We start from the raw sequence: 57671 nt of genomic DNA on the forward strand, positions 1-57671 counted from the left end.
CAGCTCCCCCGCTCCCCCGCTCTCCACTGATAAATTCCAACACGAGGCACTGACTGAGGAGGTGGTGGGTTGTAAGTCTGTCCCAAGCAAGAATCAGCAGCAAATTTGAGGGCGTTGGCGAAATTTTCGACACCGCCTTCAGTGAAGTAGCGCCATAGCTGGTGAACGGTGGTTAGGGGGACGGTAGAATGACTCATTAAATCCGGGTCGGGACGGTCATCTCCTGGTAGCATGACCAAAGCAGCACCTGTTTGCTGCACTGTCTCCCGTACCACTTCTAATCCGTAAGACCAGTAGGAACGTCCGCCTAAAAGCCTTAAAATAACAATTTCAGCAGAAGTCAAGACGTTTTCTGCATAAGTATCGATTGTCAATTGCTGTTGCAACTGCAAGAGGTTGACTACCCGCACAGGGGGAAAGCCTGTGGGCAATTGCACGATTGATGCCGCCAGAGTCTGAATATCGGTGTCAGCCGCTGTGAGAATAATAATGGGAGCTGGTGTCTGTTCGACAAAAATAACGCCTTCGGCTTGCGGGTTCCACCCTCCCGGTATTGCGCTGATCCGATGCATGGTTTTGCCTTATGGTTTTGTTGAATGACCCTTTTAACTTAATTAACGGAATTCCTCATAGAACGGTTAATTTGTAAAGCGATTCAGTCCCAATCGATTAAAGAAACCTATCCTAACCAGATTGCGGCATCTTGGGTAGCATCGAAGAAGGGTTCATACCTGACACGAAATTCTCAGTGAGTGCTGTTGCTTTCTTAAAACGAACCAAAGTCATGTCGATATTGGGTAATCCCAGATTCAGCCGAACGTTGCCCTTAATGATGTTCGAGCGGCTGCAAAAGCTATTGCAGCAGATGCAGTCTAGCCTTGGGGAAGGAACTGTGGTTCTGAGATCAGATGACTTGCCAATAGTGCCAATGGGTTTAGAGTATCAAGTAAAGCTGTTTGTAGTTTTGGTTTCTCACTCATTTAGGGTACTGGCGTTGGCAGCACCGTTAGCGCCAAATGAATTGGCTGTTGATGGTACACAGCCAAGACTGTACCACGTCGGGTTAACCTTCGAGTCAAAAGCGATCGCCTCTTTTCTCACCCAACTCGCTCAACGGTTAAAGCAGCATTCAGTTGTTCTGGATTTGCTGCAACTCACTCAAGCCTCTCCACAATCCAACGATCCGGCAATCCAGAGTGAATTTACCATCGCGTTGATGGAAATTCTCACTACTGATACCATCAGCCCCCCAATATCGCCTGATCCCATTTATCCCTACGTTTCCGTCTGTCAACCCATAGAACAGGCACTGCGCCAACAAGTCGAACAGGAACGACTGCTGAATCAAGTAACTACTCAAATCCGTCAAAGTTTGGAATTACCTGCCATTCTGAAAACGGCTGTAGAAAAGGTACGCCATTTCCTGGAAGTCGATCGCTTAGTTATTTATCAATTTGACTGTCATTCTGCTGTAGCCACCCCTGAGTCTCACACTTCCTTATCAGCAAGCCAGGCTGTTGCGATCGCCGAAACCTCAGAACAAGAGGATGAGACAATAGAAAATTCTGCCCCTTCCCCCATTGCTGAGAGGAGTTCGGGTTGCGTTACCTATGAAGCCAGAGCCTCAGACGCGATCGCATCAGTACTCCATTGGCGGGAGGAGAGAGACTGCTTCATTCACGTCCCGAATTGTAGGAACAACTATCGCCAAGGGATCACCTTTGCCATTGATGATGTCGAACTTTCCTACACAACATCGCCTTGCTTGCTCGAACGGCTACGACAAAGTCAAGTTCGGGCACTATTAGTGGCACCGATTATCGTCCATGATTGCCTCTGGGGATTGCTCATCGCCCACCAATGTTGTGAACTTCGCCACTGGCAAGACAGCGAAAAACTATTTCTGAAGAAAATTGCAGAATACCTAGCGGTTGCTATTCACCAAGCTCAATTGTATGCCCAACTCCAACAGCAAAAAAGCACCTTAGAGCAACGAGTAATTGAGCGAACTCAAGAACTGCGGGATGCACTGCAAGCCGCTCAAGCCGCCAGCCTTGCCAAGAGTGATTTCCTAGCAGCAATGAGTCATGAGTTGCGAACACCTCTAACCTGCGTTATTGGCTTATCGGCAACGCTGCTGCGTTGGTCTTTTGGTGAGGGAGGCGCACGGACGATACCTCTTGAGAAGCAGCGGCACTATTTAAAAACGATTCAAGAGAATGGGGAACACTTGCTAGAGCTGATCAACGATATTTTGGATTTGTCTCAAGTCGAGGCAGGGAAGACTGTCTTAAACATCACAGAGTTTTCCCTATTTCGGCTGGCTCACCAAAGCGTGAGAAGCTTGCAAGAAAAAGCTAACCTCCAAGAGGTAGAACTAGAGATAGATTGGCAGATCAAAGTTCAGGGCGATCGCTTTCGTGCCGACCAACGTCGGGTTAGGCAAATCCTCTATAATCTGCTGGGCAATGCTATCAAATTCACGCCAGCAGGTGGGAGAGTAACCTTACGGATCTGGCGAGAAAAAAATTTGGCTATTTTTCAAGTTGAAGATACCGGGATCGGCATTTCCCAAGAACACTTACCTCTACTGTTTGAAAAGTTTAAACAATTAGAGACAACTTATCACCGCAACTACGAAGGCATGGGTTTAGGGTTAGCCTTGACCAAGCAACTGGTTGAACTCCATAATGGTTCGATTGAAGTCGAATCCTTTGTCGGTAAAGGTTCCATCTTTACCGTTTGGTTGCCCATTCAACCTCAACTCCCAGCCCCTTCCAAATCCAATTCAGCGCCCGATCAAAGTCCCCAACCTAAAGGAAGCATTGTCTTGGTGGACAATCACGAGACAACCGCGACGACAATTTGCGAAATTCTTACAGCCGCAGGCTATCATGTTGTCTGGCTGATTGATAGTTCCGGTGCGCTTCCACAAATTGAATTACTTCAACCCCGAGCAGTGATAGTCGATTGGCAACTATCGGCGATGGATGGTCACGAAATCGGTTATTATCTGCACAACCTGCCTACCACCCAACGAATCAAAGTTCTAGCCTTAACAACTCCCCCCCTGTCCCCACAGGAAGAGCAAGACTTGAGAACAAGTGTCGATGATTACTTGCCAAAACCTCTAGAACCTGCTCAGTTATTGCATAAAGTTACAGCCTTACTGAATTATGAATTATGAAAATACTGCCAAAGTGACAGATAATCTAGAGTGGATTTAATTGAGTTAAAAGTGAGGAGAGAAATATGACAGAATTTATGGACTTCCTGAAGCATAAATTTGCTTATATCGCCATTGGAGAATTTAAACCGGGTAAGTTTGAAGAAGCCCAACAGCTTTATGAAAAAGCAGTTTCTACCTACAGCCAAGGTTTTCAAGGAGCGTATCTGCTGCGAGAACCTGGCACAGATAAAGGAATTGCAGTTATTTTTTGGGAAGATATTGCCGATATGGATGCCAATCAAAGTGAGGCTTATGAGGAAGTTTTAAAACAGATGTCTCATTTGTTTTTTCATCCGCCAATCACCTCTTTCTATGAAGTATCCAGTGAAATTCAACCCCTAACTGTAACATCAGAAGAATAAGATATGTATAGTGCTGTTTTTACTTTCTCATACTCTAGCTCCACCTGCATGAGTTGATCGGTGGCAACGGCAGTCGTACCAGCACGAGCCAGATTTTCTAAATCCTTACACAGTTTGGAAAGAGCGATCGCACCTAGGTTTGCACTACTCGACCTCAAACTATGGGCAGCTTGCCGCAAGGCTTCGGGATCATTCGTTGCGATCGCCGATCGGATAAATTGTAGTTGTTGTGGAGCATCTTCGAGATATTGCCCGATAACTCCTGTTTGAAGGCTGTTAGCGTTTGCTCCTCCCAGCTTCTGCAAGGATTTCAGTACGCTGTGATCAAGAACTTTATGAATCTGTTGAGCATTATCAATAGTCTGCGGTGCTTCAGCTTGAACAGACCGCTGACCTGCCTTCTGCAAGGCTTCGAGTAAGTCTGGTAACCAAATAGGCTTAGTAATGTAGTCATCCATCCCTGCTTCTAGGCACTTTTCCCGGTCTCCCCGCAAAGCAAAAGCAGTCAGAGCAATAATACGAGGGCGATTACGAGCAGACCATTCCTCACAGATGCGGCGAGTTGCGGTTAAACCATCCATTTCCGGCATTTCCACATCCATTAATACTACATCGTAAGGTTGACGGTGCAAGGCTTGCAAAACTTCGATACCATTCCTGGCGACATCAGCCTGATATCCCAATTTCTCTAGCATCAGCAAGGCAAACTTCTGGTTGACCCGATTATCTTCAGCCAGCAGAATCCGTAGAGGAATACGTTCCTCTGCTAAGAATGTGGTCTGCATAGTGGTATCTCTATAAGCATGGTTTCATCGTCTATTGTCTGTTGCCCATTGCGGTTCAGACATACGCCACATTGCGGAACTTAGTAAGTTAAATGGCTGCAAACTGCATAGAAATTTTATAGGCAATCCATAAGAAAATGATTAAGACGTTTTTAATCGTTTTCTGGCTCGACAAGAATGCGCCATTCATGAAACTGATATTTAACACAATTATTCTGAACTAAAGGGTCACGCTCAACAATTGCTCGCGCCTCTTCTATAGATTCTGCCTCAAACAATAGCATTCCACCTCCTCGTTCTGCCCAGTAACCCGTTTTTGCTTGATGTCCTTTGGCAATCAAGTCTTGAACGTAGGCTTTGTGAGCAGGTACATACTGGTCAAAGGTGGGTTTATCAACAATACCTTCTTCAATCTTTACAAACCAGGGCATTTGTGATCATTCTGCTTAAAACCGCAGGTAATACATTAGCTTAGAGGTTAGATGTGGGGGAAGGGCAAGGCGTCGCTGGAAATCAGCTAGATTACGGTATTTCCCCAATTCACTTCGATTTTGCACGATCGCTCTGGCAAGAAACAAGTCAACGGCTGGAATTTTAGCCAACTGTTCTGCCGACGCCGTATTCGGGTTAAGGAGTTGAGGCGTTGCCGGACTCTCAGCATCGTAATAACAAAATCTCAAAATTGGCTGTAACGGGGTGATACGAGCGACTGATATGCTCAGTGCAGCGGCAATGTCTTCCAAACAACAGAACTGAACGCCGGTGCTGGTGAGTTCCACGAGCGATCGCGCTTGATGAATCGATAGCCCAGGCAGTCTCAACCAGTCATCCACCGTCGCTTGATTGACATCAATTTTAATCCCCAATGCCGCTGCTGCCTCAATTTCTTGCACCGATTGCAACCGATAGTAAGGATCGCTCTCAATCCGCGCTTGGATAGAGAGCCGAGTTGGGTTAAGTCGAGCCGCCGGAAGCAGCCAGTCAAACAATGTCATCATTTCAGGCAATGCGATCAAGTAATTGGCGACGTTTTTGCTCGAATTCATATTCCGACATCAGCCCTTCCTGGCGTAAGCTATCTAACTGTCGCAGAGCATCAGCAATTGCACCCACTTGAGCCGGATCAACTTCAGGGGGCTGAGGTTGCCCTGATGAAGCCATCGATATAGCATTCAAGTTAAAATTACGGTCAAACTGCTCCGAGTTTTGGAGCAGATACCAAACGCCTTCAATTGCACTGGCAATTGTAGGAATAGGCGTCCAAGACAAAAGCAGATACACTACACCCCACCACGGTTGCCCCAGATAAAACTTGTGGAACCCGGTAATAGGCATCACTACCCCGCTTAACGCCAGTAGCGCAGCGACTTTTCGACTTTTTGGCTTGCTCAACATACTTGCTCTTAACTGGTAGGAATGGCTCCGTTGTCAAAAAAACCAGCGATTCTCTGCTTCTATGATACGGAAAACCGAATTTTGCGGAAACTTGACCCTGCACTAGAATGTGACTATGAAGCAGCCGTACAACCCACTCGGTTGATAAGTTAAGCGCTATGGGTTTTTTTGATTCAGAGATTGTCCAACAAGAAGCCAAGCAACTGTTTGAAGATTATCAATCCCTAGTTCAATTGGGGAGCAGTTATGGCAAATTTGACCGGGAAGGTAAAAAGTTATTTATCGAAAAGATGGAAGCCATGATGGAGCGCTACCGGATTTTCATGAAGCGTTTCGAGTTATCTGAGGATTTTATGGCTCAGATGACGGTAGAACAGCTTAATACCCAACTCGGTCAATTCGGCATCACGGCTCAACAAATGTTCGATCAAATGCACATGACCTTAGAGCGGATGAAGTCGGAAATAGAGAAGCAATCCTAGCAAGCGATCGCTAGACTAAACACCCACCGCTCAATGACCGATGGGTGATTCTTTCTTATCTTTTTTTTATTCAGAGTCAGGAAATGATATCAAATCCGGTTGAATAGTTACAAAGAAAAACTGGACTAGCTAAAGCTTAAAGGAGAACGGCAAGAGGGATTTTTATTCCCATTCCCCATTCCCCATTCCCCATTTCTAGGGACGCTTAAACTTAGAAGGAGGTTCAAAGTACTTCACCGGTTCGTTCTTTAACGCCTGACGCATGAAATCTCGCCAGATTGGTGCAGCAAATCCACCACCCGTTGCCCCAGCCCCCAGAGGTCTGTAGTTATCATTGCCAATCCAAACGGCAGTGGCTAACTGTGGCACGTAACCCACAAACCAAACATCTCGCTCCGAGCTTGTTGTTCCCGTTTTACCTGCGGCTTGCCGTCCGATTTGGGCAGCGGTTCCTGTCCCGCCATTAATAACGCCAACTAGTACCGAATTGAGGGAAGCGGCAGCCCATGGGTCGAGAATTAGTCTAGGTTTGGGTGTGTTGTCGAGTAATACGTTGCCACTACTGTCAGTAACGCGGACAATAACGGTTGGGTCAGAGTGCCAGCCGTTATTGGCAAAGGTGGCATAGGCTCCCGCCATTTCCAAGGGTGTCAATCCAATTGCCCCCAGAGGTAAAGAGGTTACGGGTTCCATCGGACTCTTAATACCCAGCGTGCGGCAAACCTCAATGACTTTATCTAGCCCTACAGCTTTACCAATTTTGACAGCAGGAACGTTTCTAGATTGAGTAAGGGCAGTGCGAATGGTCATGGCACCACCGTAACCTCCGCCGTAGTTTCTGGGCGAGTACCAACCGCTACCATCCCGATAGCTCACAGGAGTATCCATGACTGTAGAAGAGGGCGAGTACTTGCCACTGGCAAAGGCGGCGTAGTATACAAATGGCTTAAAAGCTGACCCTGGTTGGCGGCGGGATTGTATGGCGCGGTTGAATTGGCTCTTGTCATAACTGACACCGCCGACTAGCGCCTTAACAAAATGAGTTCGGGGATCGACTGCCGCTAGCGCCACTTGGTCAGCATATAAACCCCGGCGGCGCATATTGGCATGGGCGCGAGTGACGGTTGCTTCCGCCATCTTTTGGAAATTGTAATCAATCGTCGTCTGGACTCGCATCCCACCTTTGAGGACGGCATCTTTACCAAAACGCTCGTTCAACTCAGTAACCACGGCTTCCGTGATGTACGGCAGTTGGCTAGTTTGCCAGGAAGTAACTTTACCAAGTTGCAGGGGTTGCGATCGCGCCTGTTGTTCTTCAGCGGCTGTAATCCATCCCAACTCACGCATCCGCATTAAAACCTGGGCTTGGCGTTCTTTGGCTTTTTGGTAGTTAACAAAAGGAGTGTAATCCTCTGGAGACTGAATCAGTCCTGCCAGCATTGCCGATTCTGCCAAATTTAGCTCAGAAGCCTCTTTTGCAAAGTAACTTTCAGCAGCGGTTTGGATGCCATAGTTGTTGTGACCCCAATAGATTTGATTGAGGTACATTTCTAAAATTTGGTCTTTGGTAAAAATTTGCTCCAGTCGGACTGCCAACACCGCCTCAGCTATTTTGCGGCTAAACCTCTTTTCGCGGTTGAGGAACAAATTTTTCACCAACTGCATCGTTAGGGTTGAGCCACCTTCAACCACACTGCCTCGTTCCCAGTTCACTAATAAGGCGCGACCAACGCTATTGGGGTTAACGCCGTGATGAAGGTAGAAGTGACTATCTTCAATGGCAATTACGGCTCGCTTAAGATTTGGATTGATATTTTCTAATTTGACAACTTCCCGATTGGCTTCACCATGAAGGCTGGCAAGGGATTTACCCTTAAAGTCATAGATATAGGTGGTTTCTGTAGGCACATAGCCCCGCAGAACTCTAACATCGGGAAGATTGCGGAAGCTAGTCGCTAAACCAACTAGCCCACCCGCAACAACCGAGCTAGCTAGCATGGTAATGCCGAGAACAGTTCCGCCTGTTACCTGAGCGACTCCTTGCGCGAACTGCCAAATCGGCGCTGAGCCACTTTTCCTTTCTTGTTTTTGTTGGATGGTGCTAGACGACACAGCGATTTCACTTCCTCACTCAAAAAATACCGAACGTACTCGTGGGGCAATTGGGTTTCAATACATTCTATGTAGATCTATAGATGATTACAGAAATTTCTGGCAAGAGTCAGGATTGTAGCTTAAGTTCTATTATGCAATCAACATCTCAGCCCTGCCTAGCCAACAGTTGTGTGCGGGGGAAGCGCAAGTCCCGCTATGATTTGCCATTAGCCCTTGGCATTCCCCCACGGGAACACTGTAGCAGGCATAACCTTTATCATCATAGGAGAATCTTGAGATAATAGGTGGTAACTTCACACATGGCATAGTTAGGCATTTTTTTAAGTAATGTTACCAGGTTGCCAGGAATTATTACAAGATTCACTATAAAGCTCAACACGCTGCTATACCAAATCAGTCAATCCTAAAAAAAATTCATCCATAACGCATGTCCAATTCCCAATTCACAAGTCCCAAGGAACTAACCTGGCTCTACCGGGGTATTAGTGAAATTTTTCCAAACCAACCCGACTCTCAAGATCTCAATGAGAACCTAGCACAACGCTTATTAAAAACTGAGCGTCCCTTACGAGTCAAATTGGGAATTGATCCGACAGGTGCGGATATTCACCTCGGTCACAGTATTGTATTCAGAAAGCTGCGAGCATTTCAGGATGCTGGTCATACCGCTGTCTTGATTATTGGCGATTTTACTGCCAGGATTGGCGACCCTACAGGGAAATCTGATGTGCGAAAGCAGCTTTCGCCAGCCGAAGTGAAGCAAAATGCTGAAACCTACCTTGAGCAGGTGCGCCCAATCTTGGATTTCGAGACACCGAGCCGCTTAGAAATTCGCTATAACTCCGAATGGCTAGAGAAACTAGATTTGGGGCAAATTCTGGAGCTGCTAGGCACCATGACTGTAGGGCAGATGCTAGAAAAAGAAGGGTTTGACGAGCGCTATAAGCAGGGTAATCCAGTTTACCTCCATGAATTTCTCTACCCCCTAATGCAGGGCTATGACTCCATGGCGGTGCAGGCGGATGTTGAGTTGGGGGCAACTGACCAAAAATTTAATATTGCTGTGGGACGAGATTTGCAGCGGCATTTTGGTCAAACCCCTCAGTTTGGGCTGCTGATGCCGATTTTGATTGGCACAGACGGAGTTCAGAAAATGTCTAAGTCCCTGAACAACTATGTTGGTTTGAGGGATGATGCTGTCTCAATGTACTCTAAGCTACGGAATACTCCAGATAGTCTTTTGAACCAATATTTTGAATTGCTGACCCATTTGCCCTTAAATGAATTACCAGAGCATCCCCGCGATCGCCAAATAAAACTGGCGTTAAATGTGGTAAGCCAGTACCACGGTGAGGAAGCTGCTTATAAAGCGAAGGAAACAGCGGAGGGAGGCTCCACAGATGCCTTACGGGAATTTTCTTTATCTAATGTGGAATTTCCCGCTAAATTGTTCTATATCCTCAATGCTAGTGGTTTGTGCAAGAGTAGTGGGGAAGGGCGGCGGCAGATTCAAGGAGGTGGTGTGAAGCTGGATGGCGATCGCCTTTGTGAGGTTGAGTTAACGTTTGATTCTCCAGAGAAACTGGATGGCAAGATTTTGCAAGTGGGTAAAAAGAAATTTGTCCGGTTGGTTCCATAGATTGGTACACTATTTTTTGCATTTGTCAACCTTTTAACCCTTTTAAGCGGTTTTGGCAATGCTACCGTGCGACAGATTGAGAGCGTGCAATCCCTGTTTATGAAGGAATCATAAGTAAGCATAAGTTGAGCTGCTACGGAAGAGGGGAAAACCGTAGCGATTTGCCCTAGATAAGTACGGTTAATACGACTCGCCTAGACTAGCATTGTAAAGTAATTATTTATATAGTTACGGAAGATAACATTAGTTAAAAGTTAACCCAGGCTATAAAACGGTATACCCACTTCTCAAGTTTTTAGAAAAAATATGAAGCAAAAATTGTAGCTAATCTGCATTGTACTTGCAAGTTCTACATCGCGTCTTGTCATGTAATCCTCGATCATTTAAAACGATCGCAGGCAAAGATAGCTGACGAAAGCTTGTCAAGTATATATGTGCAAAGCGAACTTTCCCATCTAGTCTTCAACCTTGGGGACTAGTTTGCTAGAGCTTAGAAACTTGCTAGCCCTAACGTTCGCTAACTCACATATAGCCTTTCTCAAATGTATGAGGTACAACCAATGCTTGCCCAGTAAGGGTTTCATCCCTAAAAATGTACCTCACGCAAGCGAAAACCGCTATAGCGACATTATTGCAGTCGTTGGCAAAATATTCAACTGTGTTTCACTTCCTTTGCTGTAAGGAGACAGTAGAAGTATGCGAGTTGCTCAAGTTTCGCCTCTGTGGGAAAGGGTTCCCCCACCAGGTTACGGTGGCATCGAGCTAGTTGTTGGTCATTTGACTGATGAACTAGTCCGTCGCGGTCATGATGTTACCCTTTTTGCGTCTGGAGATTCTCAAACCTTAGCACGATTAGAATCGGTTACTCCCCAGGCGCTACGCCTCAATCCAGCGGTGAAAGAGCCTGCGGCTTATGACTTGCTTCAACTGAGCCGCATCATGGCACAGGCAGAAGCCTTTGACATAATCCACTTTCACACGGGTTTTACAGCTCTGCCGTTTGCAGAAATGGCAAAAACTCCGGCGGTGCATACGCTGCATGGTGGCTTTACTGAGGATAATCGCCCATTATTTACTCAGTATTGCAACCAAGCTTATATCAGCATTAGTGACGCGCAGCGAAAGCTCGAACCTCAGCTTAATTACGTGCGAACGGTTTACAACGGCATTAATCCCGACGATTATCCGTTCCACGCCCAACCTCAAGATCCGCCCTATTTGGCATTCTTAGGACGGATGTCCCCGGAAAAAGGACCGCAACACGCGATCGCTATTGCCAAGCAGACGGGTTGGCGCTTGAAAATGGCGGGTAAAGTCGATGTAGTGGATCGGGAATTCTACGAGCAAGAGATTGCCCCCCAAATCGACGGCGAACAGATTCAGTATCTCGGTGAACTTACCCATGAACAAAAGGTCGAGCTTTTGGGTAATGCCACGGTGACTCTCTTCCCGATTACTTGGAGTGAACCCTTCGGCTTGGTGATGATTGAGTCGATGTGTGCGGGGACACCTGTAATTGCCATGAATCTGGGTTCAGTGTCAGAGGTAATTGCTCACGGGAAAAGTGGATTTGTCTGCAACAGCGTGGAGGAAATGAGCGCGGCTATTCCAGCAGCCATAGAACTCAACCGTCAACAGTGTCATGACTTTGTGGTGCAACACTTTAGTGTCACCCAGATGGTAGACAGCTATGAGGCGGCGTATCACAAAATCTTGAACGAGCAGATGTCACGAAACGGGCACGTTCATGCACCTGTCTTGAGTCTGTAATCGGTTAGCTGGTTTTTAAGGTTAGAGAAAACGTATGCAAACGAATTTTTCTTGCCCTTGCTGCGGCGCTGCACTACTACGCCATGCAAAAGGCAACAGTCTCTACTGGTTCTGTACATCCTGCTGGCAGGAAATGCCTGCATCTGCACTGGCTAATATACTGCCTCCTGACAGTTTGTTGACTACCGTTGTTTCTCAGGACGTTCAACCTGAGACGGTTCCTTAGGTTTAATGCCACTGACTTAAGCCAAAATTTATGCAGACTGGGACTAGGGAAGGAAACCCAGCAAACCCTTGTAACACTTGGGTTTCGCTGTAGCTCAACCCCACCTACGGATTCTTGAATCTCTGCTTAAGTCAGTGCCATTCTTCTTATATGATGATGCCAAGACCTAGAACCGTCGCACCATCATGACTGAGAGCATCGGCAAAGTCTATCTCCTCGGGGCTGGACCCGGAAGCGTCGCATATCTCACCCTCCGAGGACAACAGCTACTCAATCAAGCCGAAGTATTAGTCTACGATGCTTTGGTAGACCCTCAGCTATTCAAGTTAGTCCCCACTAATTGCCGTCAGTTTGATGTAGGGAAGCGAGGCGGAAGCCCCTCCACTCCTCAATCTGAAATCAACCAACTGCTGGTAGAGCAATGCCAACAAGGTAAGCAAGTGGTGCGACTCAAAAGTGGCGATCCCTTTATTTTTGGTCGCGCTACCTCAGAAATTCAAGCGTTGATTGCCGCTACCTGTCCGTTTGAGGTTGTACCCGGAATTTCTTCTGCACTGGTAGCCCCGTTGTTGGCAGATATTCCCTTAACTGATTCTGTCCTAAGTAAATGCTTTGCAGTATTAACCGCTCACCACCCTGAAGAACTGGACTGGGAGACACTAGCCCGCATCGATACCCTATCAATTTTAATGGGTGGGCGTCATTTAGATACGATTGTCCGCCAGTTACAGAGATATGGGCGATCGCCTCAAACCCCCATTGCTGTCATTCGCGCTTGCGGACGCCCTGAACAGCAGGTTTGGGTTGGCACATTAGCCGATATTTTTCAGCAAACGGCTGGTGTGTCTCTCTCGCCTGTGGTAATTGTGGTAGGAGAAGTAGTGAACTTGCGGAATTATTTAGGGAATGGGGAATGGGGAATGGGGAATGGAGAGAGAGCGTTTCATTTGCCATTAGCTGCATTACACGAGGAGTCTAAGGTGCAATCGTCAACTCGACGCCAACTGTCCACTCAACGGCTGAAGGGCAAAACTGTTTTAGTCACTCGTTCTGCCGACCAGTCTAGTAAATTTAGGGATTTATTAGAATGTGAAGGCGCAACGGTTATTGAAATGCCTGCATTGGTGATCACGCCTCCTTCAAGTTGGGAAGCGTTGGATCGTGCGATCGCAAACTTATCAGATTTTGATTGGTTAATTCTTACCTCCAGTAACGGTGTCGAGTCATTTTTTGAGCGGCTCCTGACTCAAGGAAAAGATACCCGTACCTTAGCCGGCGTCAAAATTGCAGTTGTTGGCAAGAAAACGGCGGCTAATTTAAAAGAACGAGGATTGAAGCCCGATTTTATTCCCCCCGATTTTGTGGCTGATTCCCTGGTTGAACATTTCCCAGAATCCTTGACTTATAAAAAAGTTTTGTTTCCGCGTGTGGAGACAGGCGGGCGGGAGGTTTTGCTTAAAGAATTAACTGCCCGAGGTGCTGATATTGTTGAAGTTGCTGCTTATCAATCCGCTTGCCCTGAGCAAATCGCACCGGTTGCGTTTGAAGCCTTGCAAAGGAAAGCCGTTGATATTATTACCTTTGCTAGTTCTAAAACCGTCAAGAATTTTTATTACCTTTTAGAGGAAGCATTAAAAGATAAGGGAGATGTTACTCCTCATTCTCTTCTAGAAAACCTCTGTATTGCCTCCATCGGTCCCCAAACCTCCAAAAGTTGCTATGAATTATTAGGGCGGGTTGATGTGGAAGCTGAGGAATATACTTTAGAGGGGTTAACCCAGGCGATCGCTAGAAGATGATCTCAATCTGGCAGCAATCCCTTCTGCGCCAACCATTCCTGATTAAACAGCCGTGACTGATAACGAGCACCGCTATCACACAAGATAGTAACAATAGTGTGTCCCGATCCCATTTGTTTCGCAAGCGCTACTGCTGCGCCCACATTAATACCCGTAGAACCCCCCAAAAAAAGTCCGTCTTTCCGGAGGAGTTGATAAACAACATTCACCGCATCTTTATCGGGGATTTGAATAGCATCATCAATGGGGACACCTTCCATATTGGCAGTGATGCGACTGTTACCAATGCCTTCGGTAATAGAGTTACCCTCCATTGAAATCTCACCCTTCTTAATATAACTGAACAGCCCACTACCCATGGGGTCAGCAACGACTGATTTTATCGTCGGTTTTTTTTCCTTCAAAAACATTGAAACACCCGCAAACGTGCCACCTGTCCCCGTAGAGGTGATCCAAGCATCAATCTTTCCATCCGTTTGTTCCCAAATTTCCGGTCCTGTGGTTTTGTAGTGAGCGAGTCGATTTGCCAAGTTATCAAATTGATTTGCCCAGATCGCATTATCCATTTCTTGGGCAATGCGTCCAGAAAGCTTCACATAATTGTTGGGGTTTTTATAGGGTACGGCAGGAACAGGGCGCACTTCAGCACCCAGCGTTCTCAGGGCATCCATTTTTTCTTGGGATTGAGTATCGGGGATAATAATCAGACACTTGTAACCTTTGGCATTGCAGATATGCGCTAAACCAATGCCTGTATTACCAGCCGTACCTTCAACAACCGTACCCCCCGGTTTAAGCAAGCCTTTTTTTTCAGCATCTTCAATAATATAAAGCGCTGCTCGGTCTTTAACCGAACCGCCTGGATTCAGAAATTCAGCTTTACCCAAGATTTCACAACCCGTTTCTTCACTGAAGCTATCTAAGCGGATGAGTGGGGTATTGCCAACTGTTCCCACAAAGCCATTTTTAATATCCATATTTTTATTTTTTAAGGAGTCTGTTTTCCTCTATTAGGATAAGTGAAGCAAGTAAGGCGGGCATTACCCACCTTACTCAACCCTTACTTATTCGGTTGGGGAGTCATGCGCAGATAGGGCTTAAGTTCTTTGTAGCCCTTGGGAAATCTTTCCTTCAACTCTTTGGGATCTTTAATGGAGGGAACAACTACTACATCTTGACCTTCTTTCCAGTCAGCGGGAGTTGCCACTTTATAGTTATCGGTTAGTTGTAGGGAATCAATCACCCGCAGGATTTCATCAAAGTTACGCCCTGTGCTAGCAGGATAGGTAAATGTCAGCCGCAATTTCTTCTGAGAGTCGATGATAAAGACCGAGCGTACCGTTAAAGTATTGTCGGCATTGGGATGGATCATGTCATAGAGATCGGAGACTTGGCGATTTGGATCTGCCAGAATTGGGTAATTGACAGTGGTATTCTGGGTTTCGTTAATATCTCCGATCCAGCCTTTGTGAGACTCAACATCGTCAACGCTTAGGGCTAGCACTTTAACATTGCGCTTCTCGAATTCGGGCTTGAGTTTGGCAACCGTACCCAACTCGGTGGTGCAAACGGGGGTGAAGTCAGCCGGGTGAGAGAACAGTACTACCCAGCTATCGCCTGCCCAATCGTAGAATTTGATTTCGCCTTCACTCGATGCCTGTGTGAAGTTGGGGACGGTATCGCCTAATCGCAGAGCCATATCTAAAATTTCCTTTCTCAAGAGGGACAATTTTTTATCTTGCCACAAAAGACCGGTTTTCCGATGGACTTTTAGATCTATTTAGGATTTCCTCAGCTTTGTTTGATGCGAGTTATCATCGTCAGGTGTTTACGCTCGATAGTTTGGGTGTTGGCTTTGCCAATTGTATGTGGAATCGCAACAAAATATTATGATGTATACTACATTGAGGCACGATTTTGTGTTGTGCCAGTAGGCGAGTGCTCACTCACAATCAAATATATTTTAGACAACCCAAATTAAGTTCAAACAACCAGTTGAATGAAATTGGATAGTAACAAACTAAAAAGTGAAGCAGGGCTAGCCTGTCCATACCTGCGCCCAAGCATTGATGCAATGGTTGGCTACATCCCCGGCGAGCAGCCAAAGCCTGGGACAAAAATCATTAAGCTCAATACCAACGAAAATCCCTATCCACCTTCACCTGCTGCGATAGAAGTGCTGCGAAACTTGGATAGTGAATGGTTGCGACGCTACCCAGATCCCTATGCATCGGAGTTTCGTCAAGCGGCAAGCGAAGCACTAGGAGTTCCTGCTGACTGGATAATCGTTGGGAATGGCAGTGATGAAGTACTGAATTTAGTGGTACGTGCTTGTGCAGAGCCAGGGCGTAAGGTGGTATATCCCGTGCCAACTTACGTGCTATATCGCACGTTAACGCAGATGCAGTCAGCAGAGAATATTGAAATTTCCTATCCAGAGGACTACTGTTTACCAATTGAAGAACTGGTGGCAGCCAAGGGTGTGGTAACGTTAATTGCCTCACCCAATAGCCCGTCCGGGCATGTTGTTGCAAGCGCCCAGCTACGACAATTGGCTTCAAGGTTGTCTAGTGTTTTAGTGATTGATGAAGCTTACGTTGATTTTGCGGCAGAAACCGCCTTGCCGTTAGTTGAAGAATTCGAGAACGTAATTGTGCTGCGAACGCTATCTAAAGGCTACTCGCTAGCCGGTTTACGCTTGGGCTTTGGAATTGCTAATCCAAAGTTATTAGCTGGGCTGTTTAAGGTGAAAGATAGCTATAATATTGATGCAATTGCTTGTGCGGTCGGTGCGGCGGCGATACGCGACCAAGCCTATAAAAACGAATGTGCCACAAAGGTAAAGCGATCGCGAGCCCAGTTGGCAGTAGCTCTCAAGCAATTAGGCTTCCAGTTGTGGCCTTCTCAAACTAATTTCCTGTTGGCACAACCGCCCAAGGGTAATGCAGAACAAATTTATCTAGCACTAAAGGAGCAGGGGATTTTGGTGCGCTACTTCAATCAGCCTGGCTTAGAAGATAAACTTCGCATTAGCATCGGCACTAATGAGCAAAATCAAATGCTGATAGCAGCTTTGATTACTCTAACCTGAGTTCTGTTTAAGCAGCTTGGGACAATGAGAAGTCTAGATGCATCGATGGCTTCTTAGGTTGCCAATTCTCCATCACTGCCTTTGCACCAACTGCTCAATGGATTCTGCTTCCTCCTGTACAATCAACAGATTTTCCTTCAAATAGTCTACAGTCCAATACTCAGGAATACCCATCACCTCATAGATTAGCGAGCGATGGATGACCTGACTGACACGCCAGGTTATGCTGCCTGAGGAGGGAAAGTTGAGTTCAGGCGATCGTTCTGCTTTAGTTGGGATTAGTCTTCTATTAGGGCTAAAACTCTGGCGACCACAAATCAGCAACCGCCACCTCAAAACCAGGGAGCAAATCGGGAATACTCAAAACATCACCATCACCCAAAATAACGGCTTCCTGATTGGGACGATAAATTTCCACCGTATGCTTTTCTGGGTGAGTCAGAATCCCTACTTTTGTTCCTTGAGCGAGGAAATCCTTGATCTTATCCCTGAGTGCTTTTAAGCTATCGGTTGGAGACTTAACCTCAACCATCAGATCAGGAGCCAGTTGAGCAAAAGAACCGGGACTTTTGCGCAATCGCTCTGCTAGAACAAAAGAGACATCAGGTGCTCTTACATTAGAATTGGGGAGGTCAAAACCCGCACTCGAACCTGTCACACGTCCTAACTTGCGAGGTCTAACCCAGTTTCGTAACTGAGCAGCAAGTTCGAGGGCAACCTCATCTGATTCATAACCTGATGGACTCATAACGATAATGTTCCCCTCAACCAACTCCATGGGATAGTCAGGATTTTGTGCTTGTAATTTTTCCAGGTCTTTGCGGGTAAGAGTTGTAAGAGTTGCCATAGAACCTCCTCAAATAGTCTACAGTCCAATACTCAGGAATATCCATCACCTCATAGATTAGCGCTGGATGACCTGACTGACACGCCAGGTTATGCCGCCTGATGAGATAAAGTTGAACTCAAGCGCTCACTAATTCCACCTCAGTCTCTAAAATGAGCGAACCGACAGTTCTTTATCTTCTTTGCTCAACAGTCTTGAGACAGATATGTATAAGATGAGATGATAGAAAACAAAAATTAAAATTACGTGAAGAGAGACCCATTCTCTCTTCAGGATTGTTTTGTTTGAGTAAAGAGGAGAGTTGATGAACAGATTAGTTCGCCTAGTAGTAGTCTTAGGGCTTTTAGTCGGTTGCTTAGGTTGGTTCGGGTTGCCCCAGAGGGCAATGGCTGCACCGATGCCTTGGTCTAACGGGGCTTCTTTCAGTCAGGTGGCTTTGCAGGCATCACCTGTTTTAATTGCCGAGGCTACCTACCGCAATCCAGCGGATGACAAGTTAGCCACTGAGTTTGGTCAAAAAATCGATTTGAACAATACTCATGTTCGCGCCTTTCGGCAGTATCGGGGGATGTACCCTAACATCGCTAGCAAAGTTGTTCAGAATGCTCCCTATCAGAAGGTAGAGGACGTTCTGGATATTCCGGGACTTAGCGATCGCCAAAAACAGCTCCTGCAAGCCAACCTGGATAAGTTTACGGTGACCGAAGTCGATCCGACCTTCGTAGAAGGTGGCGATCGATACAATCCGGGCGTCTACTAAAACTAGAGTGCCAATTCAGGCATCGGTAAATTGGGTAGATTCCTAGAGACTAGGAGCTAAAGAGAAAGGGAGTAATGAGATAAGTTTTCTACTCTCTCCCTCTCCCCTTGCCCTAGTCTGCCAATCTACAGCACACCTACCGAATCGAATTCTCGTTAAAATTCTTTGTCTAACCCACTCCTTCAGGGGGTGGGCTATTTATTACAATTCATTAAATTTCCTTAGGAACCGAGCGAAGTTGAATTCTCTCCCCTCTAACTCTCTATCTCCCCTAGAAATGCCTACCCAGTTTGATGTTCTCGTGATCGGTGCAGGTGCAGCGGGACTTTACGCCACCCTTTGCCTGTCCGATACATTGCGAGTAGGACTGATTACGAAAGATACCTTATCCACAGGTGCCAGTGACTGGGCGCAGGGTGGGATTGCCGCTGCTATCGATCCGAAGGACTCACCTGTGCTGCATATCGAGGATACAATCAAGGCGGGTGCTGGTCTTTGTGACTCAGATGCTGTGCAGTTTCTGGTGGAACAGGCTGGCGATTGCATTCAGTCTTTAGTAGAGATGGGCGTTGCCTTCGACCGTCACGGCAGCCAGTTGGCATTAACCTTAGAAGCTGCGCATTCCCGTGCCCGGGTTCTCCATGCCGCTGATACCACAGGTCGAGCTGTAGTCAGCACTCTTACGGCTCTAGTATTGCGCTGCCAGAATATCACTGTTTTACAGCAAGCCTTTGCACTCTCGTTATGGATTAATTCCCAAACTGGATACTGTCAGGGAGTCAGCCTGATGTACCAAGGTCGTCTCAGTTGGGTACAGGCTGGGGCAGTCGTGTTGGCAACCGGAGGTGGGGGTCAGGTGTTTGTGCAGACGACCAACCCAGAGGTTAGCACGGGTGATGGCGTGGCAATGGCTTGGCGTGCTGGAGCTATGCTGCGAGACTTAGAATTCATGCAATTTCATCCCACCGCCTTGACTAAAGCTGGTGCTCCTCACTTTCTGATTAGTGAAGCCGTCCGAGGAGAAGGAGCTCACTTGGTAGATATTCAAGGACGGCGGTTTGCCTTTGATTACCATTCAGCCGGAGAACTTGCACCCAGAGATGTAGTCAGCCGTGCAATTTTTAATCATTTACAAAAGGGAGTGGGGAGTGGGGAATGGGGAGTGGGCTTCTGCCGTGAGCGTCAGTCGAACGGGAGTGGGGAGGATAATTCTCCAACGGTCTACTTAGACTTGCGACCAATTCCAGACGATCGCATTCGCCATCGATTTCCCAACATCATCCAAGTCTGTCAGCAGTGGGGAATTGACGTATTTCACGAGCCGATTCCCGTCGCTCCCGCTGCTCATTACTGGATGGGCGGCATTGCCACGGATTTGATGACTCGTACCTCAATTCCCGGTTTGTATGCCGTTGGCGAAACGGCAAGTACAGGGGTCCATGGTGCCAACCGTCTCGCTAGCAACTCTCTGCTCGAATGCATTGTGTTTGGTGCTCAGCTCTCGAAAATAACCCCTGAGAAATTAGCCCCGATTCCCGATTTCCGATTCTCCATTTCCGATTTAGCGATCGCGGACTGGGCTACTCAAATCGAAAAAATAGCAGCAATCCGCGCCGAGTTAAGACACCTCGTTTGGCAAAGTGCGGGTATTTCTCGGTCGGCAGAGGGTTTGAACAGTGCGATCGCTCAAGTTGAAATCTGGCGCTCTGAATTTGCGGCTCTGCCCTTGAGCCAACTGTTAATGAATTTAACCCCTACCGAAACCCTTAAGGTGAATTTACCCGATGCCGACCATCAGTTGCGAGGTTGGGGAGAGACTTACAATTTACTGGATGTGGCGCACTTAATTCTAAAAAGTGCTGCCTTTCGCACAGAGAGTCGAGGTGGACATTATCGCTCAGACTATCCGCACCCCGACCCTGACTGGCAAGTCCATACGTTAGTGCAAAGAAATCAATGGTGGAAATCGTCGCTAATCGGAACGTCATTTTAGAAAAATACCAGCAAGTTAAGACTTACAAAACGTTCCTTTTGACTCCCTGAAAAATTTGATCCTTAAAACTAATCAAAAAAACGGAGTTCCCTCAAGGAAGCTGGGGCAGAAATTGCCAATTCTGCTGCCGAGCCGACCTTAGCATCGGATTACGTTATTTCTGGGTACTGCACAAGATGTTGGGTTTAATAGCAGCTTAGGGCGATCAATCGGTGAGGATTCACCTACTATTTTTACTCAATAGAGAATAAAAAATAGTTACGAAACTCCAACAAAATAAATTATCCCCTAGGATCAGTATCTGCCTACCATGGATAGGCAGACGCCTGCCCACGAAAATACTTCGGTATTTTTATTTGCAGAGTCCTGAATGCAAGGGCTTGTCAGCCGATTGCCATTGGATACCCACTCCACTAAGTATTTATAGCCATTATGACATCAAATATTTATAATATATTTACGAAAAGTTCACATAAGTATACCTCTAAGCCGATTAAGTTAAAGAAAATTAACTCAAGTTAACCTGGTGGAATTGCTATAGAAATGGTTCATAAAGTGTCCAGTCGGGTAGTGACCTTGAGACTACCACAAGATCTGATGCAGGCAGTGATGGAGCAAGCCGAGGTAACGGGTCAATCCAGAACCGCTGTTATAGTTGGTGCACTGAGGCAAGTGTTTGCTGTTGCTGACAACACATCATCAGATTCACTCGAAGGCGTTCAAGAACAACTGAATACACTCAGCCAAGAAGTTGCTGGCTTGAATCAGAAACTAGGTCAGTTCGCAGAGGAAACGGTTTCAGATCACTCAGATAACAAGGTTGGTGTTCCAGAAGAAGCACTGCAACAATTAGTCGCTAAAATTGAGCAGCGATCGCGGATACTCGATCAAGTCCTTTCTGCCTCAGTCGATCACGTCTGTATGTATGACCGATTGGGCAGGTATACTTATGCCAACCGCGCCTTTCTACAGTCCTTGGGACTTGAGGGAACTGAACTGTACGGCAAGACTTGGGAACATTTGGGCTTGCCAGCAGAAATCATGAAACCTTTTGAAATAAAATTACGCACTGCCTTAGCAATAGGGCAATCCATTGCCGAGGAAATCAGCTTGCCTACGGTTAACGGTATCAGAGACTACGAATACATTCTCAGTCCTATTCATGGTGCAGATAGTACCGTTGAAGCCGTCGTGTATACGGCAAGAGATATTACTGAGCGCCAGCAAGCCCAAGAAGCCCTACGAGAATCGGAGGAAAAGCATCGCAACTTGTTTGAGTGGGCGCACGATTCTATCTTTATTACCGACCATTCCACCAATATTCTCTTAGATGTCAACGAACACGCGGCGCGGCGTTTAGGATACACTCGTAAACAACTGCTACAGTTACCGTCTGATAAATTTAGTCCTCCGATGAACCCTGATGAACGGAAAGCTGTACTTGAACAGTTGTGGCAAACGGGTAGCGTTACCTTTGAACACGTTCATCAATGTAAAAACGGCGCTCAGATACCCATTGAAGTGAGCAGTCGGGTGATTGAATATGGCGGTCAGTTAGCGATACAAAGCTTTATTCGAGATATCACTGAACGTAGACAGGCAGAATTGGCGTTGCAAGAAACCCATCGTTTCATCGAGCAGCTTACACAACTCTCACCCAATTTAATTTATATCCACGACTTAATTCAACAGCATCGTACCTACTTAAACCGTAACGCCAACGAGTTTTATGGTAAAACACCAGAAGCTATCCGAGGGATGGGGATGGTATTTTTTTCGGAATTCGTCCATCCTGAGGATTTGCCCAAACTCGTTGCTATGCAAAAGCGATTTGCTATGGCTAGAGAAGGTGAGATACTCGAAGACGAGCTGCGTATGAAAGACGCCAATAATCAATGGCAGTGGTTTCGGATCAAAGAAGTGGTGTTGAATCGAACCAGTGGAGGTTTACCTAAGCAACTTTTGGGTATAGCTATCGGAATGGGAGAGTACAATTAGCGATCGCCCTCCCTCTCAATCAATTATCCTATAGAACAGGCAGCATAAGCTGTCAATGGCAGGCTGGGAAACTATTCGGGTATTTTTTATTAAAACGTGCATCATGGAATCAACCACCACTCAAGCCCTGAAAGAATGGGCTGTTGCCGTTGATGCTTTAGAACAGGGCAAAACAATCGTACTGCTTCGTAAAGGAGGCATTCGCGAAGAAGGCAACCGCTTCCAAGTCGCCTATGACCAAGTTTTACTTTACCCCACTTACGAACATCAACAACCTGACTTACTCAAAGCTGAGTACACCCATCAGGTGACACCAGTCACATCCGGTTGGCATCCAGAAACCGTGCGGGTTGGGAGTTGGGCTGAAATTACTGATATTTTAAGGGTCAGTGAACCACCAGATCTTGAGGCATTGTCACCCTATCACATCTGGAACGAAAAGTTTGTCAGTGCACGTTTCAAGTGGAAGCCCCGTCAACCTCTCTACATCCTGTTGTTGCGGACTTATAAACTGACGTCCGTTCACCAGATTCCTTACCGTTCCGAGTATGGGGGTTGTCGTTCATGGATTGATTTAGCTGCACCGATTTCTTTAGAGGGTTCTGTTCCTGTTTTAGGTGATGGGGAGTACGTCAAGGAAACGGGTCAAATTTGTCAGGTTCTTAAGGAATTAAGGCTACAGAGAATCCCCAGGTTAAGAATGTAACACGCCAATACTACGTTATCGTGATAACAAAGCTCTACCACGACACTAGTTGGATTGACACCAGTCCTCATCAGCACGTACCCTTACACGCCGAGCCGGAAGTGCTCGAACTGTGATATTTAAATCTGGGCATTCATTGTCATCATCATCGTCATCATCATCTGGAGGAGGCGGACAACCAGGACGGCTAAAACTCCAAGGCGGGTCAGTATGAGGATACCCATTATATATACTTGCAGGACCGCCATTAAAATTTAGATAGAGAGGATAAAATTCCTCTCCCTCAGAGGTAAAAAATCGAAAACGAAAAACTGTATAAATTTTGTTAGAATCGAAATTTCTAGCTTGGTTAATACCAGAAACAGAATATATTACCTCCCACAAACAAGGAGATTCATCGACCCACCGAGGGGCAAAAATTTGATATTTCTCGTGAGAAATGCTACCGATATCAATAGCTTTATCAAATTCCAAAATAAAAGCTGTATTGGCTAAAGCATTCTGAGGAAAAGATAATAAAATAAATGCTGTACTCAAAAATGTTTTCTTAAACAAACTCATAATAATCCTCCAGATGATTCCACTCAAGAGATACTGGAATCCCAACTTGAGCTTGCTCATCCCCAGCCGTGAGATTAGACTCAATGGCATCCAACTGCTTTTGGCTCACATACTGGGATACAAGCCCACCAACCGTCACTGAGCGAGTTTTCTTCAACTGGTCAGTAATCGCATAAAGCCATTCAGCATCAACCGCTAAATCTGAAGGCTTAACCGAATACTTAACGACCTCTAATAACGCATCAACCCAACCTTGATTACCGCGTCGCTGAACAGAACGAACGTATACAACTGGGTCATAATCCAAGTTCGCTGACTCCCGCCAAAACTGAACCCATTGTTCAGTGTTTAAATAACTCTCAGAGAAATATTCAGGGGGCATTAACAACAAAGCATGATAGTGAGGATGAGCTTCACCTGTTTGGGAACGAGTAACCTCAAACGACCGAATATAGCCAGACGGAGAAACACTACGACGAGAAAGCAATCGATGCCATCCTTTAGCCATCGAATCAATCTGTAACCGCAATCGGTCAACAGGACAATTACGAACCGTGAAAGTCAGAAAAATCCAACGATAATTGGAAAAATCTGAATGCAGCCGGGAAAAACCCCGAAAAAACTTAGCCCTCCACTTAGAAACTTTTGCCCATTGACACAAGGGACATTGCCGACAACGACACCAGCGCACATTTTGAATATGAGCCAAAAGAGTATCCCCTCTTAACTCACCCGGTATCAGTCGAAAATCAAATCGAGGCGCACAATTCAAAATCCGCTCAGCATATCGCTGAAAATCTGGGCGCTCACTAGCGAGATAGGAAGCTACAATCCCCAAGCTGTACTGTTTCAAAGAGTCAAAATTGTCCATAAGTACAAAGCGCTGCAATTATGCCTATATTCTCAAGTAAATAGATGGCTTCGCCCTCGCTGCCCTCCACTCCGTTCCGGGCTACGCTGACGGGCTTCGCGCCCTACGGGTTAATCCTCAAAAGGCAACTTAACTCCCCATTGCGAAGCCTCGACCAGCTCAAACAATAGGGGTCAGGGAACGACTGAAGCTTAATCTCTTCAGAAAAATTCCAGACAGGAGATAAAATGGGAGAAGATTCAGCAATAGCCGCCTCAATTGCCGAATCAGCAAAAGTTTCATCTAGGAATTTCGCCGCTGTAAAATTCTCTGGTACAGAAACCAAAGTTCCTGGTTCTGGGTCAGCCAAAGCTTCTGAGTCAGGAGTAAGAATTTCCGAGTCAGAAACTGGTGGATCGGGAGTGAGAACTTGCGGCTCAGGTGCTGGTGGATCGGGAGTGGGAACCTCAGGCTCAGGTGCTGGTGGATCGGGAATAGGAACTTCCGGCTCAGGCGCTGGTGGATCGGGAGTAGGAACTTCCGGCTCAGGCGCTGGTGGATCGGGAGTAGGAACTTCCGGCTCAGGCGCTGGTGGATCAGGAGTGGGAACCTCCGGCTCAAGTGCTGGTAGATCGGGAACAGAAGCCCAATCAACACGATAAATATCTCCCTGGCCCTTCAAGATTTCACGAATCTGGGATTCAGACTGATTACCAATCAAAACATCAGGCGAACGCAAAACATAGCCAGACACTCCAAGATAAACTAAGACACTACCCTGGAGAGAACCAGAAAAATTAGTAGAGACAAAAAAAGAGGGAGAAGACGAAACTAGAAGAATATCCGAAAAAGGAAGCTCAAAAGAAGGTTGAGGAATTATACTCCAATTTCCTGTATTAACATCGATTGTGTAACGACTAAAAATATTAGGAGGAACAGGGATAAGAGTTGTTTGTTCTGCATCCAACCTACCCACACTAACAATTGAACCCGCACTGAAATTAATCGATTCTGCTTCAATAACGCCAAAGTTCAAAATAGGATTCTTGACAGAGGAACCAAAAACTAAAAACCGAGGTAAAGCTGAACTAGATGAATCAGAATCAAGAGGATTAACGGCAAACCATTCTGCCAAATCTTCAAATCGAATCGAAGTAGCTGTAGTCGCTGTAAAGGCAGCCGGAACGTTTATCTGAGCATTAGAACCAAAAACGATACCAGACGGATTGATTAAAAAGAAATTAGGAGTACCACCTGTAACAGTCAGTCGCCCATTAATGTAAGAGAAATTCCCTCCCGTTACTCGATTGAAAAGATTCTGAACTTCAGGCGGGACAAGAAAATCAAGAGACTGATTACTTCCTAAATTCAACTCCTCAAACGTATGAAAAAGATTAGCTCCTTTCTGGTCACCCCCTGTTACCTGATAATCATTAAGCTGCTGTTCAATCACAACAGTGGGAACCATAGGAGTAATTTGAGCCAAAACCAAAGATTCAATCATCAGCACACCTCCCTATAAGAAATCCAAGGTTTAAGAGGATTGACTAAACAAGGATTTTCCTCAACTCGTGCAAACGAGGAATAACACTTGAAAAGAAGCTTATCAAGAGCCGTAAGATTACCTTGATAAGTCTTCTCAGCTAACTTAAGACTAGACGCATAAGCCTTGAATCCTGTCACCTGTCCCCCTAACACTTTCCGCTCAAAAACTGTAAAATTACGAGCTGTAAAAATCCTGAAAAACTTACCAACTAACTCCTGATTCCCACCCAGTTTGTCACTATTCTTAGTTGGACAATCACAAAATATATACGCCGAAGTCAACTCTCGAATTGTTTTATCAGCCTGGTCTTTATATTGTCCTATCCAAAATATACGCCGCGAATCATGCCGAACTTGAGCTAAACTTGCTAGAAAATCTAAAGGAATGTTCTTAAAATTCCTAGCATTTAAATAGACAGCACCTGCTTCATCAATAATATAAAGAGTCTTTTTCTCTCGCATAAATTCACTCAGAAGAAGCTTATCACCAGATGCACAGGAACGAACTTGAATATACCCATGAATCAATCGACTCAAAAGCCAAGTGTAGCCATTATAAAGAAAATAGTAATAAAGCGCTTTGGCATTCAAATGGAAGTTAGTAATAATATCCAGTTTTAATGCCTCAGCAATCTCAAACCCCACTAAAAGACTTACAAATGTTTTACCAGAACCCATCTCACCAACAATACCTGTAATAGTTCCCGGTGGAATATAAACCATTAGAATTTACCTCCCATAATCTTATAAATTTTGAAAGGCACGACCAAAGAAAGAACCAAACTTATATTCTGAGCAGCCTCAAGAATTAACTGACCACCAACAAACGGAACCGCACCAGCCAACTGATTCGCTAAACTAGCTAACTTTAAATCCTCAGGAGTCGCTGGCAGAATTGAAGAAAAGGCTTTAGTAACGTTACAAAAAAACTCTCCAAATGTTCCCATAAATAATTCCCATTAGAGTACTAAGATGGCAAAATAGAGCATCGCCAAAACAACCCCTGGCTCCACAGAATGCCAAATATCAACTAGCCAACAAGCTTCCCATTCTTCCCCAAAGAACTCAGCGGAAGGACAGGAAAGAGAACCCAGAGAAGGAGCTGCATAAAAATCAAAGGGAAACCGAGTCTGAAACCTAGACTGGATACAACCTAAAACAGTCTGCTCATCAAAAGGATGAAACTCCGGTCCCGTCTCCACTTCAATCTCTACCTGCTGTGACCGCAGTACAGAAGGCTGAACAACAAGAAAACAAGCTGACAGCACTAAATACAGAAAAAGCTTCACAGTTTACCTCCAAAGTAAAGGGAGGCACTTAGCCCCCCTCATCAGAATTAAAGGATTAGAGATTCCTCAGAACGATATGATCATAGGCACGAGCGGCTGACCGGATACCTAACGGACTAATAACCAGACCACTAAAGGTCACGATCATCGCACCGAGGGTAGCAACCAGAGTGTCAATCTGCTTAATGGAATCATCGAAGCTAGTCTGAGCACGAACTGGAGCAGCGGAAAAACAAATGGCAAGAGACGCCACTAAAGCCAGAAAGAAATAACGCTGAATCACAGCACGTTGAAATCGACGAAAGGCTTGGAACATAATAACCTCACTTAAAGAAGTAAACAGTCAATGCCAGTAGGCTGCAAAAGCCCAGGTAAATCCCAGAAGCCGAGATAGCCCAATTCAGAGAATCCTGAAAAAAGGAACCCATCTCAGACGTTAACTGGGGGAGGTCGGGCAAGGTTTGCGCAAAAAAGAACAAAAAATCTGACATAATTCCTCCTATTTACTTTTAAGAAAAAAACCAACACCTAAAGCGAGAGCGAAAGCTGAAACAATCCCCAATCCTTCTCCTGTAAAAAAGCCAACTGTGCCAGAAACAGCATCGCCAACCATTTGAGAAGGACTCCCATAAAGAGCAACAGTCTGATTGACACCAGGGCAGCAAGGATGCAGTCCATAATCTCTATCACAGTCGATGTTAAGCTGAGATTCCTGTTCATCAGTTATAGGCAGCTCGTAGGGACATTCGTTCATCGCCTTATTAAGCCCTTAAAAACAGCTATGCCAGCTACTGCCGAAATAAAAGTGATGACATTCGGCATAATATACTGAACAATATTCTGTTGAACAAAATCCTGTGGTGTCAGATTATCGGGCATCTGAAATTGAATATCCGCTAAAAAATTCATCATTTTCTTGACCCCCGACGAACAACTTTTGGACGGGTAGAACGACGTTGTAGATAAACAGAAAATGCCCAGAGGAAGATAACAAATAAAATCCAGACAAGACCAATTTTAATTATCCAGGGAGCTACTTGAGTAGCAAACCAAACCATAACTAATTCCTCGGAAGAATTACAAAGAAAACATGAAGCAAAAGCCAGAAAAGAACAACTCCAACAAGGTGAGATATTAACCCAAACCATTCAGGAGTAAAGTACAAGGAAGTCGTCACTAACTCGGAATTAACCAACAAACTTGATTCAAGCAAACGAGACTTAATCTCTAAAGGAGCTTGTTGACTAGCAATTAACAGGCAGTCAAGAAACGTTGGGAGGGCAAGAAAATTGTCTGAATACTGGCAAACCCCATCTGAAAATTCCACTAAAAAGCCATTATCTTGATAGCTAAATAGTGTTAAGAAGATAGATGGCAATACGCCAGAGAATACTGAATCCATAAATTAAAGTAACAGCGCTCAAAATTAGGTCAAGAAGCTGATGGGAAGCTTGAATAAACTCAAAAAACTGCTGAATCATGCACTAATCAGCTCAGAATTAATAGAGGATTCTAATTCCTCAAGCTCATTAAATTGCTCTTCAACAGGTTCAGATTTCCAGTTCAGATGATGACCATCAATTTCTTTTAGCTCCAAAAACTCGAACCAGGTGCCGCCTTGTTCTTGAGAGCCGTAGTTGTCGATCGCTGCTCGAATAGACGCTACGCAACCGGGACGAAGACCTAAATCTTTGAGTTTTGAGTAAACTTCTGAAGTAACTTTGCATTTCCAGAACACTTCAGCTTCTTCAGCAAAATCAGCGGATTTTTCTTTCCCTTTCTTACCCTGTCCCCAGAAAATTGGGGTAACAAATTTCATTAAAATCTTACGGGGTGCGTTTCGCTTTTTTTCTTCCTCCCGCTGTAGTGCCCATTCTAGGCTAACTAGTCGCAGATTGGGAAAGATTCCAATATATCGATGTTTGACTGTTGCCATAAAACCTCCTCAAAAAGGAATAGACTTACAAAACCAATCGGAGATACCAAGAACTTTCTCCCCAAACTCATCAATTAAGTCACAATCAACAAAGGGAATCATTGAGAAACAAATTAAGGGATAAACTAGCAAACGACAATAAAAGTTAAAATAGAGGCGATTATTACCTATAAGTTTGCCGTGCAAAAATCCCCAAAATAAAATCTGCCAGTTCCAATTAGAGTCATAAAGCGGCATCTGAATCCAAAACCTCCTTGAAAAAATCAACAAAGAGTCTCCCTAGCCATTAGCTTTAAGCCAATAGCTTGATAATCCCAATCTAGGGAGACTCGCTATACCAAGGTTTCTATTCTTTGGTCTGAAGACCTAACACCATTAAAAAGGCTCCCTGGCTAAAGGGAGCAAAATTGGGGACATAATGTCCCTGATTATTAATTTTTGTAAAGCTTTAACTAATGACGGCTCCAAATCTCGTGAACAGTAGCTAGGCAGAATTTATGAAATAAAGTTGGAGAATGACAATTACCTTTAAAAAACCAACGCTTAACAGTCTTGGGTGAACAAAAGCAAATCTTAGCCAGGACCGGATAAGAAACATCCCAATACTGCAAAAATTCCTCTGGCTCCATTTGGGGAAGCTCTAGTAATGCTAATGCCTGCCAATGCTTACACCCAGGAACGCGGGGATGTCGAGGGGAACTCATAACTACTCCTCAAACTACTTACCTGATAAAAGCAATCCATCTTTACTGGTGACGCCGGCACCGAACACCACTTCGTTAAATTCCCCGCGCCCGACACCGCCTACTATCATCATCCAAAACACTTAATCGATCTAAGGCGGGTCGGGCGTCCGCAAGCCGGGGAATTTTGTTCGGTGCTATAATCTATTTTTTGTGGCTTTCATAAGTAATTACTCCTTACTAGTTATCAGTTATGGTTCTTGAACAAACCTAAATCATCGGGTAATTCGTCAAGCGACCTACCTAAAGCACGACAAAAGGCTTTCATTTGAAAAACCGTTAACTCAGGTTCATCTTCTCCACTTTCCCACCTACTAATAGCAGACTGAGTTAATGATTTAGTTCTTGTCTTATCAGGAATCTGCCTAGCTAACTCAGCTTGAGTCAAACCAGCTTCCTCCCTCAAACGACGCAAAACCGATTTATCAATCTTCTTCAGGGACATAATAACACAAATATAAGTATACTCATTGACAAGCTTCTGTCTCATGAGTATACTCATCTCCATAGACAACAAAACGAAGACAGCCCAAGCACCCGACAAAAGTGAAAACGGCTATCTTCTGAAAACGTCTATTAGTGTCCCATGAAAACTCTGGATCAGTAGAACAATTTCATAAGTCGTTGCGTTCGCAGGAGATTCTTGACTGGGTACTTTTGCAGGTTCACTTACTCCCACTTATTGAACCTTGAAAAATGAACAGAAAGATACTCGGCGGAGATATCTGTAAAGACCGTGTTGTCTGTTGGCTTCTAGAGGACAAGCCCGACCACCTACGGAACTTTTGGAAATCTCAACTCAAATCGAGATCCAAAGACCCCGTAGAAGATACTCAAACTTTCTACTTCACCAAGACAGGCATATCCCATCTGCTTAAACTCAAGCCTGATGTTATTGTTCTAGAGCCTACGGGAGTTCATTACTCTTGGTTGTTAGCTCACATCTGCCACTGTGAAGGGATTGAGGTGTTATGGGTTGGTCATTGTGAGGCAACTCACTACCGCAAATCGAACAAACTCCCCGATAAAAACGACCTAGCAGATGCCTTAGCTCTAGCTGCTTATGCTCATCATTACTGGGGAAAACCCGATCAGTTCCTCCAGTTCGAACCCGGTGCAATTGTACAAATCAAAGATTTATATCTACAGATGAAATCTCTGACCCGCGTACAGTCACCCATCATCAACCGAGTCAGGCAACAACTGTGCCGGGAGTTCCCAGAAGCCGCTTTTAAAGATTCCAAAGTTGGCAAGGACGGATTAACACCTCTTTGGGCATGGCTTGGGAATGTTGAGCGCCAAGGAGTACGGCAAAATTTCTACTATGACCGTCTCTACGACAAGTCAGTCGCACCAGCTTACGGCATTGAAATCAGCCAATTCTCACAACGATATGCTCAACTACTCTGCCAAATCCACTCCTGGGAGCATGAAGCTGAGAAAAAACTAGCAGAACTGATTCACCTCCCACAGTTCAAACGCTACAATCAAATCTTTGATAAGTTCGGAATTGGACTCAGACTAGGAGCGCTGTTACTCTGTCACATTTACCCACTGAGTAAGTTTGAATCTTTGGGCAGTTTTAAAAAGCGCCTGGGGATGGCAGGAGACGAGATAAGCAGCGGCGACCGTAAAGGATGGAATGCTGGGAGCGGCTCGAAAATGTGCCGAACTGAGCTTTACCTCTGGATTCTTTGTATCATCGCTCCTAAGAAAAACCGTCCTACCGGAGAAATCGGTCAAAAGCTCGGAGACTTCTATGACACACGTCACGAGCAGTTTGAGACGAATAATGAGGGTAACGGTAACACCTTTGGGAAACTCATCATCAGCCAGACCGCTGCTTATGGTACAAAGCTACTTTTTAAGGAACTCAAAAAAGCTCTGATGCTGAAAAACTAAAGGCTCTCACACCACATTACTACCTGAATTTTCCTGAATATTCGGGTAGTAACTTCTACCACTAGGCTCTAAGTCTTTATACTTAGAGCCTCTCTTCGTACTACATTGGCAACCTAGAGTGAAAGTGAAAGGGAAGGGCAACAAGAAGTCAACTATCCCTCTTCTGTCACTTTCCGAAATTCTGACGAATTTCCGTCATTACAGCCAACTACACCTAACGCAAGAATCAGGGTTGGCCCCCCATTTTTCGCAATCTGACAGAAGAGGGATAATAGTAAACGCAAGTATGTCTTTATCAGAGGCTTGGCAGTCATGACGCTCACATCCCAGCAAATGACGCTATTAGAGTATCTTAACTATGACGATGGCACGGATACTCTTTATGAATTGGTGAACGGGGAGTTGGTGATTATGCCGCCAGAAAGTGAACTCAACAGACGGATTGCCATGTTCTTGTTAGTCTGCTTTCTGCAACAGGGAATTCCTGCTTATCGGTTGACTCAGAAGACAGAATTGGTAGTGAGTGGTTCACGGGCAACGACGCGCTTACCGGATTTAATGGTGCTTTCTGAAGAACTGGCAACGGCGTTAGAAGGGGCGAATCGGTCTACTGTGATGATGGATATGCCGCCGCCAGAGTTGGTGGTTGAAGTGGTGTCACCCGGGAAAAAAGGCATCGACCGAGATTATCGTTATAAGCGGTCTGAGTATGCAGCGCGGGGGATTGCCGAGTATTGGATTGTTGACCCGATTGAAGGGCGAGTCACGGTGTTGGAGTGGGTGGAAGGGTTGTATGAGGAGCGGGTTTTTCAGGGGAATGAGCCGATTGTTTCGCCGATGCTGCCAAATTTAGATTTGACCTGTGAGAGGGTAATGAATGCGGGAGGTTGAGCTGAGGTAGAGTTGTATGGGTAAACTTTTTGACCTGTATGCTGAATTAGAACGACGAGCAAGACGAGAAAATATTCCTCTTCGTCAAAAATCTAATTTTGAAATTCCTACTCCCCACTCCCTAGATATTCAAAAAATTCTGAACTCCTGAACGTCTTCATTCAGTGTTAATTGTTCATTCATCTGAGTTGATATTGATAGAAAACAGCAAAACTTTTGCAAATTGCCAGAAGGGTGAAGAGAGTTTATCTCTAAATTCTCCCCAACTCTGCTGCTGCTGTACTCTCCTACTGACAACATCTTAGCTCCTCTAGGTTAGGAGTGGGTTAAATTACGGCAAAAGCAAAGATTTTTGAAATTGTTGGCAGGGGACTTGACAAATAAGATTTTTTGTTCAATCCTTACCAAGGGCTTAAAAATAGCACTTAAGTTATGCTCTAGTCGAAGGAGCTTAACTTAAACGAAGCCTTGGGGTGTTTATCTATACATTTTTACAAAGTCTTTATAGATTTGTTTACGAACTCTTCATTTGTACTTAAGCAAACACTCCTGTTCCAGCTTCAAACTATTGATATCAGTAATGTAGTCCGGTAATCAGCGGTCGCCTAATGCTTTCCCTCTCAATAATGGACGGTTTATCTTGGAGGCAACCCGTATTAGCTCAAGATGTCACCCTGTCTGACAGTGTGGTAACGATGGTATTTACTGACCTTGTTAGCTCCACCGCAGTCAAAAAATACTTGAATGGTAGTGATATTACTGCCCGGAATCGTCTCTACTTTGACAATATCCTCAAGCCGCACCGCCAACGAGTCGAAACCAGTCTAGCCATTTACGGGGGGCGTGTGGTTAAGACAGAGGGCGACGCTTATTTCCTGGTTTTTGCCAGCGCTGCTCAGGCAGCACAATGGGCTGTAGCACTCCAAATTAGCCACATGACTGACCCCATTGATACTCCACTGGGTCCGTTACAAGTCAAAATTGGGATGCACACGGGCAGTCCTCTCCCAGACGGGGATGATTTTATTGGAGAGGAAGTAGACTATGCGGCTCGTGTTTCCTCACAGGCTAGGGGTGGGCAAATTCTGCTTTCGGAAGTCACAACGGTACTTGTACGCAACGTCGGGCTAGTTGGTTCAAGACTGGTGCGGCGTGGCACTCGCAACTTGAAAGGCATTGGCAAAGTGCCGCTTTTTGAACTGCTTTACCTTAGTAAAAAGCAACAGCAGCTTCAGAAAACCAGGAAACCACAACGTTTGGGTGTTCAACTGTTGGCAAGTCTTGCTGGTGCAAGTGTAGCCATTGGTGTTGGTTTATCAGGGATGCTACAACCCTTAGAGATGAAGACGTTTGATCACCTGATGCAAGCGCGTCCTCAAAATGAAGCGCCCGATCCGCGCTTGCTGTTGATTACCATTACCGAATCAGATGTGCAGGCTCAATCCCCTGAAAAACGGAAAGGTTCGTCTTTATCCAATTCCAAATTAGATCAACTGCTCAAAACACTGGTACAGTATCAACCGCGAGTGATTGGCATCGACCTTTATCGGGATTTTCCGATCGAGCCCCAGCATCAAGATTTAGCCAACCGCTTGGGGCAGGACAATCGTCTGATTAGTGTATGCAAGATTGGTGAATCTGAAGAAAAGCCTGGTATTCCACCGCCGCCAGATATTTCATCAGATAGCGTGGGAGAGCGGGTTGGTTTTAGCGACGTTGCCACCGATTCCGATGGGATTGTACGTCGTCAGTTGTTAGGTTTAGCTCCTCCCGAACAGTCAGTTTGTCAAACGAGTAATTCTTTGAGTTTAGCGATCGCTCTGCGGTATCTGGAACCGGAAGGCATTACGGCTCAACTGACTGAAACCGATGATTTGCAGATTGGCAGTGCTGTTTTTCGCACCTTACAAAAGAACAGTGGCGGTTATAACCCTATTGATGCGGGAGGCTACCAGACCTTACTCAACTACCGTGCTACCGGTTCGATGGATGCGATCGCTCCTCAATATACCCTTAAAGAGGTGCTTGAGGAAAAGAAGCTCACCCCCGAATTAGTTCGCGATCGCATTATTCTCATTGGTACTGTTGATGAAACTTTTCAGGACTTTCACGTTACTCCCTATCATCTAGCTGGGCAGTCCAAAACAGCAGGAGTTGTTCTTCAAGCCCATATGATCAGTCAAATTATTAGTGCAGCTCAGGATGAACGTCCCTTGTTATGGTGGTGGTCGCAATGGGCGGAATATCTTTGGATCGGCAGTTGGTCTTTAGTTGGATGTATCGTCACTTGGCGCTGTCGGTCAATCTTGGTAATGAGTATAGCCGTCGGAGGAACACTATGCATTCTCTATGGGGGCTGTTACTTCATCTTCACTCAGGGAGGTTGGGTTCCCTTCGTCCCATCAGCCCTAGCGATAGTGGTTACGAGTGGGCTTGTTAGGGTTTATTATTCACATCCAGTCTTAGCCTATTCAATCGCCTAGTTTGGTTTTTTTGCTTGCGGTTTAACCTAATTTTTATTAATTTTAAGTAGTCCGACATCAAGAAACGTAACGTTGCCAAAAAAATAATGAAATCGCCCGAACTTTCCTCCACTCCCAACCCCAAGGCTTCCCTCATTAGTAACCTTTATTTGTGTCAAGTTGCTGAGTAGAGAAAGCCAAGTTATAATCGATTAAGATTTCGCGTTTATCCGGATACTGATACTCAGTTTAGTATTAGTTACTATTCCATAATAGACTTGATTTAAGTCATGAAAAGGATATGGTTATCGTTTCAGCAAATAAAGCGTGCTGTAGCGATCGCATCGGTGCTCAGTGTCTGTATCATTAATCCTATTAACGCTCAACCTCTACCGAATAGAGGGGCTGATAACGTTTCATCGCTCAGGCAGATTCATTTTAATTCCCCAGACCTCACGGGCAGGGGACGCCCGGGCGATCGCAAAAGTGCAGCCAGTCGCGGTCAATGTCACCTTGGTAACTCCTCCGAATCGCTGTATGCTTTAATTCCTGATACAAATTTGGGATTAACGGTAGACGGGCATCCAACGTTTTGGTTCTATTTTCCCGACCAAGTTAGTAAATTCCACTCCATGAAATTTGCGCTGTGGAGTGAAAAGGGTCAGAAAATTTACGAAACGACCTATCAAGCGGCAACTATTCAACCGGGTGTTGTCAGTATTCCTGTGCCAGAAACAGCACCCGTGCTAGAACAGAACCAAAACTACAACTGGATTTTGACCGCTTATTGCGAAGACCCACAACAGGCATCTGATCCAACAGATCCCCAAAAAGTCCGAGTCAGAGGTTCAATTCAGCGAATTACACCCACTCCAGAACTAGAGCAAGAACTCAAAGCCGCCGTCACACCCCGAGAACAAGCATACCTCTACGCTCAGAAGGGTGTTTGGTTCAATGCCTTAACCATCCTCGGCAATCTTCGCCGTACCGAAACGGGCAATGGAACCCTTGACACTGATTGGACTAATTTGTTAAGTGATATTGGTCTCAACGAGATTTCGCAGAAACCGATTGTCGAATGCTGTAGGGCTTCTAGCAACTAAATATAGCGTTTCTTTATCTACGGAGGTACACCCTCATGAAGGTAGGGAGTAGGGAGTGGGGAGTAGGGAGTAGGGAATAGGACTGTACCTCATCTAAGTGAGAACCGCTATAACCCTCTTCTGTCAGACTGCGAAAAATGGGGGTCAAACCCTGATTCTTGCGTTAGGTGTAGTTGGCTGTAATGACGGAAATTCGTCAGAATCTCGGAAAGTGACAGAAGAGGGATAAGTAAGTGAGTATTACTATTTGTCGTTGAAGCAAGGCAGAGGGTATAAGGCAGAAGGGAAGAGAAGTTGACACTCTTAAGATTTTTTAACATACCTTCATTTACGTCGAATAGCTTAGAATAAGAAGGGGAGCAAGGAAGAGACGTTGACTACCTTGAAGTCCCCTTATTAATATGTCAGCGTGTCGTACATCGCAACTGAGTTGTATTTATCTGAGTAGCTTCTGAGCCAAAAAGGGTCAGCTTCTCTAAATCTGGCGATTATAACGGCAGTTTCCTGCCAGAAGAAAAGACGCAGTGTAAGCGCTCAAGAATTAATCAAGTCCAGGTTCCTGTAAATTTGTCCTAAGAACGAGCGTCTTTTCCACGGGTAAAGAGCTGGCTCTAGCTTTGTACAGCCAAGCGGTCGAACCAATCTGGCGTGCCTGTAAGTTATATCTGAGCTATACCTTGTCTATTGCAAGATTAAGAAAAATCCCCAGTTTCCTTCAAATGAAAAACAGTGTAAATTAAAGTCGTGTCAACTTACTAAACCAGCTTGGTAAAAATAACCCATCAGTTGGGATGCGATGAAGAGGGAGTGGGGAGTAGTGGGAAACTTATGGTAAATTTCCGCCGGGTAGTCTAGTCCAATAGCAATAATAAACAATAGGGGGAGTATTCTCAAAACCTTGACGATCACTGAGAGTTGATAGTATACCACGCCTCCCGCTACTCCGCTCTTGAGCCGATGACCGCTTCATCTGATTAGGATTCGGTGCAGCTACCTACTTAGAAAGTTCTGTTGATAGGGGTGAAGAACGCTTATCGGTGAAGTTCGCACTATCAATTCCACCCATTTTTCATACAATCGATTACCCCCATGGTTAATGCTGTCGTTAAAGTAACAACTCTGCTGTTGGCTGCCTTACCCATTTTGGGAGCGCCCAACCTGGCTTTATCAACAAGCCTTTTAAACGATAATACTATAGTTAAAGACGCATTACCCAGTAATCATTCGGTAATAGTGGCTCAGTCTATTACTCCTGCTGATGGTACGGGGACGAATGTCACTCTGACGGGCAACGAATTCAATATTGACGGTGGCACGCCTTCAACGGATGGGGCGAATTTATTCCACAGCTTCTGGGATTTTGATCTTTTAGCCGGTGAAGTTGCCAACTTTTTATCGAATCCCCAGATTCGCAATATCTTAGGGCGAGTTGTTGGTGGTCAGGCTTCAATTATTGATGGTTTAATTCAGGTAACGGGGGGTCACTCCAATTTATTCTTAATGAATCCAGCCGGGATAGTGTTTGGCTCGAATGCTAGCTTAAACGTCCCAGCATCCTTTACAGCGACAACCGCCACTGGCATTGGTTTTGCTGGAGATAATTGGTTCAATGCCATTGGTACGAGTAACTACCAGAACTTAATAGGTAATCCCACCCAGTTTGCCTTCGATTTAGCTCAACCTGGCACTCTGATTAATGGGGGCAATCTGGCAGTATTGCCGGGAGAAACTTTAGCCTTACTGGGTGGCAGTGCTATTAATACTGGTCAACTGACGGCACCGGGAGGTACGATCGCTATTGTTGCAGTACCAGGTCAGCATCGCCTCCGCATTAGCCAACCGGGACTACTGTTAAGTTTAGAAATTGATTCGCCACGTCAGGTAGATGGTCAGATGGCATCCATTCGCCCTCAAGATTTACCACTGCTACTGACGGGTTCGGCACAGACGGTAGAGACGGGACTGAACGTTTCTCCAACGGGTCAAGTACAGCTCAAAGAGTCGGGGATTCATGTAATAGCAGAGGCAGGTGAGGCAATTGCTTCCGGCACTCTGGATGTTTCTAATTTTTCCGAAAATAGCAATTCCCAATCGGTAAATGTTTTGGGAAACAAAGTCGGAGTCTTTGACGCCACGATTAACGCTTCTGGAATTAATGGGGGTACAGTGCGGATTGGTGGCGGTTATCAAGGTCAAGATTCCGTGTTTAATGCCTCCCAAACCCTAGTCAGTGAAAATTCAAAAATTACTGCTGATGCTTTAACGAATGGGAATGGGGGTCAGATAACGGTTTTTGCAGAGGGAGTGACAGGCTTTTACGGGGATATTAGCGCCCGTGGTGGAAACCGGGGAGGTGATGGTGGAGTTGTGGAAGTGTCGGGTAAGGAGTTGCTAATTTTTACAGGTTTTGTAGATGCAGGTGCTTCTGAGGGTAAACCTGGCAGTTTGTTACTCGATCCCAAGGATATCATTATTGGAGACTCCACCTCTCCCTTGGCACAACTCTTTAATCCGAATACCTCAACAAGCAACCAATTTGGCTATTCAGTAGCAGCGGTGGGGTCGAATGTCGTGGTGGGAGACCCAGGCGACGATACACTAGCATTAAATGCAGGTGCTGCTTATTTGTTTGATAGCAGTGGGATGTCACTGCAAGAGTTTTTTAGCCCCAATCCTACTGTTAATGGTGGGTTTGGGACAGCGGTAGCTGGGGTGGGGTCGAATATACTGGTGGGTGCTCCTGGAGATATGGGAACAGGAGCCGCTTACCTGTTTAATACCAGTGGGATGCGACTACAATCCTTTCGCAAGCCTACTCCAGTAAGCGGCGATCAATTCGGCTTTTCAGTTACTGGGGTGGGGTCGAATGTGCTGGTGGGTGCTCCTGGAGATGACACTGGGGGAATGAATGCGGGTGCTGCCTATTTGTTTGAGAGCAATGGCAACCCCCTGCAAACCTTCACCAGTCTTAATGCGACAACGAATGGTCAATTTGGCTATTCGGTAGCTGGGGTTGGGTCAGATATACTTGTCGGTGCCCCAGGAGAGAACATATTTGTGGGTAGCATCATCAGAACAGCGGGTGCTGCCTATTTGTTTGAGAGCAATGGCAACCCATTGCAAAGGTTCATCAGTCCTAATCCTACGGATGGTGGTAAGTTCGGTAATGCAGTGGCTGGAGTCGGCTCGAATATACTCGTGGGTGCTCCTGGTGACAATTCTGGACTGGGAACTATCGGTGCTGCTTATCTGTTTAACAGCAGTGGCGAACCGTTGCAAACCTTCGAGAATCCCAATCCTACCAATAGCGGTAAATTTGGGACTTCCATCACGGCAGTAGGCTCGAACGTATTAGTGGGTGCCCCTAGCGATAACCCAGGGCAGGAAACGACAGGTGCTGCTTATGTGTTTGATTTAGAGAGTGGCAACTTACGGCAAACCTTCCCCAACCCTGACACACTCAGCAATTTCGGTAATGCAGTAACTGGAGTGGGAGGGCAGATATTCATAGGAGCGCCTGGAAATCCTGACGATACAGGAGTTGTCTATGGGTTTGCATCGAGCTTCACCTTTGAAGATAATCCCAACCAACCCGTTACGATTGATGCCAGCACCATTACCAATATCACTAGGACGGGAACTGATATGGTGCTACAGGCTAATAATGACATTACTGTAGATCGGGCAATTATTACTCAGTCGGGGGGAGTTGGAGGAGGGCTAACCTTACAAGCAGGTCGGAGTATTTTTGTCAATGCCGATATTGAGACGGCTAACGGTGATTTAACCTTAGTTGGTAATGATACTAATGCGATCGCTCAATTTCGTGATCCAGGACAAGCTGAGATTGTTATCTTGCCTGGAGTAACGCTTAATTCAGGCACCGGCGATACAACCATTAGGCTGGATACGGGTGCTGAAAGTGGGGATATTACTCTAGGCAATATTATTGCCGGAAATCTGATTGTAGAAAACAAGAGTCTGGGGGGTGGTGTAGAAATTCCGGAAATGACAGCGATTAACCTCACGGGAAACGCTGACATTACCACGACGGGGGGTGACATTCTCAGCAGCAGTACTATCACCACGGCTGGCGGTGAGATTCGCTTCAGCAGTCAGGGTGGCACGATTCAAGTTGATAATGCCTTGACTCTCACAGGTGACACTTTCCTTTCTACAGGTATTGGTGGTGGTGATATTCTCTTCAACAATCAGATTGATGGCAACCGCAACCTCAACCTGACGGCTGGAACTGGCAACGTTAGCTTTGGGGGTGCAGTGGGCAGTATCACCCCAATGGGTAACATTATTATTGAAAGTGCGGGTAATATAACGGCAAATAATGCGATCGCAGCTAATCGCTTCACTCAGACTACATCGGCAACAGGTGCGATTAACTTGGCAGACTTACAAATTTCGGGTGGGGATGTAAAGCTAAGTACCGCGAACAATCTCACTACGGGTAATATTACGACGGCTAGGGGTGATATTAATCTGACTAGTGAGACGGGAACTGTTAATAGTGATGATTTAAATTCCGGTGGTGGCAAAGTAGAGCTGAGGGCTAGTAGTAATCTGACTACGCAGACTATCACCTCGGTTGGTGGGGATATTCAGGTAACAAGTCAGACGGGAAGTGTAAATAGCGGTGACTTAGATTCCGGCGGTGGCAAGGTGGGAGTCAGTGCTAATACTAATCTGACTCTGGGTAATGTCACTACGGCAGGCGGTGAGATAAACCTCACCAGTCAAACCGGAGAAGTGAGCACTAATAATTTGAATTCCTCGGCGGCAACTGGGGGTGACATCACGGTGAATGCGGCTATCAGTATTAAGACTGGAGCGATTGATTCTAGTGGTACTGAAGGGGATGGCGGCAATGTCACTCTTGATCCCCTCAATGATATTAGTGTTGCCTCTATCAATGCTCAAGGGGGATCTCGTGGTCAAGGTGGTAATGTTGATATTACAACCCAGAGATTTTTCCAATCTACCGATAGTTTTAGCGATCGCAACGGTACAGAGGCTAGCATTTCTACCGCTGGCGGTAATGGTGGTGGTGCTATTACCATTCGTCATGATGGCGGTGCCAGGAATATTCCCTTTGTGGTGGGTGATGGGAGTGAGAATGGGACGGCGGGAGCAATTACGAGTGGGAATTTTACGATTTCTCCCAATCAGTCGTTTCCAGGAAGCTATACGTTGGGTAATATCCGCCTGATTACAACTGATCCGAATAGTCCCACGAATCCTAGTCAACCCAACCTATCATTAGGGATTGATTTTAGTAAAGATTTTCAGTCCATCCTAGAATCACTGACGGCGACGAAAGACAGTTCTACTACTAATTCCCCAATTATTGACTTTGGTGTGAATGAGGCGGAGCGACGTTTTACCCTGGAATTTCAGAAATATCTGGGGCTCCAACCCACTCCCATTCTCACCCTAGACGAAATTCGCGATCGCTTGCGCAATATCGAGGCAGCCACTGGCATCAAACCGGCTATCATCTACGCGGTGTTCGTACCCGAAACCACTGGGAATGAAAAGGAGCTAGAACTGATTTTGGTAACAGCCAATCAAGAGGTGATTCGTAAGCGAGTGCTAGGGGCAAATCAAACGGATGTACTGGCTGTTGGACAGGAATTCCGCCAGGAAATTACTGACGGTGGATTGGGTTATTTTGATGCCGCTCAACAACTGTATCAGTGGCTAGTGGCACCATTAGAACCGGATTTACAAGCTCAAGGGGTTGATAATCTCGTTTTTATCCTCGATGCTGGTTTGCGATCGCTACCCTTAGCAGCCCTTCATGATGGTAACAATTTTCTGGTACAGCGATATAGTGTAGGTCTAATGCCCAGTGTCAGCTTGACAGATACCCGTTATGTCAGTGTCAAGAACCTACCAATTTTGGCAATGGGATCATCAGAATTCCCTGACAACCCTGAACTAAACCAATTACCAGCCGCCTCCGTCGAAGTGCCTTTACTTGCTGATACTATTTGGCAAGGTCGAGGATTTCTCAATGAGGAGTTCACCCTTGATAATCTGAAGGCACAACGCCAGCAGATAGCATTTGGGCTGGTTCACTTGGCAACCCACGCTGAATTTAAATCGGGAGAACTCAGCAATTCCTATATCCAGTTATGGGATACGAAAGTGAGATTGGATCAAGTAAGGACTCTGGGTTGGAATAAACCCCCTGTAGAATTGTTAGTACTGAGTGCCTGCCGTACTGCCTTAGGTGATCCAGAAGCGGAACTCGGCTTTGGTGGGTTTTCAGCTAAAGCTGGGGTTAAGTCGGTACTCGCTACTTTGTGGTATGTCGAAGATTGGGGAACTCTGCCGTTGATGGCTGAGTTTTACAACCAGTTGGACGAAGCCCCCATCAAAGCCGAAGCATGGCGACGGGCACAGATGGCAATGATTGAAGGGACGGTCAGGTATGAGGACGGTGAGTTAATATTATCGGATAAACAAATAGCTTTGCCACCCACTCTCGAAAATCTCAGTAATCCTGACCTATCACATCCTTATTATTGGGCGGCATTTACGATGATTGGTAATCCTTGGTAAGGGAGATGGGGAGCTTGCTCTATATTCATATATGTCCTAACCGTCTTGGCAGTTGCTATAAAAAGAATTAATAAGCTGATCAAAGAAACTAAAAATTTACCTTTCGAGGGAATGGGAGTTTACCTCATGACTATGAGAAACGCTATATTTCCTTTTCTCTAACAACTAGCAACAGTACCATCTCGGCGGCGATCGCCAGCACCAATCACCGATCCATCTGGGATTTTCATAACGGTATGAACGCCGCCAAAAAATAGATTTTTTTCTTGCCAGCGCACTAACTGATGGTTGGCAGAAAGTGTTATTTGGTTAACATCTTCTACTGATAACCCAGGTTCTACATGAAAAACAGAATTTTCCCCATGAGTTCTCGGACTATCAACGGCTTCATTAACGGACAGTTTAAAGTCTAAAATATTAGAAATAACTTGTAAAATTGCCGTTCTAATCCGATTAGAACCTCCAGAACCTAATACAATTTCAGGCTGGTTATTTTTTAAGACGATAGTAGGAGACATCATCGAAGAAATTCGCACATTTTCTTGCCACTGATGGAATCCATGGGGGTTTAAGTCTTCCTCACCCAACATATTATTCACCATAATCCCCGTACCAGGAATCACGTAGCCGGAGCCTTCCCCATTTGATGTCGTAACACTAGCCGCATTGCCATCTCCATCAATCACACTGATATGGGTGGTACTTCCCCATTTATTCATAGTTTGAGTAAGCTGCTGGTTGTACTGAGCGAGATGCTCGTCTGCTAAAAATTTGTCAGCAATATTCTCTTGGTAAAGATAAGCGTCATAGCCATCCTTTCTCGCTACATTGGTTAATTTCATCACCTGGTACAAAATTTCTAAATGACGCACACTGCCAAAGCCAAGCTTCTCCATATCAACTTGAGATAATAGTTTTAATGCGCAAGCAATCAACGTACCTCCAGAACTAGGAGGCGGATTGGTTAAGAGAGTATTACCACGATAGTCGATTGTGAGTGGTTCTCGTTCTATTACCTGATAATTTTTTAAATCTTCTACGGTTAAATATCCACCTAATTGCTGGCAATCTTGCACTAACTGACGGGCAATTTCCCCTTCGTAAAATTCTCTCACACCGTTTTTTGTTAGGTAAGCTAACGTATCGGCAAACTCTGACATCATTAACATTCCCCCTGGATTGATGGGTTCCCCTGTCAGAGCAAAGACAAGTTTGCCATCTTTGTGAGCCATAATAATTGGCTCTAAAACTGTTCTCAAAGAGTAATACTGAAATTTGTTTAAGAGAATTCCCTGTTTTGCATAATGAATGGCAGGTTCAGCTACAATAGGCAAGGGCAGCTTACCCAATCGGTTATGAACGTGAAACACTCCAGCTAAATTGCCAGGAACTGCCATCGAACCCAGTCCAATATGAAACTCTTGCACAGCATTACCAAAATTGACACTAACAGGATAAAAGTCAATTCCTTGCCGATTTCGCTTTTGACACGGCGTTTGGGTGAAAAAATCAAACAGGATATTTTGATTAGCCTGAGTATGGGCTAATAAGAAACCACCACCAGCCGCCGAAGTCAACCCAGGTTCAGTAACAAAAGATGCCAGAATCGCTGCAACTGCTGCATCAAAAGCATTACCTCCCAAGCGAAACATTTCGATACCCGCTTCAGCAGTTTTTTCATGTCCAGCCGCAATCGTGCCCCGAGTTTTTTGAGCCATAGATACTAATATCGAGTCAGACTAACGATGATAGGGTTTTGAGCATTATTCACGTCATACTTTCAAAAATCAGGACAGTTTTAGGGTATCGATATCCATAACAGAAGTTAAACCTTATCTAATTAATAGGCTCTATCTCTCCTTGAATATTCCAACGCGCTTTTTCTTCTAGTTTAAGAAACAACAGCTCAGTAAAATAAATCCGTTCTCGTTGCAATAGGTTCTGTAAAACTTGCTTTCGTTGAACTCGATAACGTTCATCTGACACCCAGGCATATTCTTGCCGAATAGCTTGAGCGTAAGCTCGGTAATCTACCTCAGAAGCACCGAGAATTGCTAAGTCGGCATCCAGAATAATTTGGCAGTCAATATCATCGGGCGATGCTTGATGGGTTTTAGTGCTTAAAATCAAGGTTTTAATCCGATTGATTGTAGACTTCGGTAAGTTTAACGAGTTTAAGCTAACTTCAGCATAGTCAGCACTTTTTTCTTCGTTATCATTAGATTTAGGATGGTAGATAACATCATGGAACCAAGCTGCTAGTTGAATAATCGGAAACTCTAGAGCTAGCGATCGCATTGGCTCTAGTTTCTCTAAAACTTGCTGAATATGTCCCAGTGTGTGATAGAATCTATCAGCACTAGAATAAGCTGTTACCAAGTCTTGAAAGACCTGGCGGCTAATCTCGGAATTAGCCTGAAATTCCTGTAGCAAACTATCCCACTCAGATTGTAGGGTTGCAATAGAGATAGTGAAATTCTTCATTACTATAGCAAAGGGGGGAATTTTCGGGCAATAATTGGTGGGATGGGTGAACCATGCTAGAATTTCGTCAGCATGATGAGTTATACCCTATACAAACGCGATTCTTCGCGTTTTACTGTTTATTTGACTGTTAAGGGCATCAATGCTCAATCCATCTGATAATAATCCAGAACAGCAGCCCCATCGCCTACAGGCTCTACAATGGCTGCTCCAGAATTATCCCATTCCCTTTTGGGGTGGGGTTTGGGCAATATTTGTTACGGTTGCGACTGTGGCAGCGATTGGGATGTTCAATCCCGGACCGATTGAACAAGAAACATCTAAACCTACGCCAACTCGAACGACCATTCAAGACTATACGGTACGAGAAGTACCCAAATCTACACCAACTCCAACCCCAGATCAGGAGTTGGCAAGCAAAAAGGCATCCGATCCCCAAACCGCCATAACGACAATTCGGGAATCTACAGCAAGAGAAGGTTTGCCCCTATCGTTTTTTGGCAGTCTGGCTCTAGGCTGTGCAGCAGGTTCCTTAGTAGTGGCACGGCGGTTGAAGCAGTCAAGCCAACGTCGTCCATCTCTCAAACGGACTAAATCGGCTACACCTGTCCGCAGAAAGCGACGACGTTCTTCTAAAAAACGCCATCTGGTTCCCCGACCTCCCCAGCCTGTTAATTCCCAGCCCACTGTTAAGATTTCAGAGGAGCCGCCCTCAATACCTGATAACAAACAGGCTCAAGTCACGGTGTTGCCTGCCGAGGAAAACCATCCTTTAGATGGACGGGAAGAAACTTTGGCTGAAATACTGGATTTGCGGAAGCGCGAGTCTTTGGCTTCCCTGATGCGCCGACGGTAGTAAAAGCGATCGCGCTATGTTGGTAGACTCAGATCTTTACTAATCCCTATTCCCTTTAAGAGCTATTGAATGGAAGCAATGGGAGGATTTCGCAGCAGTTCACGAGTTTCTTTCGCGGCTTTTCTCATCAATACTTCTACTTGTGCGTGATTGAGTTGTTGCCGGAGTGCTTGACTCAGATACTGCTGCAAAACTAAGGAGGCTTCAGAATATTGGGGAATGGGGGGACGTAAGACGGAAGTTTTAACAGCCTCTAATAGTTTGGGTAAATGTTCATATTTATCAACAAGGTCTTTATCCTTAAATAATGCCTCACGACTTGGCAAAAAACCGCTTTCTAAAACTAAGTTTTTCTGAACGTCCTGGCTAGTCAAGTACTCGATAAATTTCCAGGCTTTTTTAGGGTACTTCGAGTTTTTGGCGATTCCCAAACCCCAGCTACCGTTACAACTTACACCGTCAACACCTGCAACATGAAGTCTCATGGGTTTGACGCCCACTTTGCCGCCGTAAAGGGGAGCTTTTGGATCTTCACTGTTGACTTTCTTCCAGACGTTGGGCCAGTTTCGTAGAAACACACCATTGCCTTGCTGAAATTCTTCTAATGAATCAGCTTCGCTGTACAAAACAACCTCTAAGGGCGAAATATTTTCTTTAATCGTGCTAATTAAAAAATTCACGGCATTAATCGCTGCCTGCTCATCAAGTCCTACTTGTAACGTTTTAGGGTCGATCCAAAAACCACCGTAACCCTTCAGTACCTCAAAAAACACGGCGACTAAACCTTCATACCGCCATCCCTGCCAGAGATAATGCCATTCAGATTTTCCTTGCGATCGCAATTTTTTGGATAAATCGACCAATTCTTGAAACGTTTCGAGACTCTCGATATCCTCCCCCACTAAATCTTTGCGATAGTAAAGCAAACCTATCTCTGAACGCAAAGGCAGGCGATATAACTTATCATCATAGACTCCCGCCCTTATCTGACTCTCTATAAATCCTTTTTCATCGATCAATTCCTTCCGATTTGTCCATTGGGATAAGTCTCTAAGACACCCTTGGGCAGCCAACTCCGGCACCCAAATGATGTCCGTATAAATCAAGTCATAGAAAGAGTTGCCTGATCGACAGTCAATCATATACTCTTCCCTTAATTGGTAGGTGACAAAGCCTCCCAGATTTAGCTTAGTTCTTAAATCGACCTTAATTTTTGGGTTTTTAGCCTCGAAATCATCGATTAACGTTTGCCAAGAGGTCGCTTCATCGGCAGGAACCAACCAGGAGAGATGGATAGGCGGTCGATTTAAAAACAGAACAAACAAAACCAAGATTTGGAAGAGGGCGACTAGCAACAGGAGTCTCTTCAACGTGATTCGCTTTCGGAAGGATTGCATCATCTTTCACCTCTGAACTGCATAGGGCAGGGGGTCTTTCAATCCCAACTCAGAAAAAGCCACCAACCGCAACTGACAAGAATCGCAGACTCCACAAGCTACCTCGTCCCCAGCATAACAAGACCACGTTTCCTGCCAAGGAACCCCCAACTGATTACCTAACTCGATAATTTCCGTTTTCTTGAGCTGAATCAGAGGCGTGATAATCTGAATCGGTTGTCCCTCCCGACCTTGTTTCGTCCCCAACTTGAAGACCTCCTGCATTGCCTGGATATAATCAGGACGGCAATCAGGATAACCCGAATAATCTAAGGCGTTGACTCCCATATAAAGCGCGTTGGCACCCATAGCTTCTGCATAGGACAAGCCAAAACTCAAAAAAATCGTGTTTCGGGCAGGAACGTAGGTAATAGGGATGTTCTCGGACATCTCCTCTAAAGAGCGCTCCTGTGGCAAGTCAAGGTTATCATCCGTTAATGCCGAACCACCCCACTGCCGCAGGTCAAAGCTGACCACCTGATGGTCTTTTACACCAGCACAGCGAGCGACTGTTCTTGCCGAAGCCAGTTCCCGCCGATGCCGCTGCTGATAGTCAAAGGAAATAGCGTAACACTCGTAACCCTCGGTTTTGGCTTGATAGAGAACCGTAGAAGAGTCCAAGCCTCCAGATAGCAAAACAACGGCTTTCAAAATCTAAATCCCTCCGTTGCATGAAGTAATTACCAAGCTATTGTGTCATTATTTTTAAGTTCAACGACTGAGTGTTGAGTGTACCCGTCAACGGTGGCTCACATCGAAATGCTCTGCGTCCTCAACAGCCCCTGACTGATGTGGACAACGCAGAAACTGACACACCTATTCGCCGCTGCAAGGCACAGAAAACCACAATGAAAACAGTAGCAGCCACTCAAAAGACTTCCCATAGCTGACAAATCGGGGCTAAACTTTGGAATTCTTCACATTTAAAGGTGCTGTGGTACTATCTGGATGGTTTATGGCGGCTGGTGAATAAGTTAATGGACTTAGTTCCCGTGGTGGAGGAGCATATTAAGAGTGCAAGATAGCATGTATCAAAGACATCTGGATACCCATATCCAGCGCGGTTTGCCGCAGCCAATCAAGATTGGCGTCATTGGCGTTGGTAATATGGGACAGCATCATGCCCGCGTCTTGAGTCTTTTGAAAGACGTTGAGATGGTGGGTGTGGCAGACATCAACGTGGAGCGGGGCTTGGATACTGCCAGTAAGTATCGCGCCCGCTTCTTTGAAGATTATCGTGACCTAATTCCCTATGTAGAAGCGGTTTGCATTGCCGTGCCGACTCTGTTGCATTACGAAGTTGGCATGACCTGTTTACGAGCTGGGCTTCATGTCTTAATCGAAAAACCCATTGCTGCTAGTATTGCCGAGGCAGAGTCTTTGGTAAATGCGGCAGCCGAGTACCAGCGAATTCTGCAAGTAGGTCACATCGAACGATTTAACCCAGCCTTTCAGGAACTTAGCAAAGTTCTGAAAACAGAGCAACTGCTGGCAGTGGAGGCTCACCGGATGAGTCCCTACTCCCACCGAGCTAATGATGTCTCCGTCGTGCTGGATCTGATGATCCACGACGTTGACTTACTGTTGGAGTTGGTAGCTTCGCCGGTTGTCAGATTAACCGCTAATGGCAGCTACACTTCTGATTCCCGATATTTAGATTACGTGACTGCCAATTTGGGTTTTGCCAATGGAGTGGTTGCTACCCTAACTGCCAGCAAAGTAACCCATCGCAAAATCCGCCGTATTGCTGCCCATTGCAGAAACTCCCTGACAGAGGCAGATTTTCTCAATAATGAAATTCTGATTCACCGACAAATAACAGCAAATTGCCGGACGGACTACGGTCAGGTACTGTACCAACAGGATGGGTTGATTGAGAAGGTGTACACCAGTAACATCGAACCCTTATACGCTGAGTTAGAGCATTTCGTTAGCTGCTTGCGTGGGGGCAATCAACCGTCTGTCGGTGGCGAACAGGCACTAAAAGCACTGCGTTTGGCAAGCTTAATCGAACAGATGGCTCTTGATGGTCAAGTGTGGCAACATTTGGATAGAGAGCATCTGGATCTAACCTCTCCTGTCGTGGCAGCTTCTTATTAACAGCAAATAATGGGTAATGGTATGACTTCCAAGCTATTACCCATTACTAACAAGAAGGTACTGTCATATCACAAGTAAACTTAATTGTCAATCCCCAACGAATAGCGGCTGGAGCGATCGCCCCATCACCTCACTAACCGTCTGATTGCCTTGGGGACTCAGGTGAATGTGGTCACGGTATAACGTTTCTGGTTCTGGCGCACTATTAAATAGCGATAATAAATCTACATAGGGAATTTGTTGGTCTTTCGCCAACTCACTGAGACGGTTACGGGCTTTAATCTCATAGTCACGGGGTCCGGGTTCGCCAATTTCCCGCAGTAGGGGTGTCATTAGTAGCAGAAATTCAGCTCCAGCGTCTTGAGAAAGCGCCTGCATTTGTTGAATCGCCTCCAAATTAAAGCCAACCCGATCGCCTTTCTCTGCCCTCACTGCTGCCATTTCTGGCGGGGATTGGTACGGTAAGAAGCGGCTGATGGCTTCGATAATGGCTAAAGGAGGTTTGTGACTGGGGTAGAAGCGATCGCGTCCCACGGGAATGGGGGTTGGGGCTGTGGCAAACAAGTCATCGGTATTAATGACCAATACCACCACTTGGGCGTCGAAGGAGCCAAAACGTTCTAGGTAAGCCAGTTCGTTCCGAGGTCCCCAAGAATTCGCGGAGGCATTGAGAACTTCTATGTCTTCAAACGGTATCTGGGGAACAACGCTTCGAGAAGCCTCAGCGACCACAGTTTTCAGTTGAGTTGCTATCAGCGCTGAAATTGTTTGGTCTTGGTCAGTCCACCAACCCCCGTTGATAATAGAATCGCCCAGCAGCAGCACCCGTAGGGTAGATGGGGTTCGTTCTGGGGAAATGGCATCACTACGCATCGAATACTCATTAATGGCGATGCGATTGCCCATCCGCTTCGTGCGTTGGTTGGGCGCTAGCAAGTAGCCAATTTTTTCATCAGCGATGTAAATTGGCGGATTGCCAAACCCGAAGACTAATCGCAGGCTGACTTCTACAATTGCCAACAGCCCAACCAACACCGCCAAAATCATCAGCACTACTTTCACGCCCTCGTCTCCTTCTCCAGATGGAAATTCCTGCCTGAGAATCGATTTTCCTTTGCTCACTAATCCTAGACCAAGATATATTCGAGTTGGGAAATCCCTTGAAAATGAGAGGAGTGTACAACGCGATATGTCAGACCTGAATCGTGGCATCATGAAGTTTAAGGGAGCAGATACCCCTCTAGCGATCGCTATCTCAGCGGCGCTGGTTTTGGGGGGTATCGGCTTCCTGCTCTGGTGGGGATTGCAGACGGCTTACAGCGTAAGCTAATTGCAAGCATTGGGGATAAAGGGATGGAACGCTGCCAGTTATGAGAAAGCTAGTCTGGCTACGGGCAACGTCCTCCCTTCCTCAAGAAGACAGCAACGGATGCAATCTGACTACAGATGCCATAAGTGATCGCTCAAAAACAAATAATGATTGTCTTGCCAGTACTGTTTTACTATCTTGCCGTCTCAGATATTGGTCCTCTATTAGGAAATGTTTGGCTTGATATTGTCGTACTGGTATTCATGCTGGTGCTGTCTGCTGCGTTCTCCGGTTCGGAAACAGCTATCACTGCCCTAGATAACCTTAAACTCAGAGCCCTAATTAAAGACCAAGGCGATCCCACCGGGATGTTTCGGTTGGTTTTAGAGAAACGGTCTCGGTTTATTACAACCCTTCTGGTTGGCAATAATCTCGTTAACAATTTTTCAGCCATTCTCACCAGTAATCTATTTGCCATTTGGTTGGGAAGTGCTGGTTTAGGAGTTGCAACTGCCATTGTCACCTTTGTCGTGCTGATTTTTGGGGAAATTACACCCAAATCCTTGGCAATCAATAACGTTCTAGCCTTTTTTCAATTGGTTGTTCGTCCTATCTATTGGCTATCTAAGTTTTTATCGTTTTTCGGGATTATCTATTTTTTAGAAACAATCGCTCAAGCTGCCATTCGATTTTTTCAGGGTGGTGTTGTTCAAGAGGGAGAGTCTGTTAGAGACCTGAAATTAATGATTGAAGTTTTGGGGGGTAAGGGTATCCTTGACCTCGATAAACACCAATTGCTTAATAAAGCGTTGATGTTAGATAACCTCAACGCCCGTGATTTGGTCAAACCTCGGATTGAGATGCGCACAATTTCCCATGAAGAAACGTTGCAGAATTTAGTGAATTTATGCTTAGAGACGGGATATTCTCGCATTCCTGTTCAGGAAGAGTCAAAAGACGAAATTGTGGGCATCGTTCACCTCAAAAAGGCACTTCAGCACTTGAGATCGGTAGACAACGACGATGAAGACATTCCCGTAACAGCAGCGATAGACCCGCCTGTTTACGTCCCCGACACTAAACGAGTCGCCAATTTGCTGAAGGAAATGCTGCAACAGCGTGTTCACATCGCTATTGTGGTGGATGAATATGGGGGTACGGTGGGACTCGTGACACTGGAAGATATTTTAGAGGAGCTGGTGGGAGAAATTTATGATGAGAGCGACAGACAAATTCCGACTCGGTTTAGACGACCCGCAAACCTTTAGAAATTTCCTAACTAACATATGAAAGAGAATATCCGACAAATATTTCGTCGATTGGGTTTTGACATTGTCAAATACTATCCTTCGGCATTTGAACGAGCTAAGGCAATTGATGGTCAACGTAAAGGAGCAAAAATTCTCAAGATGTTGACTCTCCATGAAATAGACTTGGTCTTGGATGTAGGGGCAAATAGTGGACAATATGCTAGGAGTCTATTGGACATTGGATACCAAGGCAAAATTATTTCCTTTGAGCCCACTTCATCCGCTTATGAACAGTTGGTTCTTTCAAGTCAGAATAACCCAAACTGGGAAGTTGCAGAGCAGTGTGCAGTTGGGAATATAAATGGTGAAATCGAAATTCATATTTCTGCCAATTCTGAGAGTAGTTCAGTCCTAAATATTTTACCCACTCATGTAGATGCAGCAAAAAAATCAGCTTACGTTGGTTCTGAAGTCGTCAAAATATACCGATTAGATGACTTGGTAAGTCATCGCCTTTCCTACTTCCGATCTCCTTTCCTCAAGATAGATACACAAGGTTATGAAGATAGAGTGTTACAGGGATCAGCAAAAATTATTGCACAAATACAAGGGCTTTATTTAGAAATGTCTCTGGTTCCTCTTTACGAAGATCAAGTACTCTTTGAAGATATGTTAATAACTATTAAAAATCTAGGTTTTTCTCTCTACAATCTGACGCCTGGATTCTCTGACTACCGCACTGGAAGACTGCTTCAGGTAATGGGAACATTTTTTAGAAATGGAATAGAAAGCTGAGTAACGGAAAATTATCAAACACAAGCTAAAACAAGAAATGATTTCCAAAGTCTAACAAATTAAACACTATAGCATTCCCTGATCTAGTGAGGTACATCTTGAAGACTGAAAAGCTCTGCTTACAAAGTCTTGGTGTACCTCAGTTGCCTGGGAAACGCTATAAAACTTTGGGCTAGCGCACTCAATTCAGGGTGTAGAATCGCCGTTAGTGATAACTTAGTCTAAACTAGACGGATGAGTTAACAATCTCACCCCTACCCCTCAGTCCCATTCACCCCAATGGAACAGCAGGCAGTTTTCCGCAACCTCGCCAATTCTCTGAGATCTATCATCGGTCTACTGGATATTGAGCAAAATTCCCAACTCCGCCAAGACGCGATCGCCATCTGCGATTATCTAGAAAATCCTATCTTTCGGATTGCCGTATTTGGTCCGTTTAATTACGGTAAGTCAACCCTGCTCAATGCCTTACTAGGAAAGCGAACTCTCCCCATTGACCTAATTCCCACCACAGGCGCAGCGATTCACCTCGGCTATGGGGAGGAACTGCACACTCGCATTACCCTAACCGATGGCAGAGACATTAGTGAAAGCGGCACTGACATCCTCAAGCAATTTGCCATTCTAGATGACCAGCGACGGATGCGGGATGATGTTGCTAGGGTTGAGGTTTTCTGTGCCCATCCTTTCCTGCAAACAGGGGTTGAACTCCTAGATTTACCGGGAACCGATGACCGAGAAGCGCAGGACGTTTTAGTGCGCGACCAACTGCTAACGGTGGATTTAATCGTTCAGGTACTTGATGCTCGCAAACTAATGACTTTAGGGGAGCGGGAAAACCTGAGAGATTGGTTAATTGATCGGGGGATAAAAACGATTGTTTTTGTCGTTAATTTCCTAAATTTACTAGAACCCGAAGACCAAAAGCAAGTTTACAATCGTATGCTATTTGTCGCCGAGAGTTTTCGCTCAGAGCTACCTAATAATATTAGTAATATCTATCGAGTGGATGCCCTGCCAGCCTTAAGAGCTAGACTAAAGGGAGATACGGCTGCCGCACAGACAACGGGACTGGCAACTTTTGAATCCGCACTGCAAAGTATCGCGGCGACTAAGCATGAGAATCTAGGGATTCGGTTTCCCCGCGTGGAAGCGATCGCAAATCGCGTGAAGCAAGCAAGCGAAGCCAAAGTACAAACGCTCACCGCAGAACTAGCTACTGCTGAACAGAAGAATAAGGCAAAGCTGGAAATTAAGCAAAAAGCCCAGAAACTGATTCAAAAAGGGTTTAGTGCCAGCATTTCAGATTTCCAGGGGTGGCTGTACCTGCCAAAACTGCTCGATCAGTACAAATCTGAACTGGCATTAGCGCTGCAAAACGGTACGTTCAGTTTTTGGGAACAGGGAGCATTTAAAGAAGCGATCGCCAAATATCAAGACGATATTATCAAATGGGTGCATCAAGGGTGTGAGTTTTTCGACTGCGCGAGCCCTGTCGATTTAAGTATTTCCTTTCCCAGTGCGCCAGAAGTCATTCTTCCGGAACCTCCACCCCAATCAAGCCGTGCAAAAGACTCCGGGGGGGTAACACCTGTGGCGATCGCTACTGGATTGGGTTGGATGTTTGGCGGGCCGATGGGAGCCGCCGTCGCTGGGGGAGCAACCTATTTATTTAATAAAAATCCGAGCAATCTTGAACCCCAAAACTCATCCACCTCTTATTTGGAGCAAGTGACACAAGTGTATGCTGAGGCGGCGGAAAACTACCTGACTCGCTTTAGCATGGAAGCCTTTACAGCCCTCCAGCACTACGAGCAGCTAGCTGCACAAATTATGACGATAAACTTGACTGAAAAACCCGTCAAAAGAACGGCACAGCACCATCAGTTGCAATTATTAGAGACGTTATTGGAGAATCTGAGTCAGGAATTGGAGGCGTTGAAAGAAAGTTTTTAGAGATGTTGCATATAACGTCTCTACTGTGCCTGTAATGTTCTGATTTGGTCAAGGGCATCTAGCCGCTCGCTCAGTTGCCCCTGCTGATCGTACAGTTCGGCAGCTTTCTCAAAATCGTTTATTGCCCCTTGTTTATCACCCATCTCGCGACGGGCAATGCCCCGATTGTAGTAAGCGTTGATATGGTTAGAATCAATCTTGATCGCTTGATCGAAATCAGCGCTCGCTCCCTTCATGTCCTTGAGTTGGTAGCGAATAATACCCCGGTTATCGTAGGCATCGGCTTCTTTGGTATCAATATCGATGGCTCGGTTGTAATCGGCGATCGCGCCTTGAAAGTCCTCCAGTTCGTAGCGGACAATACCCCGATTAATATAAGCACTGGTATAATTCGATTTAATCTCAATAGCCTTATCGAAATCGGCGATCGCTCCCTGGTAGTCCTCCGACTCAGCCCGGACAATACCGCGATGGTAGAAAGCATTGGCACGATAGGGATTAATCTGGATGCTCCAATCGTAATCCGCGATCGCTTTCTGGTAGTCTCCTAATTTACGACGGGTATTACCCCGACTGATATAGGCATTGGCATTGTTGGGTTCAACCTCAATGGCTTGATTATAAGCTGCAATTGCTCCTTGGTAATCTCCTTGGTTGTGAAGGGTGATTCCTTGCTTTAAATAATCATCCGCTTTAACTTGACTGATTTTTTTATCTTGACTGACTTTCCCTGTCAAAAAGCTCTGGATGGGAATACCGTAATTTCGATGGTTATCAACTCGATCTTGCCGCCCGTGAATGCCAATGACTAAACCCTGTTTATCCAGCAGCGGTCCTCCATTCATCCCGTCCTTGGTGGTATTGTTGTAAATCCAGGCATAGCCCAACCTTTCCTCTGACAGTGTACTCATCACTTCACCTTCACTCACCTGAATAGGAGTTTTTTGATGTGCCTGCTTCGGCGTCGGGGTGCCAGCGACGTAAACTATTTTGCCGATACTCACCTCTTCGGAGTTGCCCAATTTAGCAACAGTGTAGTTGTTGGAACTCTCAAACTGCACCACTGCCAAGTCCAAACCCTCATAGCGCTTAAACTTGCCCGCTTTTGCCGAATGATCTTGTCCGTCTGGGGTTATGACTCGACAATCCTTATCATTACTAACAATATGCCTCGCTGTCAGTACAGAATAGGTTTTTCCCTGCTTCTTAAAAATTACTCCTGAACCCGAACTGCACTCATCAATAAAAACCGTGACTTTATCCGCTATCTTATATACTGGCTGAGTGTCTTGTATCAATTTTTTGGGAGCGCAAGCCACTTGAGACAGGACTACAACAAGAGTAGCATTCCTGAGAATTATTGAGAGCTGAGTCTGAATCATTCGCGTTACACCCAAATCTGGTAAATGCCTACCCCTTCCAACTTTATCGCCCTCATCAGCGGACACCCCCGATGTTTAGAATTTTTTTTTAAACTTGAGGTGTTGTCAGTACACCTCCAATTCCTACTGCCTTTAGAGCGATTTTCTCAATCCAGCGATAAAATTTAAACCCCAAGAACTCGATCAGCGAATTGGGCAATTAAAATAAGGGCATATCAAACGAATCGAATCCTTTCTAATGCCCTACTTGACTAAACCAGAAGACATTAGAACCGCGATCGCCAATTCCAGCCAATCTACTATTCTGTGGTTGGATACGGAAGTCGCCGACTACAAAACTGAAACTCCCAAATTGTCTTTAATTCAAGTCTTAGATGACTCAACAGATATTCAAGGGGAAATAGTTTCGGTTTTAGATGTCTTCAACCAATCCGAACTCGCCAATGAGTTTATTGAAAAAATTATGCTCAATCCCGCGATTGAGAAGGTTTTTCATAATGCCAACTACGATCTCAAATTTTTGGGTAAGCGGAACGCCAAAAATGTCACCTGTACCCTGGAAATGGCAAAAAAAATTCCCTACTATCTAGTGCCACTACCCAATTTTCAACTCAAAACCCTCGCCGAACAACTCTGTCACTTCCCCAATGTGGATAAAACTGAGCAAGGGGGAGACTGGGGAAAACGTCCCTTGAGTGCAAGTCAACTGCATTACGCGGCGATGGATGCCGTTTATGTTGCGCAAGTGCATCATCGGATTTTACAACTCATTCACCCCGATCCTGACATTGAAGATATCGAAGCCCTCAGCCTGCGATATCGGCAACTCGAACATCGCTGGAAGCAACTGGATACAGAAATTTCCCAACTTAAAGAACGGCTCAAAGCCGCTATGCGATCGCAAGATGTCCAAGAAGTTAATGGGTTCCGCTTGTCGAGTCAAACACGGACTACCAAAAAAGTGGCATTTAACCAACTAGCAAACGTCACTCGAGAGCTAGGAATTGAGCTAGATTTGTCGGTGCAACTGACCAAAACTTTGCAA

Annotated in this window: 53 protein-coding genes (1 of these 53 running past the window's edge); 27 read left to right on the top strand and 26 right to left on the bottom strand. The window is 45.5% G+C overall.

Annotated features, from left to right (window positions below):
- Nucleotides 1-572, bottom strand: a 572-nt coding sequence (locus tag IQ257_RS04755; protein WP_193932944.1) for a cobaltochelatase subunit CobN, incomplete at its 3' end; no start/stop codon positions are given.
- Between the two features lie 212 nt (nt 573-784).
- Between IQ257_RS04755 and IQ257_RS04760 the strand changes: the two genes are divergently transcribed.
- Nucleotides 785-3187: a GAF domain-containing hybrid sensor histidine kinase/response regulator gene (locus IQ257_RS04760; protein ID WP_193872552.1), complete on the top strand. Its 2403-nt coding sequence runs from the start codon at nt 785-787 to the stop codon at nt 3185-3187.
- A 65-nt stretch (nt 3188-3252) separates the two neighbouring features.
- Nucleotides 3253-3591, top strand: a complete 339-nt coding sequence (locus tag IQ257_RS04765) for an antibiotic biosynthesis monooxygenase (RefSeq protein WP_193872546.1) — start codon at nt 3253-3255, stop codon at nt 3589-3591.
- Here the strand turns inward: IQ257_RS04765 and IQ257_RS04770 are convergent.
- The 4 genes from IQ257_RS04770 to IQ257_RS04785 form a co-directional block, all read right to left on the bottom strand.
- Nucleotides 3561-4376, bottom strand: coding sequence for a response regulator (locus tag IQ257_RS04770; RefSeq protein ID WP_193872545.1), 816 nt, complete (start codon nt 4374-4376; stop codon nt 3561-3563). The genes IQ257_RS04765 and IQ257_RS04770 overlap by 31 nt on opposite strands.
- Before the next feature lie 152 nt (nt 4377-4528).
- Nucleotides 4529-4807, bottom strand: coding sequence for a YciI family protein (locus tag IQ257_RS04775; RefSeq protein ID WP_193872544.1), 279 nt, complete (start codon nt 4805-4807; stop codon nt 4529-4531).
- Nucleotides 4808-4822: 15 nt separating this feature from the next.
- Entirely contained in the window at nt 4823-5371 is a 549-nt protein-coding gene (locus IQ257_RS04780) for a helix-hairpin-helix domain-containing protein (RefSeq protein ID WP_193872551.1), read from the bottom strand.
- Between the two features lie 4 nt (nt 5372-5375).
- Nucleotides 5376-5771: an NINE protein gene (locus IQ257_RS04785; RefSeq protein WP_193872543.1), complete on the bottom strand. Its 396-nt coding sequence runs from the start codon at nt 5769-5771 to the stop codon at nt 5376-5378.
- 30 nt (nt 5772-5801) lie between these two features.
- Here IQ257_RS04785 and IQ257_RS30650 point away from each other — a divergent pair, with 30 nt between their 5' ends.
- Together IQ257_RS30650 and IQ257_RS04790 are read left to right on the top strand one after the other, a co-directional pair.
- Nucleotides 5802-5924 (top strand): hypothetical protein, encoded by a 123-nt coding sequence (locus IQ257_RS30650; protein WP_265586107.1) that lies wholly within the window; start codon nt 5802-5804, stop codon nt 5922-5924.
- Between the two features lie 5 nt (nt 5925-5929).
- Entirely contained in the window at nt 5930-6253 is a 324-nt protein-coding gene (locus IQ257_RS04790) for a DUF1825 family protein (protein WP_193872542.1), read from the top strand.
- A 195-nt stretch (nt 6254-6448) separates the two neighbouring features.
- Here IQ257_RS04790 and IQ257_RS04795 read toward each other — a convergent pair whose 3' ends face one another.
- A complete protein-coding gene (locus IQ257_RS04795; protein WP_193872541.1) occupies nt 6449-8365 on the bottom strand; it encodes a transglycosylase domain-containing protein in 1917 nt (638 codons plus the stop codon).
- Between the two features lie 430 nt (nt 8366-8795).
- Between IQ257_RS04795 and tyrS the strand changes: the two genes are divergently transcribed.
- From tyrS to cobA, 4 genes are all read left to right on the top strand, one after another.
- Entirely contained in the window at nt 8796-10007 is a 1212-nt protein-coding gene (tyrS, locus tag IQ257_RS04800; RefSeq protein ID WP_193872540.1) for a tyrosine--tRNA ligase, read from the top strand.
- 696 nt (nt 10008-10703) lie between these two features.
- Nucleotides 10704-11777, top strand: coding sequence for a glycosyltransferase family 4 protein (locus IQ257_RS04805; protein WP_193872539.1), 1074 nt, complete (start codon nt 10704-10706; stop codon nt 11775-11777).
- Between the two features lie 34 nt (nt 11778-11811).
- Entirely contained in the window at nt 11812-12003 is a 192-nt protein-coding gene (locus IQ257_RS04810) for a hypothetical protein (protein ID WP_193872538.1), read from the top strand.
- Between the two features lie 185 nt (nt 12004-12188).
- Nucleotides 12189-13802 carry a uroporphyrinogen-III C-methyltransferase gene (gene cobA, locus IQ257_RS04815; protein ID WP_193872537.1) on the top strand — a complete coding sequence of 538 codons (1614 nt, stop codon included), beginning with the start codon at nt 12189-12191 and terminating at the stop codon, nt 13800-13802.
- Between the two features lie 2 nt (nt 13803-13804).
- Here the strand turns inward: cobA and IQ257_RS04820 are convergent, their stop codons facing one another.
- Both IQ257_RS04820 and IQ257_RS04825 read right to left on the bottom strand, forming a co-directional pair.
- A complete protein-coding gene (locus tag IQ257_RS04820; protein WP_193872536.1) occupies nt 13805-14779 on the bottom strand; it encodes a cysteine synthase A in 975 nt (324 codons plus the stop codon).
- Nucleotides 14780-14862: 83 nt separating this feature from the next.
- Entirely contained in the window at nt 14863-15501 is a 639-nt protein-coding gene (locus IQ257_RS04825; protein WP_193872535.1) for a peroxiredoxin, read from the bottom strand.
- A gap of 300 nt (nt 15502-15801) precedes the next feature.
- Here IQ257_RS04825 and hisC point away from each other — a divergent pair, with 300 nt between their 5' ends.
- On the top strand, nt 15802-16893 hold the full coding sequence (gene hisC, locus IQ257_RS04830) for a histidinol-phosphate transaminase (protein ID WP_193872534.1): 1092 nt from the start codon (nt 15802-15804) through the stop codon (nt 16891-16893).
- 72 nt (nt 16894-16965) lie between these two features.
- On the opposite strand, the gene IQ257_RS04835 is transcribed toward hisC, so the two are convergent.
- Both IQ257_RS04835 and IQ257_RS04840 read right to left on the bottom strand, forming a co-directional pair.
- Nucleotides 16966-17217 carry a hypothetical protein gene (locus IQ257_RS04835; protein WP_193872533.1) on the bottom strand — a complete coding sequence of 84 codons (252 nt, stop codon included), beginning with the start codon at nt 17215-17217 and terminating at the stop codon, nt 16966-16968.
- Nucleotides 17189-17740, bottom strand: coding sequence for a Uma2 family endonuclease (locus tag IQ257_RS04840; RefSeq protein ID WP_193872532.1), 552 nt, complete (start codon nt 17738-17740; stop codon nt 17189-17191). Before IQ257_RS04840 ends, IQ257_RS04835 begins: the two co-directional genes overlap by 29 nt.
- Nucleotides 17741-18044: 304 nt before the next feature.
- Here IQ257_RS04840 and psbU point away from each other — a divergent pair, with 304 nt between their 5' ends.
- From psbU to IQ257_RS04860, 4 genes are all read left to right on the top strand, one after another.
- Entirely contained in the window at nt 18045-18500 is a 456-nt protein-coding gene (gene psbU, locus IQ257_RS04845; protein ID WP_193872531.1) for a photosystem II complex extrinsic protein PsbU, read from the top strand.
- A gap of 277 nt (nt 18501-18777) precedes the next feature.
- Nucleotides 18778-20493, top strand: a complete 1716-nt coding sequence (nadB, locus tag IQ257_RS04850; protein WP_193872530.1) for an L-aspartate oxidase — start codon at nt 18778-18780, stop codon at nt 20491-20493.
- Nucleotides 20494-21036: 543 nt separating this feature from the next.
- Entirely contained in the window at nt 21037-22491 is a 1455-nt protein-coding gene (locus tag IQ257_RS04855) for a PAS domain S-box protein (protein WP_193932946.1), read from the top strand.
- A gap of 103 nt (nt 22492-22594) precedes the next feature.
- Nucleotides 22595-23197, top strand: a complete 603-nt coding sequence (locus IQ257_RS04860) for a DUF1802 family protein (RefSeq protein ID WP_193872528.1) — start codon at nt 22595-22597, stop codon at nt 23195-23197.
- Between the two features lie 45 nt (nt 23198-23242).
- Here IQ257_RS04860 and IQ257_RS04865 read toward each other — a convergent pair whose 3' ends face one another.
- From IQ257_RS04865 to IQ257_RS04915, 10 genes are all read right to left on the bottom strand, one after another.
- Nucleotides 23243-23758: a hypothetical protein gene (locus IQ257_RS04865; RefSeq protein WP_193872527.1), complete on the bottom strand. Its 516-nt coding sequence runs from the start codon at nt 23756-23758 to the stop codon at nt 23243-23245.
- On the bottom strand, nt 23745-24629 hold the full coding sequence (locus IQ257_RS04870) for a protein rep (protein ID WP_193872526.1): 885 nt from the start codon (nt 24627-24629) through the stop codon (nt 23745-23747). Before IQ257_RS04870 ends, IQ257_RS04865 begins: the two co-directional genes overlap by 14 nt.
- A gap of 103 nt (nt 24630-24732) precedes the next feature.
- A complete protein-coding gene (locus tag IQ257_RS04875; RefSeq protein ID WP_193872525.1) occupies nt 24733-26112 on the bottom strand; it encodes a filamentous hemagglutinin N-terminal domain-containing protein in 1380 nt (459 codons plus the stop codon).
- On the bottom strand, nt 26112-26876 hold the full coding sequence (locus IQ257_RS04880; protein WP_193872524.1) for a zonular occludens toxin domain-containing protein: 765 nt from the start codon (nt 26874-26876) through the stop codon (nt 26112-26114). Before IQ257_RS04880 ends, IQ257_RS04875 begins: the two co-directional genes overlap by 1 nt.
- Nucleotides 26876-27100: a hypothetical protein gene (locus IQ257_RS04885; RefSeq protein WP_193872523.1), complete on the bottom strand. Its 225-nt coding sequence runs from the start codon at nt 27098-27100 to the stop codon at nt 26876-26878. Before IQ257_RS04885 ends, IQ257_RS04880 begins: the two co-directional genes overlap by 1 nt.
- A 12-nt stretch (nt 27101-27112) precedes the next feature.
- Nucleotides 27113-27442: a hypothetical protein gene (locus IQ257_RS04890; RefSeq protein ID WP_193872522.1), complete on the bottom strand. Its 330-nt coding sequence runs from the start codon at nt 27440-27442 to the stop codon at nt 27113-27115.
- A gap of 55 nt (nt 27443-27497) precedes the next feature.
- Nucleotides 27498-27758 (bottom strand): hypothetical protein, encoded by a 261-nt coding sequence (locus tag IQ257_RS04895; protein WP_193872521.1) that lies wholly within the window; start codon nt 27756-27758, stop codon nt 27498-27500.
- Between the two features lie 183 nt (nt 27759-27941).
- Nucleotides 27942-28196 carry a hypothetical protein gene (locus IQ257_RS04900; RefSeq protein ID WP_193872520.1) on the bottom strand — a complete coding sequence of 85 codons (255 nt, stop codon included), beginning with the start codon at nt 28194-28196 and terminating at the stop codon, nt 27942-27944.
- Between the two features lie 723 nt (nt 28197-28919).
- A complete protein-coding gene (locus tag IQ257_RS04910) occupies nt 28920-29378 on the bottom strand; it encodes a hypothetical protein (RefSeq protein ID WP_193872519.1) in 459 nt (152 codons plus the stop codon).
- 930 nt (nt 29379-30308) lie between these two features.
- On the bottom strand, nt 30309-30611 hold the full coding sequence (locus IQ257_RS04915) for a helix-turn-helix domain-containing protein (RefSeq protein ID WP_228060436.1): 303 nt from the start codon (nt 30609-30611) through the stop codon (nt 30309-30311).
- Nucleotides 30612-30817: 206 nt separating this feature from the next.
- On the opposite strand from IQ257_RS04915, the gene IQ257_RS04920 reads away from it, so the two are divergent.
- The 6 genes from IQ257_RS04920 (at nt 30818) to IQ257_RS04940 (ending at nt 43058) form a co-directional block, all read left to right on the top strand.
- Nucleotides 30818-32023, top strand: a complete 1206-nt coding sequence (locus tag IQ257_RS04920; RefSeq protein ID WP_193872518.1) for an IS110 family transposase — start codon at nt 30818-30820, stop codon at nt 32021-32023.
- A 312-nt stretch (nt 32024-32335) separates the two neighbouring features.
- Complete coding sequence (locus tag IQ257_RS04925) at nt 32336-32914, top strand: Uma2 family endonuclease (RefSeq protein WP_193872517.1); 579 nt, start codon at nt 32336-32338, stop codon at nt 32912-32914.
- A 16-nt stretch (nt 32915-32930) separates the two neighbouring features.
- Nucleotides 32931-33065, top strand: coding sequence for a hypothetical protein (locus IQ257_RS30655; protein ID WP_265584442.1), 135 nt, complete (start codon nt 32931-32933; stop codon nt 33063-33065).
- A gap of 475 nt (nt 33066-33540) precedes the next feature.
- Entirely contained in the window at nt 33541-35397 is a 1857-nt protein-coding gene (locus IQ257_RS04930) for a CHASE2 domain-containing protein (RefSeq protein ID WP_193872516.1), read from the top strand.
- Nucleotides 35398-35666: 269 nt separating this feature from the next.
- Nucleotides 35667-36479, top strand: a complete 813-nt coding sequence (locus IQ257_RS04935) for a DUF928 domain-containing protein (RefSeq protein ID WP_193872515.1) — start codon at nt 35667-35669, stop codon at nt 36477-36479.
- Nucleotides 36480-37568: 1089 nt separating this feature from the next.
- The gene (locus tag IQ257_RS04940; RefSeq protein WP_193872514.1) at nt 37569-43058 is read left to right on the top strand and encodes a CHAT domain-containing protein; all 5490 of its coding nucleotides are present in this window, start codon (nt 37569-37571) and stop codon (nt 43056-43058) included.
- A gap of 158 nt (nt 43059-43216) precedes the next feature.
- Here the strand turns inward: IQ257_RS04940 and ggt are convergent, their stop codons facing one another.
- Together ggt and IQ257_RS04950 are read right to left on the bottom strand one after the other, a co-directional pair.
- A complete protein-coding gene (gene ggt / locus IQ257_RS04945) occupies nt 43217-44776 on the bottom strand; it encodes a gamma-glutamyltransferase (RefSeq protein ID WP_193872513.1) in 1560 nt (519 codons plus the stop codon).
- Between the two features lie 118 nt (nt 44777-44894).
- Nucleotides 44895-45542, bottom strand: coding sequence for a hypothetical protein (locus IQ257_RS04950; RefSeq protein WP_193872512.1), 648 nt, complete (start codon nt 45540-45542; stop codon nt 44895-44897).
- A gap of 142 nt (nt 45543-45684) precedes the next feature.
- On the opposite strand from IQ257_RS04950, the gene IQ257_RS04955 reads away from it, so the two are divergent.
- On the top strand, nt 45685-46398 hold the full coding sequence (locus tag IQ257_RS04955) for a hypothetical protein (protein ID WP_193872511.1): 714 nt from the start codon (nt 45685-45687) through the stop codon (nt 46396-46398).
- A 62-nt stretch (nt 46399-46460) separates the two neighbouring features.
- Here the strand turns inward: IQ257_RS04955 and IQ257_RS04960 are convergent, their stop codons facing one another.
- Complete coding sequence (locus IQ257_RS04960; RefSeq protein WP_193872510.1) at nt 46461-47798, bottom strand: ABC transporter substrate-binding protein; 1338 nt, start codon at nt 47796-47798, stop codon at nt 46461-46463.
- A gap of 3 nt (nt 47799-47801) precedes the next feature.
- Nucleotides 47802-48485: a 7-cyano-7-deazaguanine synthase QueC gene (queC, locus tag IQ257_RS04965; protein WP_193872509.1), complete on the bottom strand. Its 684-nt coding sequence runs from the start codon at nt 48483-48485 to the stop codon at nt 47802-47804.
- 71 nt (nt 48486-48556) lie between these two features.
- Between queC and IQ257_RS04970 the strand changes: the two genes are divergently transcribed.
- On the top strand, nt 48557-48724 hold the full coding sequence (locus IQ257_RS04970) for a hypothetical protein (protein WP_193872508.1): 168 nt from the start codon (nt 48557-48559) through the stop codon (nt 48722-48724).
- 136 nt (nt 48725-48860) lie between these two features.
- Complete coding sequence (locus IQ257_RS04975; protein ID WP_193872549.1) at nt 48861-49934, top strand: Gfo/Idh/MocA family protein; 1074 nt, start codon at nt 48861-48863, stop codon at nt 49932-49934.
- An 87-nt stretch (nt 49935-50021) separates the two neighbouring features.
- Here IQ257_RS04975 and IQ257_RS04980 read toward each other — a convergent pair whose 3' ends face one another.
- Nucleotides 50022-50981 (bottom strand): SGNH/GDSL hydrolase family protein, encoded by a 960-nt coding sequence (locus tag IQ257_RS04980; RefSeq protein WP_193872548.1) that lies wholly within the window; start codon nt 50979-50981, stop codon nt 50022-50024.
- Between the two features lie 142 nt (nt 50982-51123).
- Between IQ257_RS04980 and IQ257_RS04985 the strand changes: the two genes are divergently transcribed.
- From IQ257_RS04985 to IQ257_RS05000, 4 genes are all read left to right on the top strand, one after another.
- Entirely contained in the window at nt 51124-51264 is a 141-nt protein-coding gene (locus IQ257_RS04985) for a hypothetical protein (RefSeq protein ID WP_193872507.1), read from the top strand.
- A gap of 146 nt (nt 51265-51410) precedes the next feature.
- On the top strand, nt 51411-52511 hold the full coding sequence (locus IQ257_RS04990) for a hemolysin family protein (protein WP_193872506.1): 1101 nt from the start codon (nt 51411-51413) through the stop codon (nt 52509-52511).
- A gap of 18 nt (nt 52512-52529) precedes the next feature.
- The gene (locus IQ257_RS04995; RefSeq protein ID WP_193872505.1) at nt 52530-53288 is read left to right on the top strand and encodes an FkbM family methyltransferase; all 759 of its coding nucleotides are present in this window, start codon (nt 52530-52532) and stop codon (nt 53286-53288) included.
- Nucleotides 53289-53567: 279 nt separating this feature from the next.
- Nucleotides 53568-55244 (top strand): dynamin family protein, encoded by a 1677-nt coding sequence (locus IQ257_RS05000; protein WP_193872504.1) that lies wholly within the window; start codon nt 53568-53570, stop codon nt 55242-55244.
- Nucleotides 55245-55264: 20 nt separating this feature from the next.
- Here the strand turns inward: IQ257_RS05000 and IQ257_RS05005 are convergent, their stop codons facing one another.
- Complete coding sequence (locus IQ257_RS05005; protein WP_193872503.1) at nt 55265-56626, bottom strand: tetratricopeptide repeat-containing serine protease family protein; 1362 nt, start codon at nt 56624-56626, stop codon at nt 55265-55267.
- Between the two features lie 238 nt (nt 56627-56864).
- Between IQ257_RS05005 and IQ257_RS05010 the strand changes: the two genes are divergently transcribed.
- A protein-coding gene (locus tag IQ257_RS05010; protein WP_193872502.1) for a ribonuclease D crosses the window boundary here: on the top strand, nt 56865-57671 show its 5' portion. Its footprint extends 105 nt past the window's final position; only the first 807 of its 912 coding nucleotides appear in the window; the start codon lies at nt 56865-56867; its stop codon lies beyond the right edge, outside the window.

Source organism: Coleofasciculus sp. LEGE 07092, from assembly GCF_015207375.1.
In the GTDB taxonomy this organism is placed as follows: Bacteria; Cyanobacteriota; Cyanobacteriia; order Cyanobacteriales; family Coleofasciculaceae; genus LEGE-07092.

What these genes read in the sequence shown, in the direction of transcription:
- IQ257_RS04895 (WP_193872521.1), bottom strand. Translation starts at nt 27,758, where the DNA reads ATGTTCCAAGCCTTTCGTCGATTTCAACGTGCTGTGATTCAGCGTTAT.
- IQ257_RS04910 (WP_193872519.1), bottom strand. Translation starts at nt 29,378, where the DNA reads ATGGCAACAGTCAAACATCGATATATTGGAATCTTTCCCAATCTGCGA.
- IQ257_RS04840 (WP_193872532.1), bottom strand. Translation starts at nt 17,740, where the DNA reads ATGGCAACTCTTACAACTCTTACCCGCAAAGACCTGGAAAAATTACAA.
- IQ257_RS04820 (WP_193872536.1), bottom strand. Translation starts at nt 14,779, where the DNA reads ATGGATATTAAAAATGGCTTTGTGGGAACAGTTGGCAATACCCCACTC.
- IQ257_RS04990 (WP_193872506.1), top strand. Translation starts at nt 51,411, where the DNA reads ATGATTGTCTTGCCAGTACTGTTTTACTATCTTGCCGTCTCAGATATT.
- IQ257_RS04765 (WP_193872546.1), top strand. Translation starts at nt 3,253, where the DNA reads ATGACAGAATTTATGGACTTCCTGAAGCATAAATTTGCTTATATCGCC.
- IQ257_RS04855 (WP_193932946.1), top strand. Translation starts at nt 21,037, where the DNA reads ATGGTTCATAAAGTGTCCAGTCGGGTAGTGACCTTGAGACTACCACAA.
- IQ257_RS04975 (WP_193872549.1), top strand. Translation starts at nt 48,861, where the DNA reads ATGTATCAAAGACATCTGGATACCCATATCCAGCGCGGTTTGCCGCAG.
- IQ257_RS04925 (WP_193872517.1), top strand. Translation starts at nt 32,336, where the DNA reads ATGACGCTCACATCCCAGCAAATGACGCTATTAGAGTATCTTAACTAT.
- IQ257_RS04930 (WP_193872516.1), top strand. Translation starts at nt 33,541, where the DNA reads ATGGACGGTTTATCTTGGAGGCAACCCGTATTAGCTCAAGATGTCACC.
- IQ257_RS04805 (WP_193872539.1), top strand. Translation starts at nt 10,704, where the DNA reads ATGCGAGTTGCTCAAGTTTCGCCTCTGTGGGAAAGGGTTCCCCCACCA.
- IQ257_RS04915 (WP_228060436.1), bottom strand. Translation starts at nt 30,611, where the DNA reads ATGAGACAGAAGCTTGTCAATGAGTATACTTATATTTGTGTTATTATG.
- IQ257_RS04865 (WP_193872527.1), bottom strand. Translation starts at nt 23,758, where the DNA reads ATGAGTTTGTTTAAGAAAACATTTTTGAGTACAGCATTTATTTTATTA.
- IQ257_RS04760 (WP_193872552.1), top strand. Translation starts at nt 785, where the DNA reads ATGTCGATATTGGGTAATCCCAGATTCAGCCGAACGTTGCCCTTAATG.
- IQ257_RS04885 (WP_193872523.1), bottom strand. Translation starts at nt 27,100, where the DNA reads ATGGGAACATTTGGAGAGTTTTTTTGTAACGTTACTAAAGCCTTTTCT.
- IQ257_RS05005 (WP_193872503.1), bottom strand. Translation starts at nt 56,626, where the DNA reads ATGATTCAGACTCAGCTCTCAATAATTCTCAGGAATGCTACTCTTGTT.
- IQ257_RS04950 (WP_193872512.1), bottom strand. Translation starts at nt 45,542, where the DNA reads ATGAAGAATTTCACTATCTCTATTGCAACCCTACAATCTGAGTGGGAT.
- IQ257_RS04860 (WP_193872528.1), top strand. Translation starts at nt 22,595, where the DNA reads ATGGAATCAACCACCACTCAAGCCCTGAAAGAATGGGCTGTTGCCGTT.
- IQ257_RS04985 (WP_193872507.1), top strand. Translation starts at nt 51,124, where the DNA reads ATGTCAGACCTGAATCGTGGCATCATGAAGTTTAAGGGAGCAGATACC.
- IQ257_RS04785 (WP_193872543.1), bottom strand. Translation starts at nt 5,771, where the DNA reads ATGTTGAGCAAGCCAAAAAGTCGAAAAGTCGCTGCGCTACTGGCGTTA.
- IQ257_RS04980 (WP_193872548.1), bottom strand. Translation starts at nt 50,981, where the DNA reads ATGATTTTGGCGGTGTTGGTTGGGCTGTTGGCAATTGTAGAAGTCAGC.
- IQ257_RS04995 (WP_193872505.1), top strand. Translation starts at nt 52,530, where the DNA reads ATGAAAGAGAATATCCGACAAATATTTCGTCGATTGGGTTTTGACATT.
- IQ257_RS04920 (WP_193872518.1), top strand. Translation starts at nt 30,818, where the DNA reads ATGAACAGAAAGATACTCGGCGGAGATATCTGTAAAGACCGTGTTGTC.
- IQ257_RS04955 (WP_193872511.1), top strand. Translation starts at nt 45,685, where the DNA reads ATGCTCAATCCATCTGATAATAATCCAGAACAGCAGCCCCATCGCCTA.
- psbU (WP_193872531.1), top strand. Translation starts at nt 18,045, where the DNA reads ATGAACAGATTAGTTCGCCTAGTAGTAGTCTTAGGGCTTTTAGTCGGT.
- IQ257_RS04940 (WP_193872514.1), top strand. Translation starts at nt 37,569, where the DNA reads ATGGTTAATGCTGTCGTTAAAGTAACAACTCTGCTGTTGGCTGCCTTA.
- IQ257_RS04870 (WP_193872526.1), bottom strand. Translation starts at nt 24,629, where the DNA reads ATGGACAATTTTGACTCTTTGAAACAGTACAGCTTGGGGATTGTAGCT.
- IQ257_RS30655 (WP_265584442.1), top strand. Translation starts at nt 32,931, where the DNA reads ATGGGTAAACTTTTTGACCTGTATGCTGAATTAGAACGACGAGCAAGA.
- IQ257_RS04900 (WP_193872520.1), bottom strand. Translation starts at nt 28,196, where the DNA reads ATGAACGAATGTCCCTACGAGCTGCCTATAACTGATGAACAGGAATCT.
- IQ257_RS04935 (WP_193872515.1), top strand. Translation starts at nt 35,667, where the DNA reads ATGAAAAGGATATGGTTATCGTTTCAGCAAATAAAGCGTGCTGTAGCG.
- IQ257_RS04960 (WP_193872510.1), bottom strand. Translation starts at nt 47,798, where the DNA reads ATGATGCAATCCTTCCGAAAGCGAATCACGTTGAAGAGACTCCTGTTG.
- cobA (WP_193872537.1), top strand. Translation starts at nt 12,189, where the DNA reads ATGACTGAGAGCATCGGCAAAGTCTATCTCCTCGGGGCTGGACCCGGA.
- IQ257_RS04770 (WP_193872545.1), bottom strand. Translation starts at nt 4,376, where the DNA reads ATGCAGACCACATTCTTAGCAGAGGAACGTATTCCTCTACGGATTCTG.
- ggt (WP_193872513.1), bottom strand. Translation starts at nt 44,776, where the DNA reads ATGGCTCAAAAAACTCGGGGCACGATTGCGGCTGGACATGAAAAAACT.
- nadB (WP_193872530.1), top strand. Translation starts at nt 18,778, where the DNA reads ATGCCTACCCAGTTTGATGTTCTCGTGATCGGTGCAGGTGCAGCGGGA.
- IQ257_RS04825 (WP_193872535.1), bottom strand. Translation starts at nt 15,501, where the DNA reads ATGGCTCTGCGATTAGGCGATACCGTCCCCAACTTCACACAGGCATCG.
- IQ257_RS04875 (WP_193872525.1), bottom strand. Translation starts at nt 26,112, where the DNA reads ATGATTGAATCTTTGGTTTTGGCTCAAATTACTCCTATGGTTCCCACT.
- IQ257_RS04810 (WP_193872538.1), top strand. Translation starts at nt 11,812, where the DNA reads ATGCAAACGAATTTTTCTTGCCCTTGCTGCGGCGCTGCACTACTACGC.
- tyrS (WP_193872540.1), top strand. Translation starts at nt 8,796, where the DNA reads ATGTCCAATTCCCAATTCACAAGTCCCAAGGAACTAACCTGGCTCTAC.
- IQ257_RS04880 (WP_193872524.1), bottom strand. Translation starts at nt 26,876, where the DNA reads ATGGTTTATATTCCACCGGGAACTATTACAGGTATTGTTGGTGAGATG.
- IQ257_RS04775 (WP_193872544.1), bottom strand. Translation starts at nt 4,807, where the DNA reads ATGCCCTGGTTTGTAAAGATTGAAGAAGGTATTGTTGATAAACCCACC.
- IQ257_RS04780 (WP_193872551.1), bottom strand. Translation starts at nt 5,371, where the DNA reads ATGACATTGTTTGACTGGCTGCTTCCGGCGGCTCGACTTAACCCAACT.
- hisC (WP_193872534.1), top strand. Translation starts at nt 15,802, where the DNA reads ATGAAATTGGATAGTAACAAACTAAAAAGTGAAGCAGGGCTAGCCTGT.
- IQ257_RS05000 (WP_193872504.1), top strand. Translation starts at nt 53,568, where the DNA reads ATGGAACAGCAGGCAGTTTTCCGCAACCTCGCCAATTCTCTGAGATCT.
- IQ257_RS04790 (WP_193872542.1), top strand. Translation starts at nt 5,930, where the DNA reads ATGGGTTTTTTTGATTCAGAGATTGTCCAACAAGAAGCCAAGCAACTG.